Origin of the sequence: Profundibacterium mesophilum KAUST100406-0324 (assembly GCF_009835145.1) — a bacterium.
Classification (GTDB): domain Bacteria; phylum Pseudomonadota; class Alphaproteobacteria; order Rhodobacterales; family Rhodobacteraceae; genus Profundibacterium; species Profundibacterium mesophilum.
This window is the reverse complement of sequence record NZ_APKE01000035.1, coordinates 55,830-110,903: the sequence shown is the minus strand read 5'-3', so window position 1 is coordinate 110,903 and position 55,074 is coordinate 55,830. Positions and strand designations below refer to the sequence as shown.

The 55,074-nt window shown below is 67.2% G+C and carries 57 protein-coding genes (2 of these 57 running past the window's edge); 27 read left to right on the top strand and 30 right to left on the bottom strand.

All coding sequences use genetic code 11. The features are described 5' to 3' along the window. A protein-coding gene (gene trpD / locus PMES_RS14365; protein ID WP_159966417.1) for an anthranilate phosphoribosyltransferase crosses the window boundary here: on the bottom strand, positions 1 to 833 show its 5' portion. It extends 187 nt beyond the left edge of the window; the window shows 833 of its 1,020 coding nt (coding positions 1–833); it begins with the start codon at positions 831 to 833; its stop codon lies off the left edge, out of view. Then, entirely contained in the window at positions 830 to 1,411 is a 582-nt protein-coding gene (locus PMES_RS14360) for an anthranilate synthase component II (RefSeq protein WP_159966416.1), read from the bottom strand. Before PMES_RS14360 ends, trpD begins: the two co-directional genes overlap by 4 nt. Positions 1,412 to 1,546: 135 nt before the next feature. On the opposite strand from PMES_RS14360, the gene PMES_RS14355 reads away from it, so the two are divergent. The 6 genes from PMES_RS14355 to der all read left to right on the top strand — a co-directional run bounded on the left by PMES_RS14355 (position 1,547) and on the right by der (position 10,092). Continuing rightward, a complete protein-coding gene (locus tag PMES_RS14355) occupies positions 1,547 to 3,634 on the top strand; it encodes a polysaccharide deacteylase family 2 protein (RefSeq protein ID WP_159966415.1) in 2,088 nt (695 codons plus the stop codon). Positions 3,635 to 3,638: 4 nt separating this feature from the next. Next, positions 3,639 to 4,568: an EamA family transporter RarD gene (rarD, locus tag PMES_RS14350; protein ID WP_159966414.1), complete on the top strand. Its 930-nt coding sequence runs from the start codon at positions 3,639 to 3,641 to the stop codon at positions 4,566 to 4,568. A gap of 97 nt (positions 4,569 to 4,665) precedes the next feature. Then, a complete protein-coding gene (locus PMES_RS14345) occupies positions 4,666 to 6,468 on the top strand; it encodes an ABCB family ABC transporter ATP-binding protein/permease (protein ID WP_159966413.1) in 1,803 nt (600 codons plus the stop codon). A gap of 82 nt (positions 6,469 to 6,550) precedes the next feature. Continuing rightward, complete coding sequence (locus tag PMES_RS14340) at positions 6,551 to 7,195, top strand: hypothetical protein (RefSeq protein WP_159966412.1); 645 nt, start codon at positions 6,551 to 6,553, stop codon at positions 7,193 to 7,195. Positions 7,196 to 7,262: 67 nt separating this feature from the next. After that, the gene (locus tag PMES_RS14335) at positions 7,263 to 8,567 is read left to right on the top strand and encodes an outer membrane protein assembly factor BamB family protein (protein WP_159966411.1); all 1,305 of its coding nucleotides are present in this window, start codon (positions 7,263 to 7,265) and stop codon (positions 8,565 to 8,567) included. A gap of 46 nt (positions 8,568 to 8,613) precedes the next feature. Then, the gene (gene der, locus PMES_RS14330; RefSeq protein WP_159966410.1) at positions 8,614 to 10,092 is read left to right on the top strand and encodes a ribosome biogenesis GTPase Der; all 1,479 of its coding nucleotides are present in this window, start codon (positions 8,614 to 8,616) and stop codon (positions 10,090 to 10,092) included. A gap of 6 nt (positions 10,093 to 10,098) precedes the next feature. On the opposite strand, the gene PMES_RS14325 is transcribed toward der, so the two are convergent. The 4 genes from PMES_RS14325 to PMES_RS14310 form a co-directional block, all read right to left on the bottom strand. Next, the gene (locus PMES_RS14325) at positions 10,099 to 10,800 is read right to left on the bottom strand and encodes a TspO-related membrane protein (RefSeq protein WP_159966409.1); all 702 of its coding nucleotides are present in this window, start codon (positions 10,798 to 10,800) and stop codon (positions 10,099 to 10,101) included. Positions 10,801 to 10,875: 75 nt separating this feature from the next. Next, complete coding sequence (gene serS / locus PMES_RS14320; RefSeq protein WP_159966408.1) at positions 10,876 to 12,165, bottom strand: serine--tRNA ligase; 1,290 nt, start codon at positions 12,163 to 12,165, stop codon at positions 10,876 to 10,878. 144 nt (positions 12,166 to 12,309) lie between these two features. Then, entirely contained in the window at positions 12,310 to 12,891 is a 582-nt protein-coding gene (locus PMES_RS14315) for a c-type cytochrome (protein ID WP_159966407.1), read from the bottom strand. Continuing rightward, positions 12,888 to 14,141: a PQQ-dependent sugar dehydrogenase gene (locus PMES_RS14310; protein ID WP_159966406.1), complete on the bottom strand. Its 1,254-nt coding sequence runs from the start codon at positions 14,139 to 14,141 to the stop codon at positions 12,888 to 12,890. The genes PMES_RS14315 and PMES_RS14310 overlap by 4 nt, the downstream gene beginning before the upstream one ends. Positions 14,142 to 14,329: 188 nt before the next feature. Between PMES_RS14310 and yajC the strand changes: the two genes are divergently transcribed. The 9 genes from yajC to PMES_RS14265 all read left to right on the top strand — a co-directional run bounded on the left by yajC (position 14,330) and on the right by PMES_RS14265 (position 20,634). Further along, positions 14,330 to 14,656, top strand: a complete 327-nt coding sequence (gene yajC / locus PMES_RS14305; protein ID WP_159966405.1) for a preprotein translocase subunit YajC — start codon at positions 14,330 to 14,332, stop codon at positions 14,654 to 14,656. A gap of 36 nt (positions 14,657 to 14,692) precedes the next feature. Further along, entirely contained in the window at positions 14,693 to 16,354 is a 1,662-nt protein-coding gene (gene secD / locus PMES_RS14300) for a protein translocase subunit SecD (RefSeq protein ID WP_159966404.1), read from the top strand. A 1-nt stretch (position 16,355) separates the two neighbouring features. After that, positions 16,356 to 17,324: a protein translocase subunit SecF gene (secF, locus tag PMES_RS14295; protein ID WP_159966403.1), complete on the top strand. Its 969-nt coding sequence runs from the start codon at positions 16,356 to 16,358 to the stop codon at positions 17,322 to 17,324. 127 nt (positions 17,325 to 17,451) lie between these two features. Then, positions 17,452 to 17,817, top strand: a complete 366-nt coding sequence (locus PMES_RS14290) for an Mth938-like domain-containing protein (RefSeq protein WP_159966402.1) — start codon at positions 17,452 to 17,454, stop codon at positions 17,815 to 17,817. Beyond that, complete coding sequence (gene ccmA / locus PMES_RS14285) at positions 17,814 to 18,476, top strand: heme ABC exporter ATP-binding protein CcmA (protein ID WP_236549817.1); 663 nt, start codon at positions 17,814 to 17,816, stop codon at positions 18,474 to 18,476. Before PMES_RS14290 ends, ccmA begins: the two co-directional genes overlap by 4 nt. Beyond that, positions 18,473 to 19,129 carry a heme exporter protein CcmB gene (gene ccmB, locus PMES_RS14280; RefSeq protein WP_159966401.1) on the top strand — a complete coding sequence of 219 codons (657 nt, stop codon included), beginning with the start codon at positions 18,473 to 18,475 and terminating at the stop codon, positions 19,127 to 19,129. Before ccmA ends, ccmB begins: the two co-directional genes overlap by 4 nt. Before the next feature lie 92 nt (positions 19,130 to 19,221). Then, positions 19,222 to 19,950: a heme ABC transporter permease gene (locus PMES_RS14275; RefSeq protein WP_159966400.1), complete on the top strand. Its 729-nt coding sequence runs from the start codon at positions 19,222 to 19,224 to the stop codon at positions 19,948 to 19,950. Next, entirely contained in the window at positions 19,950 to 20,102 is a 153-nt protein-coding gene (gene ccmD / locus PMES_RS14270) for a heme exporter protein CcmD (RefSeq protein WP_159966399.1), read from the top strand. Before PMES_RS14275 ends, ccmD begins: the two co-directional genes overlap by 1 nt. Next, complete coding sequence (locus tag PMES_RS14265; RefSeq protein ID WP_159966398.1) at positions 20,095 to 20,634, top strand: DsbE family thiol:disulfide interchange protein; 540 nt, start codon at positions 20,095 to 20,097, stop codon at positions 20,632 to 20,634. The genes ccmD and PMES_RS14265 overlap by 8 nt, the downstream gene beginning before the upstream one ends. Positions 20,635 to 20,691: 57 nt before the next feature. On the opposite strand, the gene PMES_RS14260 is transcribed toward PMES_RS14265, so the two are convergent. From PMES_RS14260 to acnA, 3 genes are all read right to left on the bottom strand, one after another. Next, positions 20,692 to 20,913 carry a hypothetical protein gene (locus tag PMES_RS14260; RefSeq protein ID WP_159966397.1) on the bottom strand — a complete coding sequence of 74 codons (222 nt, stop codon included), beginning with the start codon at positions 20,911 to 20,913 and terminating at the stop codon, positions 20,692 to 20,694. Positions 20,914 to 21,162: 249 nt separating this feature from the next. After that, a complete protein-coding gene (gene mdeB / locus PMES_RS14255; protein ID WP_236549816.1) occupies positions 21,163 to 23,799 on the bottom strand; it encodes an alpha-ketoglutarate dehydrogenase in 2,637 nt (878 codons plus the stop codon). 278 nt (positions 23,800 to 24,077) lie between these two features. After that, a complete protein-coding gene (gene acnA / locus PMES_RS14250) occupies positions 24,078 to 26,855 on the bottom strand; it encodes an aconitate hydratase AcnA (protein ID WP_159966395.1) in 2,778 nt (925 codons plus the stop codon). A gap of 231 nt (positions 26,856 to 27,086) precedes the next feature. Here acnA and PMES_RS14245 point away from each other — a divergent pair, with 231 nt between their 5' ends. Continuing rightward, on the top strand, positions 27,087 to 27,788 hold the full coding sequence (locus tag PMES_RS14245) for a DUF1223 domain-containing protein (protein ID WP_159966394.1): 702 nt from the start codon (positions 27,087 to 27,089) through the stop codon (positions 27,786 to 27,788). A gap of 42 nt (positions 27,789 to 27,830) precedes the next feature. On the opposite strand, the gene PMES_RS14240 is transcribed toward PMES_RS14245, so the two are convergent. The 6 genes from PMES_RS14240 to purB all read right to left on the bottom strand — a co-directional run bounded on the left by PMES_RS14240 (position 27,831) and on the right by purB (position 32,447). Continuing rightward, entirely contained in the window at positions 27,831 to 28,715 is an 885-nt protein-coding gene (locus PMES_RS14240; protein WP_159966393.1) for a lysophospholipid acyltransferase family protein, read from the bottom strand. Continuing rightward, positions 28,712 to 29,674: a DMT family transporter gene (locus PMES_RS14235; RefSeq protein WP_159966392.1), complete on the bottom strand. Its 963-nt coding sequence runs from the start codon at positions 29,672 to 29,674 to the stop codon at positions 28,712 to 28,714. Before PMES_RS14235 ends, PMES_RS14240 begins: the two co-directional genes overlap by 4 nt. Positions 29,675 to 29,772: 98 nt before the next feature. Beyond that, positions 29,773 to 30,429, bottom strand: a complete 657-nt coding sequence (locus PMES_RS14230) for a nitrile hydratase subunit alpha (protein ID WP_159966391.1) — start codon at positions 30,427 to 30,429, stop codon at positions 29,773 to 29,775. Further along, positions 30,419 to 30,730 carry an SH3-like domain-containing protein gene (locus PMES_RS16885; RefSeq protein WP_268892428.1) on the bottom strand — a complete coding sequence of 104 codons (312 nt, stop codon included), beginning with the start codon at positions 30,728 to 30,730 and terminating at the stop codon, positions 30,419 to 30,421. The genes PMES_RS14230 and PMES_RS16885 overlap by 11 nt, the downstream gene beginning before the upstream one ends. Continuing rightward, positions 30,723 to 31,061, bottom strand: coding sequence for an SH3-like domain-containing protein (locus PMES_RS16880; RefSeq protein ID WP_268892427.1), 339 nt, complete (start codon positions 31,059 to 31,061; stop codon positions 30,723 to 30,725). The genes PMES_RS16885 and PMES_RS16880 overlap by 8 nt, the downstream gene beginning before the upstream one ends. A gap of 78 nt (positions 31,062 to 31,139) precedes the next feature. Continuing rightward, positions 31,140 to 32,447, bottom strand: a complete 1,308-nt coding sequence (purB, locus tag PMES_RS14215) for an adenylosuccinate lyase (protein WP_159966389.1) — start codon at positions 32,445 to 32,447, stop codon at positions 31,140 to 31,142. A gap of 113 nt (positions 32,448 to 32,560) precedes the next feature. On the opposite strand from purB, the gene PMES_RS14210 reads away from it, so the two are divergent. Further along, positions 32,561 to 33,043: a DUF6314 family protein gene (locus PMES_RS14210; protein WP_236549815.1), complete on the top strand. Its 483-nt coding sequence runs from the start codon at positions 32,561 to 32,563 to the stop codon at positions 33,041 to 33,043. A 61-nt stretch (positions 33,044 to 33,104) separates the two neighbouring features. Here PMES_RS14210 and PMES_RS16610 read toward each other — a convergent pair whose 3' ends face one another. Next, positions 33,105 to 33,266, bottom strand: coding sequence for a hypothetical protein (locus PMES_RS16610; RefSeq protein WP_201289012.1), 162 nt, complete (start codon positions 33,264 to 33,266; stop codon positions 33,105 to 33,107). A 184-nt stretch (positions 33,267 to 33,450) separates the two neighbouring features. On the opposite strand from PMES_RS16610, the gene PMES_RS14205 reads away from it, so the two are divergent. Next, entirely contained in the window at positions 33,451 to 34,452 is a 1,002-nt protein-coding gene (locus PMES_RS14205) for a L,D-transpeptidase family protein (protein ID WP_159966388.1), read from the top strand. Beyond that, positions 34,449 to 35,309 carry an extensin-like domain-containing protein gene (locus PMES_RS14200; protein ID WP_159966387.1) on the top strand — a complete coding sequence of 287 codons (861 nt, stop codon included), beginning with the start codon at positions 34,449 to 34,451 and terminating at the stop codon, positions 35,307 to 35,309. The genes PMES_RS14205 and PMES_RS14200 overlap by 4 nt, the downstream gene beginning before the upstream one ends. Before the next feature lie 66 nt (positions 35,310 to 35,375). Here PMES_RS14200 and gap read toward each other — a convergent pair whose 3' ends face one another. Beyond that, positions 35,376 to 36,386: a type I glyceraldehyde-3-phosphate dehydrogenase gene (gene gap / locus PMES_RS14195; protein ID WP_159966386.1), complete on the bottom strand. Its 1,011-nt coding sequence runs from the start codon at positions 36,384 to 36,386 to the stop codon at positions 35,376 to 35,378. Between the two features lie 115 nt (positions 36,387 to 36,501). Continuing rightward, entirely contained in the window at positions 36,502 to 36,642 is a 141-nt protein-coding gene (locus tag PMES_RS14190) for a hypothetical protein (protein WP_159966385.1), read from the bottom strand. 108 nt (positions 36,643 to 36,750) lie between these two features. Here PMES_RS14190 and PMES_RS14185 point away from each other — a divergent pair, with 108 nt between their 5' ends. Next, positions 36,751 to 37,152, top strand: a complete 402-nt coding sequence (locus PMES_RS14185; RefSeq protein WP_159966384.1) for a DoxX family protein — start codon at positions 36,751 to 36,753, stop codon at positions 37,150 to 37,152. Between the two features lie 47 nt (positions 37,153 to 37,199). On the opposite strand, the gene infC is transcribed toward PMES_RS14185, so the two are convergent. The 7 genes from infC to cysG form a co-directional block, all read right to left on the bottom strand. Next, complete coding sequence (gene infC, locus PMES_RS14180) at positions 37,200 to 37,877, bottom strand: translation initiation factor IF-3 (protein WP_159966468.1); 678 nt, start codon at positions 37,875 to 37,877, stop codon at positions 37,200 to 37,202. 8 nt (positions 37,878 to 37,885) lie between these two features. Then, entirely contained in the window at positions 37,886 to 38,740 is an 855-nt protein-coding gene (locus PMES_RS14175; RefSeq protein ID WP_159966383.1) for a ferredoxin--NADP reductase, read from the bottom strand. A 63-nt stretch (positions 38,741 to 38,803) separates the two neighbouring features. Next, the gene (locus PMES_RS14170; RefSeq protein WP_159966382.1) at positions 38,804 to 39,223 is read right to left on the bottom strand and encodes a DUF934 domain-containing protein; all 420 of its coding nucleotides are present in this window, start codon (positions 39,221 to 39,223) and stop codon (positions 38,804 to 38,806) included. Between the two features lie 81 nt (positions 39,224 to 39,304). Continuing rightward, positions 39,305 to 40,036 (bottom strand): phosphoadenylyl-sulfate reductase, encoded by a 732-nt coding sequence (locus PMES_RS14165; protein WP_159966381.1) that lies wholly within the window; start codon positions 40,034 to 40,036, stop codon positions 39,305 to 39,307. Further along, positions 40,026 to 41,690, bottom strand: a complete 1,665-nt coding sequence (locus PMES_RS14160) for a nitrite/sulfite reductase (RefSeq protein WP_159966380.1) — start codon at positions 41,688 to 41,690, stop codon at positions 40,026 to 40,028. The genes PMES_RS14165 and PMES_RS14160 overlap by 11 nt, the downstream gene beginning before the upstream one ends. Then, positions 41,683 to 41,994: a DUF2849 domain-containing protein gene (locus tag PMES_RS14155; RefSeq protein WP_159966379.1), complete on the bottom strand. Its 312-nt coding sequence runs from the start codon at positions 41,992 to 41,994 to the stop codon at positions 41,683 to 41,685. The genes PMES_RS14160 and PMES_RS14155 overlap by 8 nt, the downstream gene beginning before the upstream one ends. Further along, entirely contained in the window at positions 41,991 to 43,391 is a 1,401-nt protein-coding gene (cysG, locus tag PMES_RS14150) for a siroheme synthase CysG (protein WP_159966378.1), read from the bottom strand. The genes PMES_RS14155 and cysG overlap by 4 nt, the downstream gene beginning before the upstream one ends. A gap of 136 nt (positions 43,392 to 43,527) precedes the next feature. On the opposite strand from cysG, the gene PMES_RS14145 reads away from it, so the two are divergent. From PMES_RS14145 to PMES_RS14130, 4 genes are all read left to right on the top strand, one after another. Beyond that, on the top strand, positions 43,528 to 43,989 hold the full coding sequence (locus tag PMES_RS14145; RefSeq protein WP_159966377.1) for an Lrp/AsnC family transcriptional regulator: 462 nt from the start codon (positions 43,528 to 43,530) through the stop codon (positions 43,987 to 43,989). Positions 43,990 to 44,189: 200 nt separating this feature from the next. Beyond that, complete coding sequence (locus PMES_RS14140) at positions 44,190 to 45,206, top strand: TRAP transporter substrate-binding protein (protein WP_201289011.1); 1,017 nt, start codon at positions 44,190 to 44,192, stop codon at positions 45,204 to 45,206. A gap of 108 nt (positions 45,207 to 45,314) precedes the next feature. Then, positions 45,315 to 46,001 carry a TRAP transporter small permease gene (locus tag PMES_RS14135; RefSeq protein ID WP_159966376.1) on the top strand — a complete coding sequence of 229 codons (687 nt, stop codon included), beginning with the start codon at positions 45,315 to 45,317 and terminating at the stop codon, positions 45,999 to 46,001. Between the two features lie 4 nt (positions 46,002 to 46,005). Next, positions 46,006 to 47,457, top strand: a complete 1,452-nt coding sequence (locus tag PMES_RS14130) for a TRAP transporter large permease (protein WP_159966375.1) — start codon at positions 46,006 to 46,008, stop codon at positions 47,455 to 47,457. A 90-nt stretch (positions 47,458 to 47,547) separates the two neighbouring features. On the opposite strand, the gene mmsB is transcribed toward PMES_RS14130, so the two are convergent. The 5 genes from mmsB to PMES_RS14105 form a co-directional block, all read right to left on the bottom strand. Beyond that, positions 47,548 to 48,420 carry a 3-hydroxyisobutyrate dehydrogenase gene (gene mmsB / locus PMES_RS14125; protein ID WP_159966374.1) on the bottom strand — a complete coding sequence of 291 codons (873 nt, stop codon included), beginning with the start codon at positions 48,418 to 48,420 and terminating at the stop codon, positions 47,548 to 47,550. Positions 48,421 to 48,476: 56 nt separating this feature from the next. Next, the gene (locus PMES_RS14120; RefSeq protein ID WP_159966373.1) at positions 48,477 to 49,526 is read right to left on the bottom strand and encodes an enoyl-CoA hydratase/isomerase family protein; all 1,050 of its coding nucleotides are present in this window, start codon (positions 49,524 to 49,526) and stop codon (positions 48,477 to 48,479) included. After that, entirely contained in the window at positions 49,523 to 50,662 is a 1,140-nt protein-coding gene (locus tag PMES_RS14115) for an acyl-CoA dehydrogenase family protein (RefSeq protein ID WP_159966372.1), read from the bottom strand. The genes PMES_RS14120 and PMES_RS14115 overlap by 4 nt, the downstream gene beginning before the upstream one ends. A 43-nt stretch (positions 50,663 to 50,705) precedes the next feature. Further along, entirely contained in the window at positions 50,706 to 51,878 is a 1,173-nt protein-coding gene (locus PMES_RS14110; RefSeq protein ID WP_159966371.1) for a carboxylate-amine ligase, read from the bottom strand. 78 nt (positions 51,879 to 51,956) lie between these two features. Next, positions 51,957 to 53,453: a CoA-acylating methylmalonate-semialdehyde dehydrogenase gene (locus tag PMES_RS14105; protein WP_159966370.1), complete on the bottom strand. Its 1,497-nt coding sequence runs from the start codon at positions 53,451 to 53,453 to the stop codon at positions 51,957 to 51,959. A gap of 102 nt (positions 53,454 to 53,555) precedes the next feature. Here PMES_RS14105 and PMES_RS14100 point away from each other — a divergent pair, with 102 nt between their 5' ends. The 3 genes from PMES_RS14100 to coaD all read left to right on the top strand — a co-directional run. Continuing rightward, positions 53,556 to 54,452, top strand: coding sequence for a LysR family transcriptional regulator (locus tag PMES_RS14100; protein ID WP_159966466.1), 897 nt, complete (start codon positions 53,556 to 53,558; stop codon positions 54,450 to 54,452). 60 nt (positions 54,453 to 54,512) lie between these two features. Continuing rightward, positions 54,513 to 54,953 (top strand): CBS domain-containing protein, encoded by a 441-nt coding sequence (locus PMES_RS14095; protein ID WP_159966369.1) that lies wholly within the window; start codon positions 54,513 to 54,515, stop codon positions 54,951 to 54,953. A 99-nt stretch (positions 54,954 to 55,052) separates the two neighbouring features. Continuing rightward, positions 55,053 to 55,074: the 5' portion of a pantetheine-phosphate adenylyltransferase gene (gene coaD, locus PMES_RS14090; RefSeq protein ID WP_159966368.1), read on the top strand. 470 nt of this gene lie beyond the right edge of the window; 22 of the gene's 492 nt are visible here — the first part of the coding sequence; its start codon is at positions 55,053 to 55,055; the stop codon falls past the right edge of the window.

Sequence of the window (55,074 nt, the reverse complement as noted above, 5' to 3'; positions counted from 1 at the left end):
GCGCGGAAGGCGGCGCCGTTCTCGGCCGGGCTTCCGCCCACGATCTGCGAGAAGGGATGGCGGGGAAGGCCGGCATCCTCCGGCGAGATCTCGGTCTCGTGCACGGCGCCGTTCTCGAGGATCGCAACCCGGCTCGGAGCGGAGATCGACAGCTCATCCGTCCCGTCGCCGCCATGCACCAGCCATGCGGCCTCGCTTCCCAGCGCCGCGAGCGTCTCGGCCATCGGCCGGATGACATCGGCGGAAAAGGCGCCCGTCAACTGGCGCCGCACGCCGGCAGGGTTTGTGAGGGGTCCGAGAATGTTGAAGATCGTCCGCGTTCCCAGCTCGGTGCGCGTCGGCATCACATGCGCGACCACGGGGTGATGGATGGGTGCCATCATGAAGCCGATGCCGATTTCCTCGATTGCCCTTTGCGTGATCTCGGGGCCGGCCATCACGTCGATCCCCAGCTGGCCGATCGCATCCGCCGCGCCGGACTTCGAGCTGAGGTTGCGATTGCCATGCTTGGCGACCGTCACGCCCGCGCCGGCGACCACGAAGGCCGCGGCGGTCGAGATGTTCAGCGTGCCCTTGCCATCGCCGCCCGTGCCGACGATGTCGATTGCGCCCTGCGGCGCGCGCAGCTTGCGGCAGCGGTCGCGCATCGCCGCCGCCGCCGCTGCGTATTCGTCCACCGACTCGCCCCGCGTGCGCAGCGCCATCAGGAAACCGCCGATCTGGCTGGGCGTCGCATCGCCCTCGAAGAGAATGGCGAAGGCCTCCCCGGCCTCCGCGCGGCTGAGCGCCCGTTCGGCGGCGATCGCGATCAGCGGCTTGAGCGCCTCGCTCATGCCGCCACCCCGAGCCGGCCTATGAAGCTGCGCAGCATGTCATGGCCATGGTCGGAGGCGATCGATTCGGGGTGGAACTGCACCCCCTCGATGGGCAGCGTCCGGTGCGCCAGCCCCATGATCGTCCCGTCATCGAGCTCCGCCGTCACCTCGAGGCATTCCGGCAGCCCCTCGCGCGCGACGACGAGGCTGTGATAGCGCGTCGCCGTCAACGGATCGGGAAGACCGGCAAAGACGCCCTTGCCCCCATGCCGGATCGCGGCGCGCTTGCCATGCACGATCTCGTCATGGCGCTGGACCCGGCCGCCGAATGCCTGCCCGATCGCCTGATGGCCGAGGCAGACCCCCAGGAGGGGCACACGCGCCTCGGCGGCCCCTTCGATCAGCGGCACGCAGATGCCGGCGCGGTCCGGATCGCACGGACCGGGCGAGATCACGATCCCCTCGGGCCGCAGGGCGAGCGCCTCGGCGACCGTCAGCGCATCGTTGCGCCGAACCGTGACCTCCGTGCCGAGCTCTCCGAAATAATGCACGAGGTTATAGGTGAAACTGTCGTAATTGTCGATCAGGAGCAGCAAAGTTCGATTCCCGTCGCTAGGTCTGTCGCAAGGGGGTGAACCCCCGGGGCGGTCGCGATATACATGCGCAAACGGGGCGGTTGGCGTCAAGCGGCGAAGCACCGCGCGCCACTCGGCGACGAACGGGGTGAGAGCGTGAATCGAGGGTTCATATCCGGTCTGGTCTGGGGAAGCGTCGCGGCGACGCTGAGCGTGGTTCTCGCGGCCCAGCTGGTGAACGAGCGAAGCCTGCCGGTGCGTCCGGGGGATGGGACCGTCGCGGCCAACCGGCCCGGCGCACCGGACGCTCGGGTCTCTGGCGCGGCCGCCACCGATGAGGCCAGCCGCGATGCTGCGAGCGATGATGCGGTGACCGCCGGCTCCGCGCCCGGTGATGCGGCCGTGATACGGAGCGCCGAGAACACAAGCCCGGGCGGCACGCCGGAGCCGGGCGATGAACCATCGATCTTCGTTCCGGAAACAGCGCCCGCACCCGAAACGGAAACGGCCAATGCCGTCTCCGCAGAGGGTGGCGAAATCGATGCCGGGGATGAGGGCGGGCTTTTCGTCGATACGCACTCCGGTGAGGACAAGCCCGTAGCACTGGCAGACGCGCCGGAAGTCGCAGCGGCGCCTCGGGATGGCGGCGCCGGGGAAGATGCTTCGGCGAATGCCGGCAGCGCGCTTTTCGAGGAAGACCGCCCCGAAACCGGCCGGACACCGTCCCCGGCGCGCGAACCCGCCCAGCGCGATACCGGCTCGGCGACGGGGGATGACGCGCTCCCGGCTGTCGAAGTCGCGGACGCGGCGCCGGGGGCCGTGCCCCTTCCGACCGAGGAGGCGCCGCCGGGCGCCCCGCGCGCCGAGATGCGCGGCGACCGAGCGGCAGCCACGCCTGGCCGCGCAGCCATTCCCGACGAGCCAGGCGCGCTGCCACGTGTCGAGCCGCTGGAGCGTCTCGCGATCGTCGATGGCATCGCCGCCGATGCGCCCGGCGCGCCGGCGCCCGTGGACGGCGAGAGTTCGATCTTCGCAGAGAATACGGCGCCAGGCGTCACGTCCCGCAGCAGCCCGGCGGAAATGGCATCCGCGGGTGCGGCCGCGCCGGATCTACCAGCCCGCGAGACGGCACCGACGGCCGGGACACCGCCCGAGGAGCCTGCCACCGATGATGCCGCTCCCGGCGCGGAGCGGCCCGATCCGGACGCGGACGCGCTCTTCGTGCCGGCCGCGCCCGAGCAGGACAGCCGGCCGGCGGCCGAACCCGCGGCGCCGGAGGGCGGCATGCGCGGGGCCGAGCCCGGAAAGCCGCCAAGTGCCGGACCGCGCCCCGGCGGCGCGCTTGCCCAGAAGACCATCGACGCGCCCGCCGTGCTCGCCCCCGAAGCGCCAAGCCCCTCCGCCCCCGGTATCCGCCGCCTGGCGCTGGACGAGGGCGGTTTGCGCGGTGTCGGCTTTGGCCGCGAGCCCGCGCCGCGCGTCATCGATGCCACCGGACCGCAGGGCGCGAACCCGGTACGGCCGCGCAAGCGGACGCAGGATGCGGCGCCCGCCAACGGGGCGCAAACGCGCCCGGCGCCCGATCCCGACAGCGCGCTGATGCGCTATGCGGCCGCGCCGGCCGGACGGATCGAGGGTCCGATCCTGTCGATCGTGCTGCTCGACACGGGCGGACCGCTGATCGACACGGAGCTGCCTGTCACCATCGCGATCGACGCGGGCCAGCGCGATGCCCAAAGCCGTGCCGCCGCCTACCGCGCGGCCGGTCGCGAGGTGGTGATGATTCCGTCGGTGCCGCGCGGTGCGCTGGCAAGCGATGTCGACGCGGCGCTGCAGGACAGCCTGACCCTGGTGCCCGAGGCCGTCGCGGTGATGGATGACCCAGCGGGCGACTTGCAGGACGACCGGACGGCGATGCAGCAGATCCTCGCACGGCTCGACGAGACCGGGCACGGGCTCGTGACCTTCCCGCGCGGACTGAACGGTGCGCAGCAGGAGGCCAGGCGCGCGGGCATTCCGGGCGCGCTCGTCTTCCGGCAGATCGATGGCGAGGGACAGGACCGTGCCGCGGTCAAGCGCTTCCTCGACCATGCCGCCTTCCGGGCAAGGCAGCTTTCGACCGTCGTCCTCTTCGGGCGCAACCGTCCCGAAACGCTCGAGGCGCTCGACCAGTGGATGGAAAGCGAGCGGGCATCCGGCGTCACGCTCGCGCCGATCTCGACCGCGCTGACCGCAGGCCGCTGACGCAATGGCCCCCGATGCTCCGAACGCGGCTCTTCGCGGCCTCGTCGCGATGATCGTCTGCTGCACCATCTGGGGGCTGTCGCCGCTCTATTACAAGCTTCTGGCCGAGGTGCCGCCGCTCAAGGTGCTTGCGCACCGCACGCTGTGGTCGCTCGTCTTCTTCGCCGGGGTGATCGCGCTCCAGGGCCGGCTTGGCGAGCTGCGCGCCGTGGTCAGGCCGGGGCGCGGCCTGCTGCTGATCCTGGCCGCGGCGGTGATGATCTCGACCAACTGGTTCCTGTTCATCTTCTCGGTCCAGGCGGGGCGGGGCCTCGAGGCAAGCATGGGATATTACATCTTCCCCCTCGTCGCGGTCCTCTTCGGCGTCACGCTCTTTTCCGAAAGGCTGAGCCGGGCGGGATGGGCCGCGATCGTCCTGGCCGCGCTGGGCGTGGCGCAGCTTGCGTTCGGGCTGGGGGCGGCGCCATGGATCTCGCTCGGTCTCGCCGGCTCCTTCGGGCTTTACGGGGTGCTCAAGAAGATGATCACCGCCGGCCCGGTCCTGTCGGTCACGGCCGAGGTGCTCCTGCTCGCGCCTCTCGCGCTGGGCTACCTGCTGGTGACGGGCATGATGCCGGGCGGGGGGAGCGCCTTCGGCACCGATCCTGTTCAGACCCTCCTCCTCCTGGCGGCTGGCCCGATCACCGGCGCGCCCTTGATCCTTTTTTCATACGCCTCCCGCCGGCTTCGCCTGGCCAGTGTCGGCCTGCTGCAATATCTCAACCCGACGCTGCAATTCATCGTCGCCGTCGCGATATTCGGCGAGCTCTTCACCCCTTGGCACGGCATCGCCTTCGCGATGATCTGGACGGCGCTCGCGCTCTATTCGGGCGAGCTGTTCCTGGCCGACAGGCGCGCGCGGCGGGCCCGGCGATCGGTCGCGCCCGCGATCTGACAGCGGCGAGGGGCCGGGCGCTGGCGGGGCCGAGCCGCGGCACTGGTCATCCCCGCCGGGCTCGCATACCCTCCGCGCCTCATCGAGGACGGGGACCATGACACAAGACACGCAGACGAATGCCAGCGGCCTGCGGGTCATCATGCGCGTGGCCCCCTACCTGTGGCCAAAGGGGCAGGGCTGGGTGAAGCGCCGCGTCGTCGCGGCGATGGTGATGCTCCTGATCGCCAAGCTGATCGCGATCGCCACGCCCTTCTTCTACAAGGCCGCCGTCGACAATCTGTCGGGCGAGGGGGCTTCGGCGGCGTGGATGCTGGGCGCCGGGGCGATCGGGCTGACCGTCGCTTACGGCATGGCGCGGCTCTTCAGCACGGGCTTCAACCAATTGCGCGACGGCTTCTTCGCCGCAGTCGGGCAACGGGCCTTGCGGCAACTGGCGCTCGAGACCTTCACCCATATCCACAGGATGAGCCTGCGCTACCACATCAGCCGCAAGACCGGGGGGCTGAGCCGGATCATCGAGCGCGGGGTGAAGGGGGTGGAGTTCCTGCTGCGCTTCCTGCTCTTCTCGATCGGGCCCCTGGCGCTCGAGCTGATCCTGACGGGGGTGGTGCTCGCCGTCGTCTTCGACATCCGCTACCTGCTGGTTCTCGCGGTGACGGTGGTGCTCTATGTCGCCTTCACCTTCGCCATCACCGAATGGCGCGTTAAGATCCGCCGCGAGATGAACGCCCAGGACCAGGACGCGAACCAGAAGGCGATCGACAGCCTGCTCAATTTCGAGACGGTGAAGTATTTCGGCGCCGAACTGCGCGAGGCGGAGCGCTACGACATGGCGATGGCCGGCTACCAGAAGGCCGCGATCAAGACCGCCTATACCCTGTCCTTCCTGAATTTCGGACAGGCCCTGCTGATCACCGCCGGGCTGGTCACGGTGATGGTGATGGCGGCGGCGGGCGTTCAGAGCGGCGCGCTGACGACGGGCGATTTCGTCATGGTCAACGCCTACATGATCCAGATCACCACGCCGCTGAACTTCCTTGGGACCGTCTATCGCGAGATCCGGCAGGCGCTCGTGGACATGGGAGAGATGTTCGGTCTTCTCGAGCAGCCTGCGGAGGTGCGCGATGCGGCCGATGCGCGCGAGCTGCGCGTGAGTGGCGGCGAGGTCGTCTTCGACAATGTCAGCTTCGGCTACGATGCCGCGCGTCCCATACTCAAGGGGATCACCTTGCGCGTGCCGGCCGGCGAGCGCTGGGCCATCGTGGGCCCGTCGGGTTCGGGCAAATCCACGATCGGCCGGCTCCTTTTCCGCTTCTACGACGTCAATGGCGGATCGATCCGGATCGACGGGCAGGACCTGCGCGATGTCACGCAGGACAGCCTGCACGCGCAGATCGGCGTCGTGCCGCAGGACACGGTGCTTTTCAACGACACGATCCGCTACAACATCGCCTATGGCAGGCCCGGTGCCAGCGAGGCCGAGATCGAGGCGGCCGCCAGGCATGCGCGTATCCACGATTTCATCATCGCCTTGCCAGAGGGCTACGACACGGCCGTGGGCGAGCGCGGGCTGAAACTCTCGGGCGGCGAGAAGCAGCGCGTCGGCATCGCCCGCACCCTGCTCAAGGATCCGCCCATCCTGCTGCTGGACGAGGCCACGAGCGCGCTCGATACCGAGACGGAGCGCGACATCCAGGATCAGCTGCGCGCGATGGGCGAAGGGCGCACGGTCCTGACCATCGCACACCGTCTTTCGACCATCGCCGACGCGGACCGGATCGTGGTGCTCGAGAACGGCCTGATTGTCGAAAGCGGATCGCATACCGCGCTCCTGGCTCGCGGGGGGCGTTATGCCAGCCTTTGGCAAAGACAGGCCGCCGAGGAGGAGAACGCGTGAGACCGCGCGGGCGCGGTGCCGCAACCGCTTCACATTTCCCGCGCGCTCGGGGTAAGACGGGCGCAGCAATCCGGAGGCAGGCGTGAGCAATACCGACAGTTTCATCGACGAAGTGTCCGAAGAGGTCCGGCGCGAGCGCCTGTTCGGCTTCATCAAGCGTTATGGCTGGATCGCGGTGCTCGCGGTCGTGCTGATCGTCGGGGGCGCTGCGTGGAACGAATGGCGCCAGGCGCGCGATGCCGCACAGGCGCAGGCGTTCGGCGATGCGATCCTCGCCTCCCTCGCAAAGGACAGCCCCGAGGCGCGGCGCGCGGCGCTTCTGGCAATCCCCGCCGAAGGGGCGCAGCGTGCCGTGATCGCGATGATGGCCGCCGAGGGCAGCGATGGCGCGGGCCCCGCGGTCACGCAGCTCGAGGAGATCGTCGCCGGCGGCGAGCTGCCGCAGCTCTACCGCGACCTCGCCGCCCTGAAGATCGTCATGATCGAGCAGGACACGCTTCCGCTCGAGCGGATCGCCGCCCTCCTGGAGCCCCTGCAGGCACCCGGCGCCCCCTTCAGGCTCCTCGCGCTCGAGCAGCTCGCCCTCGCGGAAGTCGCCGCGGAGCAGAAAGATGCGGCACTCGAGCGACTGCGCGCCATTCTCGAGGATGGCGATGCGACCCCGGACTTGCGCCGGCGTGTGTCGCAGTTGATTGTGGCGCTCGGCGGATCGCTCGACGCTGGCTGAAAACGGCGCGCGGCTGGCGGGATCGCCGCCGCACGATCCAATGAACGGGACGGGTAGGGGCAAAGCGATGACCATCAAACCGGCACTGATCGCCGCCATTCTGGGCAGTCTCGCAGCCGGCTGCACGGAGCCCGAGCTGATCCTGAGCGGCGAGCGGCTGACGGTCGACGGTGAGCGGCCCGCCGCCTCCTCCGTGGACCGCGCCCTGCCGATCACGCTGCCGCCGGCGGTCGATATCGCCTCCTGGACCCATCGTGCAGGCGGTCCCGCCCATGCGCAGGGACATGCGGCGTTCTCGGCCACGCCGCGCCTTGTATGGTCCACGCCGATCGGGCAGGGCGAGGGACGCAAGCATCACATCACCGCCGACCCGGCAATCGATGCCGGGCGCATCTTCACGGTCGACAGCCGCGCCCGCGTCATGGCGCATGATCTGGCCGGACGCAGGCTGTGGTCGGCGGATCTCACGCCGGCCGGCGAGCGGACGGATGACGCATCGGGCGCCGGGCTCGCCGTGTCGGGCGGCAAACTCTTCGTCTCGACGGGCTTCGCCGGTCTCGCCGCGCTCGACGTGGCGACCGGGGCCGAGCTTTGGCGGCAGGATCTCGACGCGACCGCCACCGGCGCGCCGACGGTCGCGAACGATCTGGTCTACGTGGTGACCCGCGATGCGCGGGCCTTGGCCATCGACACCGCCGACGGCCGCGTGCGCTGGAGCTTCACGGGCACCCCGAGCGAGGCGGGCGTGGTCAACGGCGCGGCGCCCGCGATCGCGGAAGGCTATGCCGTCTTTCCCTTCTCGAGCACCGAGATCATCGCTGCGCTGCCGGTGGGGGGCACGCGGGTCTGGAAGGGCCATGTCGCGGGCAACAGGCCGGAGCCGACCTATGCCTCGATCACCGACATCACGGGCGATCCGGTCATCAAGGGGAACACCGTCTACGCGGGCAATCCCTCGGGGCGGATCGCGGCCTTCGATCTGTCGAGCGGAACGCAGCTTTGGGAAGCGCGCGAGGGCGCGATGTCCCCGCCGCTCGTGAGCGGCGGCTCGCTCTTCGCGGCGACCGACCAGGCCGAGCTGATCCGCCTCGACGCGGCGACCGGCGAGCGGATCTGGTCCAATCCGCTGCCCTATTTCGAATCGCCCCTGCCCAAGCGGCGGGAGGCCGTCTACGCCCATTACGGGCCGATCCTGGCGGGCGGCCTTTTGTGGATCGCCTCCTCGGACGGGTATCTGCGCGGGGCCGATCCGGTCAGCGGCCGCATCCTGCGGCGTCTCGAGCTGCCCTCGGGCGCGAGCACCAATCCCGTTGTCGCCGGACGCACCCTCTACGTCGTCTCGCAGGCTGGACAGCTTCTGGCTTTCAGATAGGCGACAAAGGGTATATGGGCCTCAGCCTGAGTGATCGGAGACGGCCATGAGTTTCACCCTTGCCATCGTCGGCCGCCCGAATGTGGGCAAGTCGACCCTCTTCAACCGCCTCGTCGGCAAGCGCCTCGCGCTCGTGGATGACCAGCCGGGCGTCACCCGCGACCTGCGCGAAGGCGCGGCGCGGCTCGGCGATCTGCGCTTCACCGTCATCGATACGGCCGGTCTCGAAGAGGCGACGGACGATTCGCTGCAGGGACGGATGCGCAGGCTGACCGAGCGCGCCGTCGAGATGGCCGATATCTGCCTCTTCATGGTCGATGCCCGGGTCGGGATCCTGCCAACGGACGAGATCTTCGCCGAGATCCTGCGCAAGAAGAATGCCAACGTGATCCTCGCGGCCAACAAGGCCGAGGGACGCGCCGCCGAGGGCGGATTGATCGAGGCCTGGGGGCTCGGGCTCGGCGAGCCGATCGCGCTTTCCGCCGAGCACGGCGAGGGGCTCAACGATCTGCATGCGCAGCTCATGCCCCTCGCGGATGCCTTCGCCGAGCGGGCCCGCCACGACAGCGCCGAGGCGCCGGAGACGGATGTCACGCTGCGCCTCGACGACAAGGGCGAGCCCGAGGATGCCCCGCGCGTGCCGACGCGTGAGAAGCCGCTCCAGGTCGCGGTCGTCGGCCGGCCCAATGCGGGAAAGTCCACCCTGATCAATCAGTTCCTTGGCGAGGAGCGGCTCTTGACCGGGCCGGAGGCGGGCATCACGCGCGATTCCATTTCCGTCACGATGGACTGGGACGATGTGCCCGTCCGCCTTTTCGACACGGCCGGCATGCGCAAGAAGGCGAAGGTCCAGGAGAAGCTCGAGCGGATGAGCGTCTCCGACGGGCTGCGCGCCATCAAGTTCGCCGAGGTCGTGATCCTGCTTCTCGATGTATCGATCCCCTTCGAGCAACAGGATCTCCGCCTTGCCGACCTCGCCGAGCGAGAGGGACGGGCGGTCGTCATCGCCGTGAACAAGTGGGATATCGAGGACGACAAGTCCAACAAGGCACGCGAGCTGCGCGAAGCCTTCGAGCGGTTGCTGCCGCAGCTTCGCGGCGCGCCCCTCGTCACCGTCTCCGCCAAAACCGGCAAGAATCTCGACAAGTTGCAGGCCGCGGTCATCAGGGCACATGAAGTCTGGAACAGGCGCATCTCGACCGCGCGGCTGAACCGTTGGCTCGGGGCGATGGTCGAGGCGCATCCGCCGCCCGCTCCCGGCGGCAGACGCATCAAGCTGCGCTACATGACCCAGGCCAAGACCCGCCCGCCGGGCTTCGTGGTCATGTGCTCGCATCCTGACAAGCTCGCCGAGAGCTACAACCGGTATCTGGTGAATGGTCTGCGTGAGCATTTCGACATGCCCGGCACGCCGATCCGGCTCTACCTGCGGAGCCAGGCCGAGGACAATCCGTACAAGAACAACAAGAAATCGACGCCCTCACGGCTTCGCAAGCATCTGGGGAAAGGACCGGCCAGCGGCTGACCGCCCTCAGCGGTAGCGCCGGTTCGGCCCGATGGCGGCCACGATGGCGATGAGCGCGGCCGCCACCAGGGCGCCGCCGGTCAGCCACGGGTCGGTGGCGTAGTTCTGCACCGCGATGGCGATGAAGGCCCAGACCACCGCCGCGCCATAGGTGCGGGCCGTGCTGCGCCTTTGTACGGCGATGGCGAAGAGCACGGTCCCGGCGACGGCGGCCCAGGCGGCGATGCGTTGATCCACGAGGCCCCAGCCCGCGGCGAGCAGGCCGAGGGAGACGAAGCTGGCCGCGGTCAACCATCCGGCATAGAGCCCGATCGGGGCGCGCAGCAGCCAGTGATCGGCCGGACCCGCACGCAGCAGGGCCGCGATCGCGCAGACGAGCATGATCCAGATCATGATCGAGGCCCAGACCGGACTCATCATCGCGACCGATAACCAGGGCACACCCACGAGCAGGCTGGCCGCGAGCGGGCGCCGTGTGGGGGTCCAGTCGTCATGGCGCGCTCGCGCGATCACGCCGAACCCGGCATGGATGACCAGCCAGGCATAGATCAGCCCCCAGATCGCGAAGGCATAGCCCTTGGGCTGCACCGGCGGGTCATCCTGCGGCTGCGGATAGAGCGACGGATCGAACCCACCGAAATCGGGGGTCAGGAGCGGCGCCGCGGCGAAGGCCAGGGCAAGCGCGAGAACGAGAAGGGCTTTCCACATGCGTGGGCAAGATAGCGGTGCGTGGCGGCTCGGCAATGGCGAAGGAGCCTCCGCCGTTCCGAGCCGTTCGCGTTCTCAGGCGAGCTTGCCCGAGGCGGTGATCTCGGTCTTGCCGCCGATCCAGGGATGCAGTGCCTCGGGCAGGGCCACCGAGCCGTCGGCGCGCTGTCCGTTCTCGAGAACCGCGATCAGGCAGCGCCCGACCGCAAGGCCCGATCCGTTCAGCGTATGGACGAATTCGGGCTTGCCGCCGCCGTCGGGACGCATCCGTGCGGGCATCCGGCGAGCCTGGAAGTCGCCCATGTTCGAGACCGAGGAGATCTCGCGATAGGTGTTCTGACCGGGAAGCCAGACCTCGATGTCGTGGGTGCGGCGCGCACCGAAGCCGGTATCCCCCTCGCACAGGAGCATCGTTCTGAAGGGAAGGCCGAGCGCCTGCAGGACCGCCTCGGCGCAGCCGGTCATCCGCTCGTGCTCGTCCGTGCTCTGCGCGGCGCTGGTGATCGAGACCATCTCGACCTTCTCGAACTGGTGCTGGCGCAGCATCCCGGCCGTGTCCTTTCCCGCGCTGCCGGCCTCGGAGCGGAAACACAGCGAATGGGCGGTAAGGCGCAGTGGAAGCGCGGCGGCCTCGAGCACCTGCTCGCGCACGGAATTGGTCAGGGTGACTTCGGATGTGGGGATCAGCCACCAGCCATTCGTCGTCTCGTAGCTGTCTTCGGCGAATTTCGGCAACTGCCCGGTGCCCAGCATCGCCTCATCGCGCACAAGGACGGGCGCGTTCGTCTCCTCGAGACCATGCCTGTCGACATGCATGTCGATCATGAACTGCGCGAGCGCGCGGTGGAGGCGGGCCATCGCGCCGCGCATGACGACGAACCGGGCGCCGGAGAGCCGCGCGGCCGTTTCGAAGTCGAGCCCGGCTGCCGCCTCGAGCTTGTAATGCTCGCGAGGCGTGAAATCGAACTCGGCGGGCGTGCCCCAACGGCGGATCTCGACATTGTCCGCCTCGTCGCGCCCTGCAGGCACCTCGGCGTCGAGGATGTTCGGCAAGGTCATCAGCAGCGTCGTCAGCTCGCCATCGCGTTGTTTTGCCTCGGCCTCGAGGGATGCAAGTTCGCTCTTTTTCTGCGAGACGAGAGCGCGAAGACGCTCGAACTCGGCTTCGTCGCCGGATGCCTTCGCCGCGCCGACCTTCTTGGAGGCCGCGTTCTGTTCAGCTTTGGCGGTTTCGGCGGCATGGATTGCGGCCCGGCGCGCATCGTCGATCCGCAGAACCTGCTCCGAGATCCCATCGAGGCCCCGGCGGGCCATAGCGGCGTCGAAGGCGGCGGGGTCATCGCGAATGATCCGGATATCGTGCATGTTCTGCGGTCCTGTGGTTCGAGTCGCCGTGTTATGACCGATTTCCCGCCCCGGCGGAACCAATGACCGGCCCCGCCTTGCCCACATGCCGGGGCCTCAGGCCCGGGCCCCGCGCCGCCGCCCGCCGCGAAGCGGGGCGGGCCATCACTCGGGCGATGTGATCGTCAGCTCGACCGCGCCATACCAGTCGGCAAAGGCGCGGATTTCCGTATCCGTCAGCTCGGCCGCGATGGGACTCATCACCTCGTGCTCACGCTTGCCGCCCCGGAAGGCCTTGAGCTGCGTGTCTATGTAGATGTTGGTCTCGCCCGCGAGATTGGGCGCGTCCTCGACCACGGCGATGCCGTCCTCGCCATGACATGCGGCACAGGGCGCGGGCGCGGGGTCCGCCCCGGCGGGCACGGATGCGCTGACCTGCTGCGCGCCATACCAGGCGGCCACATCGGCAATCTGCCGGTCGCTCAGGCTCGCGGCGACGACGCTCATCATCTCGTGCATCCGCGCGCCGCTGCGAAAGGCGGTGAGCTGCGCGGCGATATAGCCAGCGGGCTCGCCGCCAATATGCGGCGCGATCGGGATTTTCGCAAAGCCGTCGATGCCATGGCAGGTGCGGCACATGTTCGCCAGCTTGCGGCCCTCGGCCGGATCCCCTTGCGGCAGATCCTGCGCCGAAGCGGCACCGGCGAGGAAAACCCCGCCGGCGACGATGAGGGCGCGAAGGCTCATTTCTCGTAGCTGATCCGGTAGAGCGCGCCGGCCAGGTCGTCCGAAATCAGCAGCGATCCGTCGCGAAGCTCGGCCACCGCGGCGGGGCGCCCCAGATACTCGCCGTTCTCGTCGATCCAGCCCTCCGCGAAGGGTTCGGTCGCGGCGTTGCCCTCATCGTCGATGAAGGTGACCATCACCCGCGCGCCCACCGGCGTGGTGCGGTTCCAGGAGCCGTGCTGCGCGGAGAAGATGGCATTCTTGTACTTGGGCGGGAACATGCCGCCGTCGTAGAATTCCATCCCCAGATCGGCGGCATGCGCCACCGTTTCGGAGGCCGGCATCACCACGTCGGCGGGCACCTCCTCGTCCTTGTACTCGTTGGTGCGGGTGCTGCCGCCGCCATACCACGGAAAGCCGAAGTTCTGGCCGGCGGCGGTCTGGCGGTTGATCTCGCCGGGCGGGATGTCATCGCCCATCCCGTCCACCTGGTTGTCGGTGAACCACAGCTCGCCCGTTTCGGGATGGAAGTCATGCCCGACCGAATTGCGGATGCCGCGGGTATAGACCTCGCGCCCCGTGCCATCGGTGTTCATGCGGATCATGCCGCCGATCCCGTGCTTGTTGTATTTCTCCATCTTCTCGGGGGCCGGCACGTTGAAGGGCTGGCCCAGCGAGATATAGATCATTCCGTCGGGCCCTATCTTGCAGACGCGCGCGGTATGGTTGAACGATTCCTCGTCGGGCGGGATCAGCTCGCCTTGCGCCACGAGGTTGAAGGCGGCCACATCGGGCGATTCGTAGAAGAACTCCGCCGCCGGGAACAGCAGCACGCGGTTCTGCTCGGCGATGTAGAGAAAGCCGTCATCCCCAAAGCAGGGCCCGTTGGGGATGGTGAATTGCAGCGAGGGGGCAAAATCCTTCACCTCGTCCGCGACACGGTCCTTGTTGCGGTCCGTGACGGCCCAGACCTTGTCCTTGCGGGTACCCACGAAGGTCACGATGCCCTGCGGGCCGACGGCCATGTGGCGCGCATCGGGCACGATGGCATAAAGCTCGATCTTGAACCCGTCGGGCAGGGTGATCTTCTCGAGGGTCTTCTTGATCCCTTCGGCGAAATCTCCGCCCTGCTCGATGGTCGTGAACTCGGTTGTGCCCGTCGACTGGAAATTCGACAATTTCTCGAGATTGTCGGGAACCTCCGCGTTCTGCGCATAAGCACCGCCGGCGGCGACGGCGATGGCTGCTGCGCCCGCAAGATATCGTTTCATCAGTTTTCCTCCCCTTCGTCAGTCAATGCCGACCGCGAAAAGACTGGAGGCCGTTTTACGTCAGGTCAATATAGACCACCGGAGCGGTCTCCGCCCGCTCGCTTGCCAATGCGCCGACCCGGATATAGGGTCTGCGCCGAACTGGCCGGGGGCGCGGTGCGCCCTCCAGAACCGAAGGACATCACTCCATGTTTGCCACGCCTGCCTATGCGCAAGCGGCCGGGGGCGCCGGCGGCGCTTTCGCTAGCTTCATCCCGCTGATCCTGATCTTCGCGATCATGTATTTCCTCCTGATCCGCCCTCAGCAGAAGAAGGCCAAGCAGCATCAGAAGATGATCGAGGCGCTGCGTCGCGGCGACCAGGTGGTCACCGCCGGCGGGCTGATCGGCAAGGTGTCCAAGGTCAAGGAAGACGGCGAGGTCGAGGTCGAGCTGGCCGAGGGCGTCAAGGTCCGCGTGCTGCGCGGGACCATCGCGCAGGTTCTCAACAAGACCGAACCCACCGCCGCCGGCTGAGCCGCGGTGAAACCTGTCTGAGGCGCTGGAGCGATCATGCTGCAATTCCCACTGTTCAAGCGGGTGGTGATCTGGGGGCTGATCGCCCTCGGATTGGTGCTGGCGATGCCCAACGCCTTCTACTCGCGCGTCGAGCAACACAATGACGCTCTCGTCGAGATCGAGAAGCTCGGCGCGACGCCCGAGCGCCTCGAGGCGGCGTCGCAATGGCCGGACTTCCTGCCCTCGAGCCTCGTCAATCTCGGGCTCGACCTGCGTGGCGGGGCCCATCTTCTGGCCGAGGTGAAGGTCGAGGAGGTCTATGCCGACCGGATGGACGGGCTTTGGCCCGAGGTGCGCAACGTGCTGCGCGATGCGCGCGGCGATGTCGGCACCTTCCGGCGTGTCGATACCGATGACGGCACCTTGCGTCTGAGGCTGTCGAACCCGGAGGGAATGCCCCGCGCGCTGGAGCTGATCCGCGAACTGGCACGCCCGGTCACCAGCCTGACCGGGGCGGGCGCCTCGGACATCGAGGTTGCCGGGAGCGGCGCCGAGATCACGGTGCAGCTCTCGGAGGCCGAACAGGCCTCCACCGACGATCGCACCATCCGCCAGAGCCTCGAGATCATCCGCCGCCGCGTCGACGAGGTCGGCACGCGCGAGCCGACGATCCAGAGGCAGGGCACCGACCGGATCCTCATCCAGGTGCCCGGCATCGGCAGCGCCGCCGAGCTGAAGGCGCTCATCGGCACCACCGCGCAGCTGACCTTCAACCCCGTCATCGGGCGCAGCGCGGATGCCGATCAGGCCGCCGGCGCGGGCAACGCGGTCCTGCCGGCGATGGAGGAGGAGGGCGTCTTCTACGTCATCTCCCGCACCCCCGTCGTGACCGGCGAGGAGCTCACCGACGCGCAGCCAGCCTTTGACCAGAACGGCCGCCCGGCGGTGAACTTCCGTTTCAATCCCTCGGGCGCTCGCAAGTTCGGCGACTACACCGCCGAGAATATCGGCGCGCCCTTCGCCATCGTTCTCGATGACGAGGTGATCTCCGCCCCCGTGATTCAAAGCCATATCCCGGGTGGATCGGGCATCATCACCGGCAATTTCACGGTCGAGGAATCGACGCAGCTCGCGATCCTGCTGCGCGCCGGTGCCCTGCCGGCGGAGCTGGTCTTTCTCGAAGAGCGCACCATCGGTCCCGAACTGGGACAGGACAGCATCGATGCGGGCCGCATCGCCACGATCATCGCTTTCACCGGGGTCCTGGTCTTCATGGCGCTGAGCTACGGTCTTTTCGGTATCTTTGCCAACATCGCGCTGATCCTGAACGTCTTCCTGCTCTTCGGGCTGTTGAGCGTGATCGGCGCCACGCTGACCCTTCCGGGCATCGCCGGCATCGTGCTCACGATCGGCATGGCGGTGGATGCCAACGTGCTGATCTTCGAGCGCATCCGCGAGGAGCTCAAGACCGCGCGCGGTCCGGCACGGGCCATCGAGCTGGGCTACGAGAAGGCGCTCAGCGCGATCATCGACGCCAACATCACGACCTTCATCATCGCGGTCATCCTCTTCGTGCTCGGATCGGGCCCGGTGCGCGGCTTCTCGGTCACGCTCGGGATCGGCATCCTGACCTCGGTCTTCACGGCAATCTACGTCACGCGGCTGATCATCGTCACATGGTTCGAACGCCGCCGCCCCAAAACGATCGAGGTCTGAGATGCGCCTGAAACTCGTTCCCGCCCAGACGAACTTCGATTTCTTCAAATACGCCAAGCTGACCTTCGGCGCCTCCATCGTGGCGATGCTGCTCTCGCTCGCGGTCTGGGCGCTCGTCGGCCTGAACTTCGGCATCGACTTCCGGGGCGGCACGACGATCCGGACGCAAAGCACCGGCGCCGTCGAGATCGGCGCCTATCGCGATGCGATCGCGCCGCTCGATCTGGGCGACGTGGTGATTTCCGAGGTCTTCGATCCGGGCTTCGCCGCCGATGAGAATGTCGCGATGATCCGCATCCAGGCGCAGGATGGGCAGGAAAGCGTGACCGGCGACACCATCGCCGAGGTCGAGGCCGCCCTGCAGCAGGTCGATCCCACGATCACCTTCCCCTCGGTCGAGAGCGTCGGACCGAAGGTTTCCGGCGAGCTCATTCGCACGGCCATGATCGCGGTCGCGGCGGCTCTCGCGGCGATCCTCTTCTATATCTGGCTCAGGTTCGAGTGGCAGTTCTCCGTGGGCGCGGTGGCCGCGCTCTTTCACGACGTGATCCTCACGATCGGGGTGTTCTCGGCGCTGCAGATCCGGTTCGATCTCGCCACGATCGCGGCGATCCTGACCATCATCGGCTACTCGATCAACGACACGGTCGTGATCTTCGACCGGCTGCGCGAGAACCTGATCAAGTACAAGAAGACCCCGCTGCGCGATGTCATGAACCTGAGCGTGAACGAAACGCTGAGCCGCACCTTGATGACCAGTGGCACGACGCTTCTGGCGCTGATCGCGTTGCTCATACTGGGCGGAGACGTGATCCGCGGCTTCGTCTTCGCGATCACCTGGGGCGTCGTCGTCGGCACCTATTCCTCGGTCTTCGTGGCCAAGAATGTCGTGCTCTTCCTCGGAGTCAAGCGCGACTGGAGCAAGGGAAACGACACGACGGGCAACCAGTTCGCCGATATCGACGCCTGAACACGGGCCACTGGCACGGCCCGGCGAGGGCAGAGCCGGATGGGCAGTTCCCGCCGGGCCGCGCCTGTACCAGCGGCTCGGGTTCTGCCATTCTGGGCCGGCCATATCTGACCCGAAGGGAAGCGCGATGCGCCTCAACGAAGTGAATTTCGAGAATGGATTGCCGGTCGAGGGATACGGGCCGGGCTTCTTTCGCGTCGGCGGGCAGCTGATCCACGGCGATTGCCTGATCCTGCCGGGCGGTGTTCAGGACTGGGGCGGATACGATGATGCCGCGCCGCTCCTTGCCGCGCGCGGCAAGATCGACGTGCTCTTCATGGGGACGGGAGCGGAGATCGCCCACCTGCCGGCCAGCCTGCGCGCGAAGCTCGAGGAGGCGGGGCTCGGGATCGAGGCGATGTCCTCGCCGGCGGCCTGCCGCACCTACAACGTGCTGCTGAGCGAGGGGCGCCGCGTCGGTGCCGCTCTGCGTGCCCTGCCGCGCCCCGCGTGAGCGCCTCCGCCATCCTCGAGGTTGCCGATCTCGCCATCGCGCGCGGCGGGCGCGCGGTGATCTCGGGGGTGGGGTTCCGGTTGCTCCCCGGCCGGGCACTGATCCTGCGCGGCCCGAACGGCATCGGCAAGACCACGCTCCTGCGCACCGTCGCCGGATTGCAGGCGCCTCTCGCGGGACGCATCGTGATGCCCGCCGACGCCATCGCCTATGCAAGCCATGCCGACGGGTTGAAGCCGACCATGACCGTCGCCGAGAACCTCGCCTTCTGGGCCGGTATCTACGGACGGACCGGACGGGCCGCCGAGGCGATCGATGCCTTCGACCTGCGCCCCCTGCGCGACCGGGCGGCGCAGCATCTGTCGGCTGGACAGCGGCGCCGCCTGGGACTGGCGCGCCTGCTTGTCACGGGCCGGCCGATCTGGGCGCTGGACGAGCCGACGGTTTCGCTCGACCGGCCCAGCGTGGCGCTGTTCGGGCAGGCGGTCCGGGCGCATCTCGCGCAAGGTGGCTCGGCACTGATCGCAACCCATATCGACTTTGACTTCGAAGCGGAAACCCTTGATCTGACGCCGTTCCGCGCAAGTGAAAGGCACGGCCGCGCAGCGATCCCGGTGTCACAATTCGACGATGATGCCGATGGCGAGGCCTTCGCATGAGCGCTCTGGTGCTGCGCGATCTCGCGCTTGCCTTCCGGTCGGGCGGCGGCTTCGGTCTCGCGCTGGCCTTCTTCCTCATCGTCACGGTTCTGGTTCCCTTCGGGATCGGCCCCGAAAGCGGACGGCTCGCCCTCGTGGCGCCCGGCATCCTGTGGATGGGCGCGCTGCTGTCCTGCCTGCTGTCGCTCGACCGGCTCTTCGCCCTCGACCGCGAGGATGGCACGCTGGAGCTTCTGGCGACCGCGCCCGTGCCCCTCGAAGGGGTCGCCGCGGCAAAGGCGCTCGCGCACTGGCTGACCACGGGTCTTCCACTGACGCTCGCGGCGCCGGCGCTCGGCATCCTTCTGAACCTGCCCGCCGCCGGATACTGGCCGATCTTCGTGTCGCTGCTGATCGGCACCCCCGCGCTCAGCCTGATCGGGACCTTCGGCGCCGCGCTCACCGTGGGACTCAAACGCGGCGGCCTGCTGCTTTCGTTACTGGTGCTGCCTCTTTATATTCCGACGCTCATCTTCGGCGCCGAGGTCGCGCGGCGTGGCGCCGAAGGACTGGCGGCGGGGGCCGCGCTGCTGCTGCTCGGCGCGATCACCGCCGGTTGCCTCGCGCTGGCGCCCCTCGCGGCGGCCGCGGCCCTGCGGATCAACATGCGCTGAGCCTCATACGCCACACCGCGCCCCTTGGCGCCTTCACAGTTGCGTGCCACCATCTTGCGCGCAGCCCCCATCGAAAGCTAGAGCCTGTTCCCATGTCCCTGTGGTCTTTCGCCAATCCCGCCAAGTTCATGAAGGTCACCGCGCCGCTGGTGCCGGCCCTGTCCGGCCTGTCGCTGCTCCTGCTCGTGATCGGCCTTGTCTGGGGCTTCTTCTTTACGCCGGACGACTACCGTCAGGGGTCGACGGTCAAGATCTTCTATCTTCATGTCCCCGCCGCGATGATGGCGATCAACGCCTGGGGCGCAATGCTGCTCGGCTCGCTGATCTGGCTGATCCGTCGGCATCATGTCAGCGCTCTCGTCGCCAAGGCGGCCGCCCCGGTGGGGGTGACGATGACGCTGATCGCGCTGCTGACGGGGGCGATCTGGGGTCAGCCGATGTGGGGCACCTGGTGGGCATGGGATCCGCGGCTGACTTCCTTCTTGATCCTGTTCCTGTTCTACCTGGGATACATGGCGCTCTGGACGGCGATCGACGATCCGGACACGGCCGCCGATTTGACCTCGATCCTCTGTCTCGTCGGGTCGGTCTTCGCGGTGCTGAGCCGCTACGCGGTGAACTTCTGGAACCAGGGCCTACATCAGGGCGCATCGCTGAGCCTCGACAAGGAGAAGAACGTCGCCGACATCTTCTTCTATCCCGTGCTCGTGACCATGGCCGGCTTCGTACTGCTGTTCCTGGCACTCGTCCTCGTCCGGACCCGGACCGAGATTCGTCTCAGGCGCCTTCACGCCCTGCAACTTCGCGAGAGGATGGCCTGATGCCCGATCTTGGCAAATACGCGTTCGAGGTGACGGCGGCCTATGCCGGGAGCTTCGCGCTGCTCGGCGCGATCGTCTTCGCCAGTTGGAGCCGCAGCCGCAAGGCGCGCCGCGATCTTGCCGCCGCCGAAGGGAGACGCCGCAATGGCTAGGATTCCGCTTCTCATGATCGCGCCGCCGGCCCTGTTCCTGGGGCTTGCCGCACTGTTCTATGCCGGGATGCAGCGTGAGGATCCCGACGCGCTCCCCTCCTCCCTGACCGGGCAGGCCGCGCCGCAGATGGAGCTGACGCCGCTTGGGGACTACCCTGAGTTCACCCGCGATCTGCTCGATGAGCCGGGGGTCAAGATGGTGAATATCTGGGCCAGCTGGTGCGCGCCCTGCCGGGTCGAGCATCCGAACCTCATCGCCCTGGCCGAAGAGGGCATCCCGATCTACGGGGTGAACTACAAGGACAAGCCTGACAACGCGATCGGCTTCCTGCAGGAGCTCGGCAACCCCTTCGCCGCCGTTTCCGCCGATGCCAGCGGGCGCATGGCGCTCGAATGGGGGGCCTACGGTGTTCCCGAGACCTATGTCATCGATGGCGAAGGGCAGATCGTGCTGCGCTTCGCGGGCCCGATCACGCAGCGTGTCATCGAGGCCCAGATCAGGCCGGCCCTCGCGCAAGCCGCCGGCAGCTGAGCGCCGCGCCGGCCCCCGTCCCCGAATGTTCCGGGGGCGGGGCGTGGGGATATCAGATCACCCCCAAATCAGCAGCGCGACGACGCCGGCGCAGATCAGAAGGCTTTCCAACATCGGAACCGGAAGCTTGGATCGACGCAAAACTGCCCGGAATTCATTGAGTTTCATTGGCGTCACCTGAAAAGAATATGTCAAAAATATTGGGTCTTTGAGGCGAGATGCGAGGAAACGAACTGTTTCAGTGACCGCGCGGTCGTAATCGTCAATTTGATCGACCATCGTCTCCAAAAGATTAATGAGGAGGCGCTGGACCGTGGGTTACAGGTCGATCGGCCGAAAATTGACCGGTTCTCATATCGATTCTGTAACTCGACCCTAGCCTAAAATACAGGTTCGGTCGAGCGCGCTGCACAAGCTCGGCGCAAAATGGCCTAGATTTGGCCACAATTCAGGACAGAGAAAATTCGGGCTGGGGAAAATGACCCTGCCATGATCAGGGGAGGAGGCGCAGGCTGCCGGGCCGTCGTATCAGGCCCGCCAGGGCGGGTTGCCGGGATCGGACGCCACGGTCGCGCGCAGACGCGCCAGAACGCCGTCGGGCAGCGCGCCGCGCCGCGCCAGCGCCTGCGCCGCCGCGAGTGCGATGGAGGCCGCGTCCACCTCGAAGAAAGCGCGCAACGCGGCGCGCGTCGCCGATCGGCCGAACCCGTCGGTGCCCAGAACGGTGATCGGTGCCGAAAGGTAGGGCGCGATCAGCGAGGGAACGGCCCGAACGTAGTCGGTGGCGGCGATCACCGGCGCCGTTCCGGGCAGGAGGGTCTCGAGATGGCTGCCTGCGCACTCGTCGCCGAGCCTTCGCGCGCGCTCGACCTCGCGGGCGCCGCGCTCGAGCTCGCTGTAGGAGGTGACGGAGATGACCTCCGCCGCGATCCCCTCGGCCGCGAGCCGCTCGGCGGCTTCCACGACCTGCGGCAGGATCGCGCCCGAGCCCAGGAGGCGCACCGCGGCCGTCCCGCTCTCGGTACGCGGCAGGCTGTAGCCTCCCGCGAGGATGCCCGCGCGGATGCCTGGCGCCTCCGGGATCGACGGCTGTGCGTAGGCCTCGTTCATCACGGTCACGTAGTAGAACTCGTCGCGCTGCTCGGTGATCATGCGCCGTGTGCCGGCCTCCAGGATGACGGCCAACTCGTAGGCATAGGCCGGATCATAGGCACGGCAGGTCGGGATGGTCGCGGCGGCAAGCTGCGAAGAGCCATCCTGATGCTGGAGCCCTTCGCCGGAAAGCGTCGTGCGCCCCGCCGTCGCCCCGAGCAGGAAGCCGCGGGCACGCTGATCCGCGGCTGCCCAGATCAGGTCGCCAACCCTTTGAAAGCCGAACATCGAATAAAAGATGAAGATCGGAAGCAGGGCGACGCCATGCGTGGAGTAGGCAGTCGCCGCCGCCGTCCAGCTCGATATGGCACCGGCCTCGGTGATCCCCTCCTCGAGAAGCTGCCCGTCCGACTTCTCGCGGTAATAGAGCATCGAGCCTGCATCTTCCGGCTCGTAGAGCTGCCCCTCGGGAGAGTAGATGCCGACCTGCCGGAAAAGGTTGTCCATTCCGAAGGTGCGTGCCTCGTCGGCCACGATCGGCACGATGCGGGGGCCAAGCTCATCGGCCTTCAGCATCCCGTTCATCATGCGGACCGCGGCAACGGTCGTCGACATGGGCTTGCCGTCGGCGGCGAGGGCGAACGTGCCGTAGCTGGCGAGCTCGGGCAGGGCGGGCAGGCTGGCCGCGCTCTGGCGCCGCCGCGGCAGCGGACCGTTCAGCGCTGTGCGCCGGGCGGCGAGGTAGCGCATCTCGGGGCTGTCCGGAGCGGGCTTGTGATAGCGCACCTCCCTCAGGTCGGCATCCGTCAGCGGCAGATCGAACCGGTCGCGGAATTCCCGCAGGGCATCGAAATCGAGCTTCTTCGCCTGGTGGGCCATCATCCGGCTCTCACCGGCACCGCCCATCCCGTACCCTTTCTTGGTCTTGGCGAGGATCACTGTCGGTTGGCCCTTATGCGCCCTGGCGGCGGCGAAGGCGGCATGAAGCTTGCGGAAGTCGTGCCCGCCGCGCTTGAGCTTGTGGATCTCTTCATCGGTCAGATGCTCCACGAGGGCCGCGCTCTCGGGATCCGTGCCGAAGAAGCTGGCCCGGTTGTAATCGCCATCCTTTGAGCCGAGATTCTGATACTGGCCGTCCACCGTCTCGGCGAAACGGCGCAGAAGGACCTGCTGGCGATCGGCGGAGAAGATCCCGTCCCACTCGGTCCCCCAGAGCACCTTAATCACGTTCCAGCCCGCCCCGAGGAAAAGGCTCTCGAGTTCCTGGATGATCTGTCCGTTGCCGCGCACCGGACCGTCGAGACGCTGCAGGTTGCAGTTGACGATGAAGGTCAGGTTGTCGAGTTTCTCGCGCGCCGCGAGGGTGAGGCCGCCGATCGATTCAGGCTCGTCCATCTCACCATCGCCGAACACCCCCCACACATGCCGCTCGTTGGTTCGGGCGAGGCCGCGCGCCTGCATGTAGCGCATGAAACGGGCCTGGTAGACCGCGCTGATCGGGCCGAGCCCCATCGACCCGGTGGGAAACTGCCAGAAATCGGGCATGAGCCATGGATGCGGATAGGAGGGCAGGCCGGGCGCATCGCCGACCTCCTGGCGGAACCTGTCGAGATCATCCTCGGAGAGCCGCCCCTCCAGAAAGGCGCGCGCGTAGACGCCGGGTGCCGAGTGCGGCTGGAAGAAGACCATGTCCTCGGCGTCGAAGAAGTGGTTGAACCCCGTCTCGAAGATTTCCGCCGCCGAGGCATAGGAGGCGATATGCCCGCCGAGGCCGCCGTAAGCCTCGTTGCCGCGGATCACCATCGCAAGGGCGTTCCAGCGCAAGATCGCGGTCAGACGCTCCTCGATCGCCAGGTCGCCGGGGTAGCGGCCCTGCCGCGTGGTCGGGATCGTGTTCTGGTAGGCCGACACGGGGCGCGAGATCAGGCTGAGCCGATTGTCGCGGGCCGTTTCGAGCAGACGGTCCATGATGTATCGCACGCGTTCGGGACCATCGGCCTCATGAAGCGCCTCGAGCGCCTCGATCCACTCTCCGGTTTCCTCGGGGTCGAAATCGTCAAGCCTGCCCGCCACGCTGCTGCCCTCGTTCTGCGCGCCCGCCGAAGGGGGCGCCGTGTCTGCATCACTGCATCCAGACGTAGCGCATAATCCGTGGCGGCAGATGCCGAATGATGCGGCCATCGCGGCAAATGATGGACGATATGAACGGCATGACGGGGCGCCTTGGCATCCCGTGCCAACCGGGGCGCGAGTCACGGCAGGAATGCCGCGAGCAAAAAGGGAGCGCCGATCTGGCGCTCCCCCGTTCTTGTCCGGTTGCGGCCCCGGAGGGCCGCATCGTGGCCTCCGGTTCAGGACGCCTTGGCGAGGTCGCGCAGCACGTAATGCAGAACGCCGCCATGCTCGATATATTCCTTCTCGATGGCGGTATCGATCCGGCACTTGATCTCGATCGCCTTGGTCGTTCCGTCGGAATAGGTGATTTCGCACGGCACCATCGCGCCGGGCTTCAGGTCGCCTTCGAGACCGCTGATCGAGACCGTCTCCTCGCCCGTCAGCCCGAGCGTCTTGCGCGTGTCGCCGCCGGTGAACTCGAAGGGAATGACCCCCATGCCGACGAGGTTCGAGCGGTGGATGCGCTCGAAGCTCTCGGCGATCACCGCCTTGACGCCCAGCAGCGCGGTGCCCTTGGCGGCCCAGTCACGGCTCGAGCCTGCGCCGTATTGCTCCCCGGCGAAGATCACGAGGGGCGTGCCGTTTTCCTGATACTGCATCGCCGCGTCGAAGATCGGCTTCTGCTCGCCATCGGGCCCCCTGGTGTAGCCGCCCTCGACACCGTCCAGCATCTCGTTGCGGATGCGGATATTGGCGAAGGTGCCGCGCATCATCACCTCGTGATTGCCGCGCCGCGAGCCATAGGAGTTGAACTCGCGCACCGGCACCTGCCGCTCCATGAGGTATTGTCCGGCAGGGGTCGATTCCTTGAACGATCCCGCGGGGCTGATGTGGTCGGTGGTCACCATGTCGCCCAGAAGCGCGAGCACGCGCGCATCCTTGACGTCGGAGATGGTCCCCGGCTCCTTGGACATGCCCTGGAAATAGGGCGGGTTCTGCACGTAGGTCGATTGCGCGGGCCAGTCATAGGTCTGGCTGTCCGTGGTCTCGACGGCGCGCCATTTCTCGTCGCCCTCGAAGACATCGGCATACTTGCTCTGGAAGGCCTCGCGGGTGACGGTCTTCTCGACCAGTTCGGCGATCTCGGATTGCGAGGGCCAGATGTCCTTGAGGTAGACATCGTTGCCGTCGCGGTCCTGGCCCAGCGGATCACGGGTGATGTCGACATTCATGTCGCCGACGAGCGCATAGGCCACCACGAGTGGCGGCGAGGCGAGGTAGTTGGCGCGCACATCGGGGCTGATCCGGCCCTCGAAGTTGCGGTTGCCCGACAGCACCGAGGTCGCGATCAGGTCGTAGTCGTTGATCGCCTTCGAAATCTCGGGCTCCAGCGGGCCGGAGTTGCCGATGCAGGTGGTGCAGCCGTAGCCCACGAGGTTGAAGCCGATCGCATCGAGATCGTCCTGCAACTCGGCGGCCTCGAGATAGGCGGAAACGACCTGGCTTCCGGGGGCGAGGGAGGTCTTCACCCACGGTTTGCGATCGAGGCCGAGCGCACGCGCCTTTCGCGCCACGAGCCCCGCGCCGATCATCACGTATGGGTTCGACGTATTGGTGCAGGAGGTGATCGACGCGATCACGATCGAGCCGTCATGCAGCTGGTAATGCCCGTCATCGGTGGCCACGTAGCCGCGCTGGTGATGGCCTTCGTCGCCGGGGATGTCGCGCGGCTCGGGCTGTCCGCCTTCGCCCTCCCAGCGGATCTCGGCATTGGCGGAGGCATCCTTGCCCTCGCGCACGCCCTTCACGTATTCGGCAAAGGCGCCTGCCGCGCTGTCGAGCGCGATGTGATCCTGGGGCCGCTTGGGGCCGGAGATCGCGGGAACCACGGTGCCCATGTCGAGCTCGAGCCGGTCGGTATAGACCGGATCATAGCCGGCATCGCGCCACATCCCGTTCGCCTTGGCATAGGCCTCGACCAGGGCGAGGGTCTTCTCGTCGCGACCGGTCTGGGTGAGGTAGCGGATCGTCTCGTCGTCGATCGGGAAGAAGCCGCAGGTCGCGCCGTATTCGGGCGCCATGTTGCCGATCGTGGCACGGTCAGCGAGCGGCACATTGTCGAGCCCGTCGCCGTAGAACTCGACGAACTTGCCGACCACGCCTTTGGCGCGCAGCATTTCAACGACCTTCAGAACGAGGTCGGTCGCGGTGGTGCCCTCCGGCATCGCGCCGCTCAGCTTGAAGCCGACGACCTCCGGGATCAGCATCGAGATGGGCTGGCCCAGCATCGCGGCCTCGGCCTCGATCCCGCCGACGCCCCAGCCAAGAACGGCCGCGCCGTTGACCATGGTGGTGTGGCTGTCGGTGCCGACCAGCGTGTCGGGATAGGCGACCGTCTCGCCGTTCTGATCCTCGTCGGACCAGACCGTCTTGGCGAGGTATTCGAGGTTCACCTGGTGGCAGATGCCGGTGCCGGGCGGGACCACGCGGAAATTGTTGAACGCCTTCTGGCCCCATTTAAGGAAGGTATAGCGCTCGATGTTGCGCTCGTATTCGCGCTCGACATTGTGCTGAAAGGCGCGCGGATTGCCGAACTCGTCGATCATCACCGAGTGGTCGATCACGAGATCGACGGGGTTGAGCGGGTTGATCATCTGCGCGTCACCGCCGAGCGCCACGATCCCGTCGCGCATCGCGGCAAGGTCCACCACTGCCGGGACGCCGGTGAAGTCCTGCATCAGGACGCGGGCAGGGCGGTAGGAGATCTCGCGGTTGGTGCGCCCCTCGTTCGACGCCCAATCGGCGAAGGCCTTGATGTCGTCGGTCGTGACCGTCTTGCCATCCTCGAAGCGCAGCAGGTTCTCCAGAACCACCTTCAGCGCGACGGGGAGACGGGAGAAATCGCCGAGGCCGGCATCCTGCGCGGCATCGATCGAGTAGTAAGAGAAGGTCTGGCCGCCCGCGTCGAGCGTCTTGCGGGCCTTGGCACTGTCCTGTCCGACCTGGATGGTCATGGAATAGATCTCCTGGGTTGCAAAGGGCTGAATTTGTCACCGTGATGCAGCAAGCGCCCCTTCTCTTCAAGGGTGAAGCCGCATTTGGTATACCATCGCACACCAAACTGTGTAGCACAAGGGGAACGCTTCGCGGCAAGGGCGCGTGCGGGTTCTCGCAAAACCTTGATTGGCCGAGCCGTGCCGGGTTTCGTAACACGGTATCCGGGATCACCGGCACTGGACAAACCTATGCGCATCGCGACCGCCCTGCTTTCAGCGGCCCTCACCCTGGGCGCCGCGCCACTCGCGGCAAGCGACCGGATGGTCGTGGTCGAGCTCTTCACCTCGCAGGGCTGCTCCTCCTGTCCGCCCGCGGATGCGCTTCTGGCGCAGGTCGCCCAACGCCAGGACGTGATCGCCCTCGCGCTGCATGTCGACTACTGGGATTACATCGGCTGGGCCGACATGTTCGCGCAGCCCGCCTTCACCAAGCGGCAGAAGGCCTATGCAGCGGCGGCCGGCGAGCGGATGGTCTACACGCCGCAGATTATCGTCGGAGGCATCGATCACGTTGTCGGCTACCAGCCGATCGAGGTCACGCAGCTCATAGAGAAGCACGGCGCCCTGCCGGACCGCGTCGCGCTCGACCTGACGCGCGAGAACGGCCGGATCGCGATCACGGCGGAGGCCGTGGGCCCGCTGCCGCAGGTGATGGCCGTGCAGCTCGTAGCGGTGTCACCCGGACGCGAGGTGGCGATCGATCACGGCGAGAATGCCGGCAAGCGCATCTTCTACAGCAATATCGTCGAGGGCTGGCACAGGCTCGCGGAATGGAACGGTGCCGCGCCCTTGTCGATCGAGGTCGAGGACACGATGCCCGGTCGCAAGATCGCGGTGCTGATCCAGGAACGCGGTCCGGGGGCCATCATCGCGGCGGCGATGCGCGACTGACACCGCCAATGGCCGCGAGGGGACCGGACCGCGCGGCGCCGCTCAGTCTTGCGCCGCGCGAAGCTCGGGCTTCCAGCGCCGGTGGATCCAGAACCATTGCTCCATATGGGTGCGGACGACACGCTCGAGGCTGTCATTGAGCGCCTGGGTGAGCGTCAGGGGATCGCTCAGCGGCACGGGCGCGTCGATCAGGATTTCGAAGTCGAGCCCATTTGGCTGCCTGATGCCGTAGACCGGGACCACGAGCGCATCGTATTTCAACGCCCATTCGGCCGCGGAAGTCGCGGTTGGCGCGGTCTTGCTGAAGAAGGTCACCGGCGCGCCGTTGCCCGCGAAGACATCGATCAGGATACCGACCGCGCCGCCCTGCCGCAGGTGGTTCACGAAACCCAGCAGGCCGCGCCGATTGGCCGGGAAGATCGGCTCCGCATTGCCGCGCATCGCCTCGGCGTAATGGGCGTTGAAATAGGGGTTGCGCATCTCGCGGTAGAGCGCGGCGAGGGCGATCCCCTCCTGCGCAAGGGCGATGCGTGGCACGTCGTAATTGCCAAGATGCCCGGTCACCATGATGACCGGCCGCCCCTCGGCGCGGGCCGCGCGCAGGGCGTCGAGCCCCGGCCCGGCGAGCGGGGTGTTGCGGGCCCGCGCGCGAAAGGGCTCGCCCGAGTAGATCTCGATCAGGGTTCGTCCGGCATTGTCGGGCACCGCGCGTTTGAGCCGGCGGACCTCCGCCGCGTCCAGATCGGGGCGCACATGGGCCAGGTTGGCCTCGACGCGGCGGCTCCACCCGGCCAGCGGCGCGACGATCCGCGAGACGATCCAGCCCATCATCGGCACGCGGGTCCGGTAGGGAACCGCCATGGCCAGCGCGAGGACCGACCGGATGGCCGCGTTGACGGCACGGTCCCGCATCACCGATCGCTTCATCCGCCCGCGTTCCCTTCCCGTCCCCGAATGGCCCCGCCGCCCGTGTCGCTCCCGGAGGGACCGGCAAGCTGTGTCTCACGGTGCCAGACATAAAGACCGGCCCCCGCGATCACAACCATGCCGATCACCGTCGGAAGGTCCGGCCACTCGCCGAAGAAAAGCAGACCCCAAAGGCTCGCGAAGATCAGCCCGACATAGGCGAAGGGCGCGATCAGGCTCGCCTCGGCCATCATCAGCGCGCGGATCAGCATCAGCTGCGAGCCGGCACCGCAAAAGCCGATTACCGCCATCATCCCTGCCGTGCGCAGGTCCGGCATTTCCCAGAAGAAGGGGATAAGGGCGGTAAAGAGGATCGCGCCGAGCAGGGCCGAGTAGAGCAGTGAGGTCCAGGCATCCTCGTCCCGGCCGACGAAACGCGTGGTCAACGCGTAGCCCGAATAGAAAAGCGCCGCGGCGAGCGGCAGCAGGGCGGCATAGCTGAAGACCTCGCTGCCGGGGCGGATGACGATCAGAGCCCCGATGAGCGAGACCACGACCCCGACCGCGCGGCGCGGCCCGAAGCGCTCGCCCAGGATCAGCGCGGCCCCGAGGGTGATGATGACCGGGTTGAGGTCCATGATCGCCGTCGCCTCGGCCAGCCCGATCATCGTCAGGCCCGTGAAGAAGCAGCTCGTCGCCGAGAGCAGGAAGATCGAACGCAGGACCTGCAGCTTGGGGTAGCGCGTCCTGAGCACGCGGCGCAGGCGCGGCGCGACGATGACGGCAACGATGACGGTCTGCCCCGCGTAGCGCGCCCAGAGCGCCATGACGGGGTTCGTTTCCTGCCCGATGCCCTTGGCCAGCGCATCGAGCACCGTGAAAAGCGCGATCGCGCAGATCATCAACAAGATGCCCTTGGCCTGGTCGGAAAGCGGGGCACGCCGATACCCGCTCCGCCGCTCGCGTGCCGCCTCGTTCATCTCGCGTTCCAGTCCTGTGGATGCGGCGGCGGCCCCGCGATGGGGAGCGATCGCCCTGTTCTGTTTGCCCGGCCGGTTCGGGAAGCGGTGCGGGCCGGTCAGCCCCCCGGCGGCGCGGCGCCAGGTACGCGGGCTAGGCCGGTGCCGATCATCGCATCGCGCCCGACGAGCGCGGCAAGCTCGGGCCGTGACAGTCCCGCCGTGCCCTCGGGCCGGCGCGGGATCACGATGTAGCGCATGTCGGCGGTGCTGTCATGGACCCGGATCTCGACATCATCGCCCAGTTCCACCCCGAATTCGGCCAGGACCCGGCGCGGCTCACGGACCGTGCGACTGCGATAGGCGCGCGACTTGTACCAGTCGGGCGGCAATCCCAGCAGGTTGCGCGGGTAGCATGAGCACAGGGTGCAGACGACGACGTTGTGCACGTTTTCGGTATTCTCGAGCGCGATGAGCTTGAGCGTGCCGATGTCAAAGCCCATCTGCGCGCAGGCCGCTCCCGCATCGCGCATCAAAAGCGCGCGGAACTCACCGTCGCTCCAGGCCCGCGCGACGAGGGCTGCGCCATTGGCGGGCCCCCGCGCGTCCATCGCCTCGACCTGCGCCGCGATCTCGGCGGCCGAGGTCACGCCCTTCTCGATCAGGATCTCGCGGATGGCGATCTCCATCTGCTGCCAGTAGCTCAGCGGCACGTCGTCATCGGTGCGGTAGGGATGGCCCGAGGGGCTCATCTCGTGGGAATGGTCATGCGGCATCGGTCGGCTCCGGTCTCAGCCAGTGGGCGTAGATTTCGGCCTCGAGCGTGTCGCGGGGCCTTTCGGCGGCCGCGCCCCAGATCTCGGCCATCGTGAACCTGACCCGGTAGAGATCATGCGGGCGACCGGGCCGGTGATAGGCCAGCTCTTCGGGAAGGGGGAAGGGACCGAGGCGCCGCTCGACGACACCGCGCCGGCCGCGCAGATAGACAGGCGTGCGCACATGGCCCGGCGGCATCATCGTGGCCACGCGCACCGTGGTTCCGGGGGCAAGTGGCGCGCCATCCGCGGGCTCACTCATCGGCCGCCTCGCCATAGGTCACGCCGCGCTCGGCGATCCGTTCCATGCGCGCGCCAAGTTCGCTGACCGTATAGACCCCTCGCTCAACGAGGTTCTGGTTCAACGCCGCGACCCAGCGCTCGTAGTAACTCATCGTCTCGAACGCCTCGGGCCCCATGTCCTCGAGGACCCGGCGCAACGCGTCAACGGTGAAGAGGCCGCGTGCCTGCGCCAAGATGACGAGCGCGTCGACACGCTTCTCCCAAAAGGCGAAATCATGCTCGTCGCGGGAAATCGCGCCGCTCTCGGCGCCCCCCATGTCGTGCCAGCGATGTCCATTCATATCGGTCATGGCGCGATGCTAGTGGCCCCGGGGGACGGTGTCCATGACCTGCCGGCGCGCGCGGCGCCGGCAGGGGCGAGGGCCCGCTCAGCGCTCGCCGAAGACCCGTGCGAAGATCGTGTCCACGTGCTTGGTGTGATAGCCGAGGTCGAACTTTTCCTCGATCTGCTCGGGGCTGAGGGCCGCCGTCACCTCCGCATCGCCCAGAAGCTCGGTCTTGAAATCCTTGCCTTCCTCCCAGACCTTCATGGCGTTGCGCTGCACGAGGCGATAGGCATCCTCGCGGCTCACGCCGGCCTGGGTCAGCGCCAGCAAGACCCGCTGGCTCATCACGAGGCCGCGGAACTTGTTCATGTTCGCCAGCATGTTGTCGGGATAGATCACCAGCTTGTCGACGACCTGCGTCAGCCGCGCGAGGGCGAAGTCGAGGGTGATGGTGGTGTCGGGGCCGATATTGCGCTCGACCGAGCTGTGCGAGATGTCGCGCTCGTGCCAGAGCGCCACGTTCTCCATGGCCGGCACCACCGCCATGCGCACGAGACGCGCAAGACCGGTGAGGTTCTCGGTCAGGACCGGGTTGCGCTTGTGCGGCATGGCGCTCGAGCCCTTCTGCCCGGCCGAGAAGAATTCCTCGGCCTCGAGCACCTCGGTGCGCTGCATGTGCCGGATCTCGGTGGCGATATTCTCGATGCTGCTTCCCAACACGCCAAGGGCGGCGAAGAAGGCCGCGTGGCGGTCGCGCGGGATCACCTGCGTGCTGATCGGCTCGGGCATGAGGCCGAGTTTCTCGCACACATGCTCCTCGACGCGCGGATCGATATTGGCGAAGGTACCGACGGCGCCCGAGATCGCGCCGGTGGAGATCTCGGCACGCGCGGTCTTGAGCCGCCGCAGGCCCCGGTCCATCTCGGCATAGAAGCGCGCGAAGGTGAGGCCCATCGTCGTCGGCTCGGCATGGATGCCATGGCTGCGGCCGATGCGGACGGCGTCCTTGTGCTCGCGGGCCCGGCGCTCGAGCGCCTCCAGGAGCTTCTCCATATCGGCGATCAGCAGATCGCTCGCACGCACCAGCTGCAGGTTGAAGGTGGTGTCGAGCACGTCCGAGCTCGTCATGCCCTGGTGGACGAAACGCGCAGCGTCGCTTCCGACATGCTCGGCAAGATGGGTCAGAAAGGCGATCACATCATGCTTCGTCACGGCCTCGATCTCGTCGATCCGCGCCACGTCAAACTCGACATCCTTCGCTTTCCATACGGCTTCGGCATTCTCGCGCGGGATGACCCCGAGATCGGCCATCGCGTCGCAGGCATGCGCCTCGATCTCGTACCAGATGCGGAACTTCGTCTCGGGCGACCAGATATCGACCATTTCGGGACGGGAGTAGCGAGGGATCATGCGCGCGGCCTTTCGCGATTGTGACGGGATGGCCGCGGTCATAGACTGCACCAAGGGTCCCGGCAAGAAGCGGGCCCCGGCAATGGCCAACAACAGCACGAGGAGCGCGGCCGTTGACCGCCCCCATCACCGATCGAACCTGCCGGGAGGCGCCGCGCCTGCGTGATTTCGAGGGCGACTGGACCCTGTCGCGGAAGATCGAGGATCGCCGCGCGCGGCTTTCCGGCCGGCTCGACGGCACGGCACGCTGGCAGCCTGCGGAAGGGGGCCTGCGGATGGGCGAAGCCGGGTTGCTGCGCTTTGGCGCGGCGGCGCCGATCCGTGCCGAGCGCGGTGCGCTATGGATGCAGGACGGCCCCGATATCCGCGTGCATTTCGAGGATGGGCGCTTCTTTCACCTGATCGCGCCGCGTGCGGGGCGTGCCGGGGCGGTGCATGAATGCGCACCGGACCGTTACGAGGTGACCTATGATTTTCGTGACTGGCCGCGCTGGAGCGCGCTCTGGACCGTCACCGGCCCACGCAAGGACTACGTGATGCGCAGCGACTACGCACCGGGCGAAAGGCCAGCGCGCAACGAGAAAGGGGCACCGTGACCGGGTGCCCCTCTACAGGACCGTGCGGCTCCTGCCGCCGGCCCCCATACGCGCGGCAGGGTCATACGCCATAGACAGCCTTCCACGCGATCCGATGCGCGTCGCCGGGATAGATGTCGAGATCTAGGGCGACATCGCGGGGCAGGGCGGCGATCTCGCGCCGGGTGCGTTCGTATTCGCCGCGTTGGCGGGCGCGTTGGTGCAGGCGATCAAGGAATGTCATTCCGGCTCCTTCAAGGGTTCGAGCCGCGGTCCATCCGCGGCATGCCTGTCATTTGGCCACAAGGGCGGGATGGCACAATCACCGCCGCCGCGGGGCCGGATATGCAGCAGGGACATGGCGCGCGGTGCCCTTCGGACCCCTTGCGGGGTTTGGACTGTTGAGCCGCGAAAGGGAGCCCCGCCAGATGACCGTCAGACCCGCCCTCGCCATACTCGCCCTTGCCGCCGCCCCCGCGCAGCTTGTCGCCGCGCCCCCCGCGTCCATCGCCAGGACACCTCCCGATGCCATTCCCGCGCCCGCGCAGATCGACAGCGCGGATTATACGGGCGGCGCACTCCCCGAGGGTCGCAGCGCCATCACCGTGCGCCTGCAAGTGCTCCTCGACCGGGCCGGCGTCTCTCCCGGCGTCATCGACGGCTACGCGGGGGAGATGTCACGCACCGCCATCGCCGCCTTCGAGCTGCGCGAAGGGCTGCCGGTCGATGGCGCGATGGACGGTGCCGTCTGGTCCCGCCTGAATGGGGCGGCGGCAGGTGCCGTGACAGCGTCCCACATCATCTCGCAAGAAGATGTCGCCGACGTGGGCGGAGCGCTCCCGGACGATTACACCGCGCTCGCCGATCGCCAACGCATCGGATACGAGCGCGCCAGCGAGGCACTCGCCGAGCGTTTCCACATGGACGAGGCCTTCCTCGAAGGGCTCAATCCCGGTGCACGGTTCGTGCCCGGCGAGCGCATCACCGTCGTCGATCCCGGCGGGCGCCGCGCCGGCGCGGCGGTGCGCGTGGTGGTCGACAAGCAGCGCCGGCGCGCGACCGCCTACGGCTCCGACGGCCTTGTCCTCGCCGATTACCCCGTGACCATCGGCTCGTCGCAGACGCCGTCGCCCTCGGGCATCGTCGAGGTGACCGCGATCGCGATCGAGCCCAATTACAGCTACAAGCCCGACGAAAATTTCACGCAAGGCGACAATGACGAGTTCCTGCTCCTGCCGCCGGGGCCGAACGGCCCAGTAGGCAGCGTCTGGATCGACCTGTCGAAACCGACCTACGGCCTTCACGGAACCTCCGATCCGGACAGTCTCTTCGAGGCGGCCAGTCATGGCTGCGTCCGCTTCACCAACTGGGACGCGCAAGAGCTCGCGCATATGGTGAAACCCGGCACGGTCGTGGAGTTCGCCCGGTGAACGGGCGTTCGGCCTGGCTCGCGGCATTTCTGGCGGGCGCACTCACCCTCGCGGTGCCGCTCGGCGCGCAGACGCAGGCGGCTCCCGACAGCAGTCCCCGCCCCCAGGATCGCCCAGAGGACCGCCCCGTGCGCGTGGATGCGCCCGAGGAGACACCCGAGGAGACCCCTGAGGCCGCGCCGGAGGATGGAACCGATGATGCCGGCATCGAGGCGCCCGCAAGCGCGGCGCCCGAAGCCACACCCGCGCCCACCCCCGTGCCGGATGAGCCACCCGCCTGGGAGGCGCTCGAGGAGAGCCCCGAGGAACTCGCCGCTTGCCTGGCCGCACTTGACCGGCGCGGCACGGTCTATGCCCGCATCGCCCCGCGCCGCGAGGAGGATCGCGACTGCGGCATCGCGAACCCGCTCGAGATCTCCGAAATCCTGCCCGGCATCGCGATGGAGCCGGATGCCGTGATGCGGTGCCAGACGGCGCTCGCGACCGCGACCTGGATCGAGGATTTCGTGCAGCCGGCAACGGCCATCCTCGAGGGCCGCGGCGCGCTGGTCTCGGTGCGCCATGGATCGAGCTATGTCTGCCGGCGGCGCAACAACCTTCCGGCGGGCAAGCTGAGCGAGCATTCCTTCGGCAATGCCGTCGATATCATGGGATTCGAGTTCGAGGAGGGCGCCTTCCTGCCGATCGAGCCGCGCGCTCGGGCCGGCACGGTCGAGGAGGCTTTCCAAAGGGCGGTGCGCGGCACGGCCTGCCTGTCATTCACCACGGTGCTGGGGCCCGGCACGGATGCCTATCACGACGACCATCTGCATTTCGACGTGAAGGCCCGGCGCGGGGCATACAGGCTCTGTCGATGACGAAGGGCCCGGCGATCCCGCCGGGCCCAATGGATCGGATGTTCCTCCGATCCGCCGGATGCGGGATCAGATGAGCTTGCCCATCGCGACGGCCGTGTCGGCCATGCGATTCGAAAAGCCCCACTCGTTGTCATACCAGGTCAGAATGCGCACCATCGTGCCCTCCATCACCTTGGTCTGGTCGGTGTGGAAAATCGACGAATGCGGATCATGGTTGAAATCGGTGCTGACGAGCTGTTCATCGGTGTAGCCGAGGATGCCCTTGAGCGGGCCATCGGCCGCCGCGCGGATCGCGTCGTTGATCTCCTCGACCGTGGTCTCGCGGCTCGCGGTGAAGGTCAGGTCCACGACCGACACGTTCGGCGTGGGCACGCGGATCGCGACACCGTCGAGCTTGCCGTTCAGCTCCGGCAGCACCAGGCCGACGGCCTTGGCCGCGCCGGTCGAGGTCGGGATCATCGACAGGGCCGCGGCCCGCGCGCGGTAGAGGTCCTTGTGCATCGTGTCGAGCGACGGCTGATCACCGGTATAGGAGTGGATCGTGGTCATGAAGCCGCGCTCGATCCCGATCGCATCGTTCAGCACCTTGGCGACGGGCGCCAGGCAGTTGGTGGTGCAGGACGCGTTCGACACGATCTTGTCCTCAGCGGTGAGGGTGTCGTGATTGACGCCGTAGACGATGGTCTTCTCGCCCTCGACCGCGTTCGACAGGGGGGCGGAGACGAGCACGCGGCTCGCGCCGTTCTCCAGATGCGCGCGCGCCTTCTCGGGGGAGGTGAAAATGCCGGTACATTCCATGACGATGTCGACATCGCCCCAGGGAAGATCGGCGGGGTTGCGCTCCGCGCTGACCTTGATCTTGCCGCGGCCCACGTCGATCGTGTCGCCATCGACCTTCACCTCGGCGGGGAAACGGCCATGCACGCTGTCATAGCGCAGCAGGTGCGCGTTGGTCTCGACCGGACCCAGATCGTTGATGGCGATTACCTCGATATCGGTGCGACCCGACTCGATGATCCCGCGTAGCACATTGCGCCCGATGCGTCCGAATCCGTTGATGGCGACCTTGACTGTCATACTTCCGCTCCTCTGCGTTCAACTGGTGCCCATGCGCGGGCGCCCCGGCGATCCGGTGCCGGATCGCGTCAATGCCGAGAAAGCGCGTTCTGCGCGCGGCGTCAACCTGCTGGCGCTATCGCCAGAAAGCGATGTGCTGAACGAAGGCGGCAAGCTTGCGCGCGGCGAAGATGCCGCCGCCCGTGCCCAGCAGCTGATCGAGAAGGATGAGGGCGATGATCGCGGCCCCGAGACCGATGGCGATAGCGTTTGTCATGCGGTTTCCTCAAGGTTAAGCGTTGACGGCCACGCGCCCTCCCGCCGATGCAGGACAGGGCCGCCGCATCCGCATCCGTGCACCCGATCGTTCTAGGAGATGTCGCCGATGACAACGAGCGAATTCACCGATCTGGCCGGCCGCGTCCTTCTCGGGTCGCTGTTCCTCGCCGGAGCGGTGCAAAAATGGGTCGATCCGCTGCAGGTCGAGGGGCTTCTGGCCGGCTGGAGCCTTCCGGCGGCGCTCGTGTGGCCGGCACTCGTCTTCAACGCGGTTGCTGGCGCCTTGCTGATCGCGGGCATTGCCCGGCGCCCCGTGGCCCTCACCCTCGCGGCCTATACCGCGCTCACGAGCTTCTTTCACCTCGTCCCCGGCGATGGCTGGCAGATGTCGATCTTCGTCAAGAACTGGGCGATCGCCGGCGGGCTTCTGGTGGTTGCGGGCCACGCTCCCCCGGCACGGGGCGGGGATACCGTGCGGGGGCCGGAACGCGAAACGCCGCCCCGGTGATCGGAGCGGCGCGACAGTAAGGGCAAGCGGCTTGCGGCCGTGCGGCGTCAGACGCGCACGGGGCCGATCATCATGACCATCTGGCGGCCTTCCATCTTCGGCATGTTCTCGACCTTGCCGACATCCTTGGTGTCCTCGGCCACCCGCTCGAGCAGCTCGCGGCCCAGGTTCTGGTGCGCCATCTCGCGGCCACGGAAGCGCAGCGTCACCTTGACCTTGTCGCCATTCTCGAGGAACTTGAACACGTTGCGCATCTTGACGTCGTAGTCATGCGTGTCGGTGTTCGGCCGGAACTTGACCTCCTTCACCTCGATCGTCTTCTGCTTTTTGCGGGCCTCGGCCTCGCGCTTCTGGGTCTCGTACTTGTACTTGCCGAAATCCATGATCTTGCAGACGGGCGGCGAGGCGTTCGGCGAGATCTCCACGAGATCGAGCCCCGCCTCCTCGGCCAACTGCATCCCGCGCTGGGGCGTGACGACACCGACATTCTCTCCTTCCGAGCCGATCAGGCGGATCTCGGGGACGCGAATCCGGTCATTGACGCGAGGGCCGGTATCGCGGGTCGGCGGGGCATTGTGCGGTCTGCGGGCTATGGCGCTGGTCCTTGTCTCGTTTCGAAGAATTGATGCGTAAGGATAATGTTGGCCCAGCGGGTTTTCAACCGCATTATCGGCGAGGCGCGGCGGGTGCGAAGAAAAATCCCCGCCGCCCGCCGCCCGCCGCATCATTGCGTTCAGCCCACGAAGGCCTTTTCGACGACGTATTCCGCCGGCGCGCTGTTGGCGCCCTCGCGAAGGCCGGCGGCTTCGAGGATTTCCTTGATGTCGGTGTTCAGACCGATCGAGCCGCAGACCATCGCCCGGTCGAGCTTGGGATCGAGCGGGGGCGCATCGAGATCGGCGAAGATCTCGCCCGAACGCAGCAGGTCGGTGATCCGCCCCATCTTCGCGCTCGGCTCGCGGGTCGTGGTGGGATAGTAGACCAGCTTGTCGAGCGCGTCGCCCATCAGCTCACGCAGCAGATCGTCGCCGCGGACCTTCTCGACCAGTTCGCGCCCGTAATCGAGCTCCTTCACGTCGCGGCAGGTATGGGTGAGGATGATCTGGTCGTAATCCTCGTAGGTTTGCGGCTCGCGGATCAGCGAGGCGAAGGGCGCGATGCCGGTCCCGGTCGAGAAGAGCCATAGCCGGTTCCCGGGCAGCAGCGCATCATGCACGAGGGTGCCGACCGGCTTGGGACGCAGGATGATCTGGTCGCCCTGCTGGATATGCTGCAACTTCGAGGTGAGCGGGCCGTCCTGAACCTTGATGGAGTAGAATTCCAGCTCGTCGTCCCATGCGGGCGATGCGATCGAGTAGGCACGCAGGAGCGGCTTCTGCCGTCCCGTCGCGGGGTCGGGATCGCCCATGAGGCCGATCATCACGAACTCCCCCGAACGAAAGCGCAGGCTCGCGGGGCGTGTCACCCTGAAGGAAAAGAGGCGGTCGGTCCAATGCGTCACCGAGGTGACGGTCTGCGCGTCCGGCAGGGTCTTGGACGGGGCCTGGGTCTTGGCGGCTTGGGTCACGGGTGCGGTCATCTCGTTCATGGCATGAAACGGGCCTCGGCCCGCCTCCCTCTTAAGGCTGTATTGCTTTGGTGAAAAGCGGCGTCAGGCTCGAAGCCGCGCCTGATAGTCATGGGCGCGCCAGTCGGCGCGTGCGCGCCATTGGTCCTGCGGCTGCCGCTCGGCGAGCTCGTCGGTGATCTCGACCTCGTCGAAGCCCACGCGGCGCGCCATCGCGTATTGGTCGGCGATCACGTGACCATGCGCGCGAAGCCGGCCGGCAAAGCCGAGCTGGCGCAGCCGCCGCGCGATGGTGAAGCCGCGCCCGTCCGAGAAGGACGGGAAATTGACGCGGATCAGGTCGATCTCGCTGATCCGCTCGGCAAGGGCCTCGGGGTTGGCGTCGCTCTGCAGATCGACGGCAAGCGCCGGCACATCGGCGCTCTCCGGCAGGGCGCTCTGGGGGTGGAAGTCATGCTCCCAGTCATCGGGGGCGAACCCCGTATCCGTGACGATCACGCTCATTGTCTGTCTCCTCGCGGGGCATGGCCCGCGCTTGTCCTGTCATCGGGCCGGGCCCGTTTTCGCCGCGTCATCGGGCGGGGTCTAGCCGCGCACCATCTTCCCGTTGACGAAATGGATGCCGCATTCCTCTTTCTGCGCACCGCGCCAGCGGCCGGCCCGCTCGTCCTCGCCGGCGCCGACCCGGCTCGTGCAGGGGGCGCAACCGATCGAAGGGTATCCCTGGCTGACCAGGGGATGGCGGGGCAGGCGGTTGTTGACCATGTAATCCTGAACGTCCGACTTGTCCCAATGGGCCAGCGGGTTGACCTTGATCCGGGTATCGTCCTCGGCCTCGAAGAACTCCAGCGCGGCACGGGCGCCGCCCTGGAAGCGCTTGCGTCCGGTGATCCAGGCATCGAAGGGCGCCAGTGCGTCCTGCAGAGGCTCGGTCTTGCGCAGCGCGCAGCAGCCGTCGGGATCGGTGCGGTGCAGCAGCGCGTCGGGATCGCGCTCCAGAAGCTGCCTGCGATCCGGCCGGATCACGCGGACATCGCTCAGACCCAGCTGCTCGGAGAGGTCCTTTTGATACTCCAGCGTCTCGGCGAACAGCATCTCGGTGTCGAGGAAGATCACCGGCGCGCTGCGGTCGACGACACTGAGCATGTGCAGCAGGACAACCGACTCGGCGCCGAAAGAGGACACGAGGGCGATGCGCCCCACCTGCGGATCGCTCAGCGCATGGCGCAGCACGGCGGTGGCGGAATGGTGGCGATAGCGCGCGTTCAACTCTGCCGCGCGCACGCCGACGGGGGCCAGGGGTATCTCAAGCGGCATCGGCACGCTCCTCTGGATAAAGTGCGGCCTTGAAAGGCGCAGCACCGAGCCGGCGATAGGCCGCGAGGAAACTTTCCTGGGCACCTTCGCGATGCTCGAGATAGGCATTGACCAGCCGCTCGATCGCCGGGACGATCTCGTCGGCGGAGAAGCCGCGTCCCGCGCGCTCGCCAACGGCGGCCGTTTCGGTGCCGTCGCCGCCCAGCGTGATCTGGTAATTCTCCACACCCGCACGGTCGAGACCGAGGATCCCGATATGGCCGACATGGTGATGGCCGCAGGCGTTGATGCAGCCCGAGATCTTGATCTTCATCTCGCCGATCTCATGCTCGATCTTCAGCTCGTCGAAACGGGTCGCGATTTCCTGCGCGATGGGGATGGAGCGGGCCGTTGCCAGCGCGCAGTAATCCATGCCCGGGCAGGCGATGATGTCCGAGATCAGGCCGATATTCGCGGTGGCCAGCCCGGCCTCGCGCAACGCGGCGTGGATCGCGGGCAGGTCGGACTTGTGCACATGCGGCAGGATCACGTTCTGCTCGTGGCTGATGCGCAGCTCGTCATGGCCGTAGCGTTCGGCCAGGTCGGCCATGACGCGCATCTGGTCGGCGCTGGCATCGCCGGGCGTCGCGCCATGCGCCTTGAGCGAGATCGACACGATCGCGTAGCCGTCGTTGCGATGCGCGGCAAGATTGGTATCGGCCCAGCTGCGGAAGACCGGATCGGCCGAGCGGGCGGCCTCGTAGGCCTCGACGGGCGCGTTGCGGAAGGCCGGCGCGGCGAAAGCCTGCTCGATCTCTCCCAGCAGAGCCTGATCGGCACCGCCGAATTGCGGACGCAGCTCGTCGAAACGCGCCTCGACGAGATCGCGGAAAGTATCGAGCCCGTTCTCGTGGACCGTGATCTTGATGCGCGCCTTGTACTTGTTGTCGCGGCGTCCGAGCACGTTGTAGGTGCTCACGATCGCCTCGCAATAGGGCAGCAGGTCCTCGAGCGGCAGGAAATCGCGGATCACCTTGCCGATCATCGGCGTCCGGCCGAGGCCGCCGCCAACGATCACCTCGAAGCCGGGCTTGCCACCTTGCTCGATCATGCGCAGCCCGATGTCATGGGCCTTGGTGACGGCCCGGTCGTTGGGGCTGCCGGTCACGGCGATCTTGAACTTGCGCGGCAGGAACTGGAACTCGGGGTGGTCGGTGGACCACTGGCGCAGCAGCTCCGCGATGGGACGCGGATCGGCGATCTCGTCGGCGGCGGCGCCGGCGAAATGGTCCGCGGTCACGTTGCGGATGGTATTGCCGCTCGTCTGGATCGCGTGCATCTCGACGTCGGCCAGTGCCGACAGGATCGCCGGGATGTCGGCGAGCTTAGGCCAGTTGAACTGGATGTTCTGGCGCGTGGTGAAATGGCCGTAGCCCTTGTCATAGGTTTCGGCGATCATGGCGAGCTGGCGCATCTGCCGGCTGCTGACGGTCCCGTAGGGGATCGCCACGCGCAGCATGTAGGCGTGAAGCTGCAGGTAGAGGCCATTCATCAGGCGCAGCGGCTTGAACTCGTCCTCGGTGAGCGAGCCGTCGATGCGGCGCGCCACCTGGCCCGAGAATTGCGCCACGCGCTCGCGCACGAAGGCTTCGTCGAAATCGCTGTACTTATACATTCACACTCTCCTCGGCCTGCTTGCCGTGGGCATAGTTCGAGGGTCCGCGGGTGCGGAACGCCTCGCGGAAATGGGTGGGTTCGGGACCGTCCGGCCCCATCTTGGCATCGGCAAGATAGGGGCCGACGGCGATGGCGGGCTGCGAGCCGGCGAAGAGCAGGCGCAGCTGCGCGTGGGCCTCGTCCTCGATAAGCTCGGCACGGGCCATGTCGCGGGTCCAGGTGTCATCCTCGGTGAGCCAGATGGCGTCGCCTTCCAGCAGATCGTTGGCAGTGACCACCTTGGGGGTGAAACGGCGGCTCATAGCGCGGCCTCCTTCAGATCGATGTCATGTGCGGCGGCACGCGCGGCGCGCGGTGCCAGCCCGTAAAGGGTCAGGGCAGGGCCGGTCAGTCCGGCCTCGGTCAGGGTGGGCTCAAGGCGCGACAGGCAGGTGTCGATCACCCGCTGATCGGGGCGCGAGGCATTCTCCACGATGCTCACCGGGGTCGCGGGATCGGCCCCGTGCATCAGGAGGCGCCCTTGCACGAAGCGTGCGCTGCGCTTGCCCATGTAGATGGCGGCAACCTCGCCGCGGCGCGCCAGGGCCGCCCAGTCGTGATCGGCGAAGCCGCGCGTGTCATGCCCGGTCAGCAGCCGCACCGCACTGTTGCGTCCGCGCTGCGTCAGGCTCTGCCCGATGGCGGCGACGGCGGCGCTCGCGGCGGTGATGCCGGGCACCACGGTCCAGTCGAGACCGGCAGCCTCGCAGGCCGCGATCTCCTCGTCGAGCCGTCCGAAGACGGATGGATCGCCCGACTTGAGCCGCACCACGTGAGCGCCGCGCCTGGCATGGGCAACCATCAGGTCGTTGATATCGCCTTGCGCCATGGACGCGCCGAAGCCCTCCTTGCCCGCGTCGAGGAGGATCGCCTCGCGCCGCGCCAGCTCGAGGATCTCGCCCGAGACGAGCCGGTCGTGGATGACCACGTCGGCCGCGTCGAGAGCCTTGCGGGCCTTCAGCGTCAGAAGCTCGGGATCGCCAGGCCCGGCGCCCACGAAAGCGACGCGTCCCGGCGCCGCGCGGCGGGCCAGATGCGCATCCAGAAGCCGGTCGAGGATGCCGCGCGCTCCCTCGGAGCCGCTCTCGGCAAAGGCCTGCGCACCCTTGCCGCCGTAATACTCCGCCCAGAAATCGCGCCGTGCACGGCCGAAGGGCAGGGCCTCGGCCCGGGCGCGGAACGCCTTCCCGATCCTGGCGAGCGGGCCGAGCACCGGCGACAGGCGCTCCTCGATATCGCCCTTGATCGCGCGGGCCAGCACCGGCGCCGCACCCTCGGTGCCGATCGCCACGGTAACGGGATCGCGGTCGACGATGGCGGGCGTGATGAACTGGCTGTCCTGCAGATTGTCCACGATGTTCACGAGGGCGCCCTCGGCATGGGCGATCGCGGCCACGCGCGCATCCTCCGCAGCATCCTCGTTCGCCGCATAGGCCAGCACCGCGCAGAGCGCGTCGCCGGGACCCATCGCGCGCCGTTCCAGGCGCAGCTTTCCGTCCCGCGCCCAAGCTTCGATCTGGGGCGCCGGATCGGCGGCGAAGACGCTCAGATGCGCCTCGGTCTTGAGCAGAAGGCGCAACTTGGCCAAGGCCGCTTCGCCGCCGCCCGACAGGACGATCCTGCGACCCTCGACACTGAGGAATACGGGAAAATGCTTCATCGTGACCTCGTCATACGTTCGCGTCACATATAGAATTATTTCCCTCCGGTGTCGCCATACCGCTTGCCGATAGGAACGCTTGTCCTGTAATGCGCCTCAAGAAGAGGTTTTCTTTCGATATGGCCCGAGGTGTGGAATGTCCGTCCGTCTAGATGAACTCGACCGGAAAATTCTCAGGGTCCTGCAGCAGGACGCCGCGAGATCGCTCGACGAGATCGCGCGCATCGTCGGCTCCTCCAAGACCCCCGTCTGGAACCGGATCCGCAAGCTGCGGGAGGCCGAGGTGATCGGCCAGCAGACGGTGATCCTCGATGCCGAGAAGCTCGGGCTGGAGGCATGTTTCTTCGTCCTCATCCGAACGGCCGAGCACGATGCCGGCTGGCAGGACAAGTTCCTGCAGACCCTGCGCGCGCGGCCGGAGGTGCAGGAGGCGCACAGGCTTGCCGGCGATATCGACTATATCCTGAAGGTTCGGGTCTCGAACGCGCGGGCCTATGACGTCTTCTACCAGGCGCTGATCTCGGAGGTGCGGATCCACAACGTCACCGCGCTCTTGTCGATGGAGGAGCTGAAATCGACGACCGTCCTTCCGGTGTGAGAGGCGGGGCCGCGGCCCATGCGCAGCATTGCGGCACGGCATCGCCCCCTGCGCGCAACCTTTCAGGAGCCGCGATGCCCTGCCGCCTACAATTATGTGCTTGTCCTGCGCTTTACGCTGGGGGAGACTGCGCGCCAGCCGTGACGCAAAATATTGCGCGCGCAAGGATCACTGTCTTGGACTTAGGGAGTAGAGACATAATGAAAATTCTCAATGCTGCATCCGTTGCCGCCGTTCTGGCCATGGTCGCCACGGGCGCTTCGGCCGAAGAGCACACCGGCGGTTGCGACGAGGGCGAGGAAGTCATCAAGTTCAGCCACGTCACCAATTCCGACAAGCACCCCAAGGGTCTTGCGGCCGCGCTCTTCGCCGAGCGGGTGAACGCGGAGATGGACGGCAAGGCCTGTGTCGAGGTCTTCCCGAACTCCACGCTCTACAATGACGACCAGGTGCTCGAGGCGATGCTGCAGGGCGACGTGCAGATGGCCGCGCCCTCGCTGTCGAAGTTCGAGACCTTCACCAAGCAGTTCCAGATCTTCGACCTTCCGTTCATGTTCAAGGACATCGCGGCCGTGGACAAGTTCCAGCAGGGCGAGACCGGCGATGCGATGAAGGAATCGATGACGCGCCGCGGGCTGCTCGGGCTCGAGTTCTGGCATAACGGCATGAAGCAGTTCTCGGCCAGCAAGCCGCTGACCAAGCCCGAGGATGCCGCCGGCCTGAAATTCCGCGTCCAGCCTTCCGACGTGATCGTGGCGCAGATGGAGCAGCTCGACGCATCGCCCCAGCCGATGGCCTTCTCCGAGGTCTACGGCGCGCTGCAGACCGGCGTTGTCGACGGGCAGGAGAACACCTGGTCCAACATCTATGGCCAGAAGTTCTTCGAGGTGCAGGACGGCTCCACCGAGACCAACCACGGCGTTCTCGACTATCTCGTCGTGACGTCCGTGGACTGGTGGGAAGGGCTCGACGCCGATCTGCGCGAGCAGCTCGCCACCATCCTGAGCGAGGTCACCCAGGAGCGCAACGACGCCGTGGGCGAGGTCGATGCCGAGGCGCGTCAGGCCATCCTCGATGCCGGCGGCACGATCCGCGAGCTTTCCGACGAGGAGCGTCAGGCCTGGGTCGACGCGATGAAGCCGGTCTGGGAGAAGTTCGAGGACGGCATCGGCGCCGAGAACATCGAAGCGGCCCAGAAGGTCAACGAATCCATGTAAGCCTGCCCCCGGAAGGGGTATGGTACCATGTCCGGGTCCGGGCAGGCACATGCGCCTGCCCGGACCCTTTAGCATTCCACCTAGACGGACCATCAGCGGGAGAGCGAGATGAGCGGTTCCTCCAAATACAAACCGCGCGGGGCGATCGGCCGGGCGGTTAACAGCTTCGAGGAGACGGCGATCGCGCTGCTCCTCGGTTTGATGACGCTGGTCACCTTCGCCAACGTCGTCCTGCGCTACGTCTTCAACTCGACCCTGATCTGGGGGCTCGAGGTGACGTTGATCCTTTTTGCCTGGCTGGTGATCTTCGGCATCAGCTATTGCGTGAAAGTCACCGCACATCTGGGCGTGGACGCGGTCACGACCCTGCTGCCGGCGCCCCTGCGCCGCGCGGTCGCGATCCTGGCCGCGCTTCTGTGCATCCTTTACGCCGCGTTCCTGATGAAGGGCGCATGGGATTACTGGGCGCCCTTCGCCGCGCTCGACCAGACCAGCGGGCGCTGGTTCCCCACGGGCTTCGTCGAGACGCGCGACCGGGCATTCTACGTGACCGACCAGGTTCCGATGGTCGACATCTTCCGCTGGCTCGAGCCGGCCATCAACATGGGCGAGGCATATGACAAGCTGCCGCGCGTCATCCCCTATATCATCCTTCCCCTCGGCGTCGCCCTGCTGCTCCTGCGGCTGGTGCAGGCACTGATCGGTCTGCTCGTCGGCACACGCGACAGCCTGATCGTGAGCCACGAGGCCGAAGAGGCGGTCGAACAGGCCGCCGCAAAGAACGCAGAGGTCTGAACAGATGGAAGTCGCCCTCCTATTCGCGGTCATCATCGCGCTGCTGCTCATCGGCATGCCGATCGCCATCGCGCTCGGCCTCAGCTCGATCATGTTCCTGCTGGCCTTCTCGGACACGTCACTCGCCTCGATCGCGCAGACCTTCTACCAGGCGATGGCCGGGCATTACACGCTCCTGGCGATCCCGTTCTTCGTCCTGGCCTCCTCCTTCATGTCGACGGGCGGCGTGGCGCGGCGGATCATCCGCTTCTCCATCGCCCTCGTCGGCCATCTTCCCGGCGGCCTCGCCATCGCCGGCGTCTTCGCCTGCATGATGTTCGCGGCATTGTCGGGAAGCTCGCCCGCCACGGTGGTCGCGATCGGCTCGATCGTGATCGCAGGGATGCGGCAGGTCGGCTATTCCAAGGAATTCGCCGCCGGCGTGATCTGCAACGCCGGCACGCTCGGCATCCTCATCCCGCCCTCGATCGTGATGGTCGTCTATGCCTCGGCAACCGACGTGTCGGTGGGCCGGATGTTCCTTGCCGGTGTCATTCCCGGGCTTCTGGCCGGTTTCATGCTGATGGCGACGATCTACATCATCGCCGTGCGCCGCAACCTGCCCAAGGGTGACTGGCTCGGCTGGGGCGAGGTCTGGGCCTCGGGGCGCGATGCCGGCTGGGGCCTGTTCCTCATCGTCATCATCCTTGGCGGCATCTACGGGGGCATCTTCACGCCGACGGAGGCCGCGGCCGTCGCGGCGGTCTACGCCTTCGTGATCGCCTGTTTCGTCTATCGCGACATGGGTCCGCTGGCAGCCGTCAGCCCGATCACCGACGACGCCCATTCCCCGGCGAGCGCGGCCGGTGCGCGCAGCTCCCTGAGCGGCGCTCCGCAGGACGGCCCGCGCAACGCCACCCTGTTGCAGCGTCCCTGGGCGCTGATCACCGCCTTCTTCCACCGCGACGTGCGCAACACGCTCTTCGAGGCTGGCAAGCTGACCGTGACCTTGATGTTCATCATCGCGAACGCGCTGATCCTCAAGCATGTGCTGACCGACGAGCAGATCCCCCAGCAGATCGCCGGGATGATGCTCGACGCGGGCTTCGGGGCAATCATGTTCCTCGTGATCGTCAACGTGATCCTGCTGATCGGCGGCCAGTTCATGGAGCCGTCCGGCCTGATCGTCATCGTCGCGCCCCTGGTCTTCCCGATCGCCATTCAGCTCGGGATCGATCCGATCCACCTTGGCATCATCATGGTCGTGAACATGGAGATCGGGATGATCACCCCGCCCGTCGGCCTCAACCTGTTCGTGACCTCGGGCGTCGCAAACATGCCGATGATGCAGGTGGTGCGTGCGGCGCTGCCCTTCCTCGCGGTGCTCTTCGTCTTCCTGATCATGGTGACCTACATCCCGGTCCTGTCGACCTGGCTGCCGACCACCTTCATGGGCCCGGAGATCATCACCCGGTAGCGCGGCGCGCGACCGGCCAAGAAAAAAGGGGGGCGGCATGTTCAGCATGCCGCCCCCCTTCTTATTCTGGCCGCAGCCTCGGTGTCTGCGTCAGCCTCGTCCGCGCGCCGCCAGTCGTGGCAGCATGGCGGAGAAGTCGCGTCCGCGGCCATCCTCGCGCTCGACGAAACTCTCGTAGAGGTCGCGCGCGGCCAGCCCGAGCGGCGTGTCGGCATCAACCCCTTCGGCGGCCTGCTGCGCAAGGCGCAGATCCTTGAGCATGAGATCGGCCGCGAAGCCCGGCGCGTAATCGTTGTCGGCGGGGGATTGCGGACCGATGCCCGGCGCGGGGCAATAGGTGTTCATGCTCCAGCTCTGCCCCGAGGAGGTCGAGACCACGTCGAACATCGCCTGCCGGTCGAGCCCGAGCTTGTCGGCGAGGGCGAAGGCCTCGCAGGTCGCGATCATGGTCACACCGAGGATCATGTTGTTGCAGATCTTGGCCGCCTGGCCGTTGCCGGAGGGTCCGCAATGCACGGCCTTGGCCCCCATGATGTCGAAGAGGGGCCGGGCCGCCTCGAAGGCCGCCTCGGGGCCACCGACCATGAAGGTCAGCGTGCCGCCAGACGCGCCGCCGATGCCGCCCGAGACCGGGGCGTCGAGCATGCCCAAGCCGGCCGCCTTGGCCTGCGCGGCGACATCGCGCGCCGTCGCGACATCCACCGTCGAGCAATCGAGCAGGATCGCCCCGGCCTCCATGACCGGCACGATCTCATCGGCGACACCGCGCAGGATGTCGCCATTGGGCAGCATGGTGATGACAACTTGCGCGCCGCATGCCGCCTCGGCGGCGCTGCGCGCGAGGGTCACCGGCCCCGCATCGACCTCGGCGCGGTCATATCCGGTGACCTCGTGGCCTGCCTTTGCAAGGTTGCGCGCCATGGGCAGCCCCATGTTGCCAAGACCTATGAACCCGATCCTCATTCCCGCTTCTCCTCCTTGTGTTCAGTTCGCGTCCGGGCAGCGCCGGGCCGCTTCGATCATTCCGGCAGCTCGAGCCCTTCGGGTCCGAGCGGCGCGAGATAGGACGCAACCTCCTCGCCGGAGACTTGCGCGGCATCGGCGTGGCGCCAGTTCGGCTTGCGGTCCTTGTCGATGATCATCGCGCGGATGCCCTCGACGAAATCGCCGGTCTCGAGCAGCCTGTAGGTTGCCCGGAATTCAAGCTCGAGCGCCTGCACGAGCCCCGGCGCCGCGCCGCTGCGCCGCACCAGGGCAAGCGCCACGGCCGCGGAAAGCGGCGAGGCGCGTGACAGTCCCGCCAGGGCCTCCTCGGCGAAGGGATCGTCCATCCCCATGCCGTGCAGCGCCCCCCGGATGGCCGCGATATCGGTGCCGCCGAAGGTCCGGTCGATGACATCGCGCTTCTCGGCCAGCGGCGCGGGACCGGCATCGGCGGCATGGGCGCGCAGGGCGTCGGCATCGCCGTCCCGCTCGAGCTGCGCGACGAGATCGCCCCAGCGCTCGGCCGGGATGAACATGTCGGCAAAGCCCGCATGGATCGCATCGGCGGGACCCATGCGCGCGCCCGTCAGGCCCAGGTAGGCCCCGCATTCGCCGGGAGCGCAGCCCAGAAGACGCGATCCCCCGACATCGGGCACGAGGCCGATCGCGCATTCGGGCATCGCGATCCGGCTGCTCTCGCAGACGATCCGATGCGCCGCATGGCAGCCGAGGCCGACCCCGCCGCCCATCGTGAACCCCTGCAGCAGGCTGATCACCGGTTTGCCATAGCGCGCGATCATCAGGTTCATCCGGTATTCCTGACGCCAGAACGACCGCGCGAAGGTCAGATCCCCCGCCACGGCCCGCGCATGGATATCGGCGATGTCCCCGCCGGCGCAGAAGGCCTTCTCGCCGGCCGCGTCGATGAGGACGATCCGCACCTGCGGGTCCCGCGCCCATTGCGCCAGCGCCTCCTCGATGCGCCGCGACATCTCGGGGCTCAGCGCGTTGAGCGCGGCGGGGCGGTTCAGCGTGATCCGCCCGGCCTTTCCGCTCCGGCGCAACAGGACATCGTCGCCGCTCATGATGCCACCATGTGGCGGGCGACGATCAGGCGCATGATCTCGTTGGAGCCCTCGAGGATCTGGTGGACCCGCAGATCGCGGACCAGCTTCTCGATGCCGTAATCGGCGAGGTAGCCGTAGCCGCCATGCAGTTGCAGGCATTGATCGGCGATCCGGCTGCCGGCCTCGGTGACGAATTTCTTGGCCATCGCGCAATGCACGGAGGCATCCGGCGCGTCGGTGTCGAGTTTCCACGCCGCCTGCCGCAGGAAGCAGCGCGCCACCTGAAGCTCGATCTCCATGTCAGCGAGGCGAAATTGCAGCGCCTGGAACTGGTCGATGGGTTTTCCGAAGGCCCGGCGCTCCGACATGTATGTCAGCGTCGCGTCGAGCGCGGCCTGTGCCGCACCGAGCGAGCAGGCCGAGATGTTCAGCCGTCCCCCGTCCAGCCCCTTCATCGCGTAGGAGAAGCCGGCGCCCTCTACGCCGAGCAGGTTGCCCTCCGGCACCGTGCAATCGTCGAGTTGCACCTGCCTCGTGGGCTGCGCGCGCCAGCCCATCTTGTCCTCGAGCGCGCCGAAGCTCAGTCCCGGCGCACCATCCTCGACCACGATGGCCGAGATCCCGCGCGGCCCGTCACCGCCAGTGCGCGCCATCACGACATAGGCGTCGCAGTAGCCGCCGCCGGAGATGAACGCCTTCGTGCCCGTCAGGCGAAGGCCGTCACCATCGCGCAGGACCCGTGTCTTGAGCGCCGCCGCGTCCGAGCCCGATCCCGGCTCGGTCAGGCAATAGGCCAGGACCTTGTCCATCCGCACCGCCGGCGCGAGGATGCGCTCCTTGAGGTCGTCCGATCCGAAGCGGTCGATCATCCCGGCGCACATGTTGTGGATCGACAGGAAGGCCGCGACGGAGGGGCAGGACATGCTCAGCGCCTCGAAGACGAGGCTCGCATCGAGCCGGTCGAGCCCCACGCCGCCGGCCTCTTCCGACACGTAGAGCCCGCCAAAGCCGAGCGCCGCGGCATCCTGCCACAGCGCGCGCGGTATCGTTCCCTCCGCCTCCCAGGCGCGCGCATTCGGAGCGATATGCTCCTCGGCGAATGCGCGCGCCATGTCGAAGATCGCCTGCTGCTCCTCGCTCAGTGCGAAATCCATGGTATTCTCCTCCCTTCACGGGACGCTGCTGCCCCGGTCATTCTCAGGCGGCGCCGGATCCGGCGCGGCGCGCGATATCCTCCCGGCTGCAGCCTTGCCGAAATTCCGACGTCACCTCGCGCAGCACCTCGCGCAAGGCGTCCTTCGGCGCCTCGCCCTTGTTGGTTGCCGCCTCGAAGGCCTTCCTCTGGCGCGTCGCGCTCGCGCCGTTCCGGGCGATGTCGAGACAGCCGTTCAACTCGTCCGCGCAGCCCAGCGCCTCGGCATCGGCACGCATCTGCCCGGTGAGATCCTCGAGCATGTCGGCGAAGGGCGACAGGTGCCCGCGGCCCAGATCGAGCAGTGTGCCGTTGGTGCCATAACGCTGCGCCCGCCAGCGGTTCTCTTCGATCAAGAAGCGCTCGTAGATCCGCCAGCGCTGGCTTTGCGTCTTGAGGCGCCACAGCAGGCGCATTCCGGACTGGATGAAAGCCGCGATCGAAAGGGCGTCCTCCATGCGCGGACAGACATCGGCGATCCGCACCTCGAGCGTGGGAAAGGCCTCCGAGGGGCGCAGGTCCCACCAGATCTTGCTGGCATCCTCGACGATCTCGTTGTCGACAAGCAGATCGACGGTGCGCCTGTAATCCGACCAGTGATCGAAGCGCGGCGGCAATCCCGAGCGCGGGACGCTGTCGAAGACGTTGAGCCGGTAGCTCTCGAGCCTGGTATCCTCACCCTTCCAGTAGGGCGAGGAGGCGGAGAGGGCGAGCACGTAGGGCAGGAACGTCGTGAACTGCTGCATCAGGTCGGCTCGCAATTCATCATCCTCGCCGAGCCCCACATGCACATGCATCCCACAGGTCATCAGGCGGCGGGCAATGCCGCCGATATCCTCGGCGATCTCGTCATAGCGGGCGGCGGGACCGGTTTCCTGGTTCTCGGGCTCGCCGAAGGGGTGACAGGAGACGGCCGCGAGAACCCGGCCGTGACGCTCGGCGATCTCCGACAGGGTGCAGCGCAGGTTCGCCAGGTCCGATCGCGCCTCGCCGATATCGGCGCAGACCCCGGTTCCGATCTCGATCTGGCAGGCCCGGAACTCTGGGCTCACCTTGTCACCGAGCGCGTCCTTGGCCTCCTCGAGCATTTCGGGCGGCACGGGGGCCAGGTCCATAGTGTCGGGGTCGACCGCGAGATATTCTTCCTCGATGCCGATGCTGAAGGCGGGTTCATTCATGTCGCTCACTCCGTTTCGCAGGTGTCAGCGTAGAGAACGCGCCGGGCGCCCGTTCGTTCAGACCCCCGGCGCAAGCGATCAGTCCATCGCCTTGAAGTTGAACTCACCGCCATCCTTGATCCCCGACGGCCAGCGCGAGGTCACGGTCTTGGTGCGGGTGTAGAACTTGAACGCGTCCGTCCCGTGCTGGTTGAGATCGCCGAAGCCCGATTTCTTCCAGCCGCCGAACGTGTGATAGGCGAGCGGTACCGGGATCGGCACGTTGATGCCGACCATGCCCACATTCACCCGGTTGGCGAAGTCGCGCGCGGCGTCCCCGTCGCGGGTGAAGATCGCGGTGCCGTTACCGTATTCATGATCCATCGCAAGGCCCAGCGCCTCTTCGTAGGAGCCCGCGCGCACCGTGCTGAGCACGGGGCCGAAGATTTCCTTGCGATAGATGTCCATGTCCGGCGTCACACGGTCAAAGAGATGCGGGCCGACGAAGAAGCCGTCCTCGTATCCCTGCAGGCTGAAATCGCGGCCATCGACGACAAGCTCGGCGCCGGCATCGATGCCGGACTGCACCAGGCGCGCGATGTTCTCCTTGGCAGCGGCGGTGACCACGGGGCCGTAATCCACGTCATCGCCGCCCGTGTAGGGACCGACCTTCAGCTTCTCGATACGCGGCACCAGCTTCTCGATCAGCCGGTCGGCGGTCTCCTCTCCCACCGGAACGGCGACCGAGACCGCCATGCAGCGCTCGCCGGCCGCGCCGTAGCCCGCGCCCACCAGCGCGTCGGCGGCCTTGTCCATGTCCGCGTCGGGCATGATGATCATGTGGTTCTTGGCGCCGCCGAAACATTGCACGCGCTTGCCGTTGGCACAGCCACGCTCGTAGATATAGGCCGCGATCGGGGTGGAGCCGACGAAGCCCACCGCCTGCACCGTCTCGTTGTCGAGGATCGCGTCCACGACCTCCTTGTCGCCGTTGACCACCTGCAGGATGCCATCGGGAAGCCCGGCTTCCTTCAGCAGCTCGGCCAGCATCAGCGGAACCGAGGGGTCGCGCTCGGAGGGCTTGAGGATGAAGGCGTTGCCGCAGGAGAGGGCAGGGCCCATCTTCCACAGCGGGATCATCGCGGGGAAGTTGAAGGGGGTGATGCCGGCCACGACGCCGAGCGGCTGCTTCATCGAATACATGTCGATGCCGGGCCCGGCGCTGTCGGTGAACTCGCCCTTCAACAGATGGGGCGCGCCGATGCAGAACTCGATCACCTCGAGCCCGCGCTGCACGTCACCCTTGGCATCGGGGATGGTCTTGCCATGCTCGCGGCTGAGCGCCTCGGCAAGCTTTTCCATGTCGCGGTTGATGAGGCGCACGAACTCCATCATGACCCGGGCACGGCGTTGCGGGTTCGTGGCGCCCCAGGCCGGCTGCGCTTTCTCGGCGCTGGCCACGGCGGCATCGAGTTCGGATTTCGTGGCAAGCGGGACCTGTGCCTGCACCTCGCCGGTGGCGGGGTTGTAGACATCGGCGCTGCGGCCGCTGCCCTTGACGTGCTTGCCGTCGATCCAGTGCGAGAGCTGTTCCATGAAAGGTCCTCCAATAAACGTTGCGCGCAGCTTAGGCCTTGCGGGGGGCGTGCGAAAAGCCGCAGTTTGCCAAAAGGGTTTTGCAAGAATGCAAGGATGACCATGGCTATCAACTGGGACGACCTGCGAATATTCCTGTCCGTGGCCCGGCAGGACAGCCTCAGCGGCGCGGCGCGTGAACTGAGGCTTGATCCGGCCACCGTGGGGCGTCGTGTCGCGCGTCTCGAGGCGGGGCTCGGCGCGCCTCTTTTCGTCAAGTCCCCGCAAGGCTACAGGTTGACCGAGGCCGGGGAGCGGCTGGTGCGGCAGGCCGAGCAGGCCGAACTGGCGATCGGGGCCGGCACGAGCGAGGCCGCCGCCGCCGAGGAGGGCCTGAGCGGTGCGATCCGCCTGGGCGCACCCGATGGCTGCGCCAACTTCCTGTTGCCGCAGGTCTGCGCGCAGCTCTGTGACGCGCATCCCGGACTGGAGGTGCAGATCGTCGCCCTGCCGCGCATCGTCGATCTGTCGCGGCGCGAGGCAGATATGGCGATCGCGGTATCGCGGCCGTCCTCGGGCCGGCTGACGGTTCAGAAGATCTCCGATTACGGATTGTCGCTCGCCGCCCACCAAGGTTACCTCGACGGCGCGCCGCCCCTTCAGGGGGCCGCCGATCTCGGCGCGCACCGCATCGCGGGATACATTCCCGACATGATCTTCGACAGCGAGCTCGACTATCTCGGGGCGCTCGGGGTCGAGCGCGTGCGTCTGGCATCGAACTCGGTAGCGGTGCAGTTCCGCTGGATCGCGCAGGGCGCCGGGATCGGCGTCGTCCACGATTTCGCGCTTCCCCAGGCGCCCGGACTGGTGCGCGTCCTTCACGAGGAGATCTCGATGACGCGGACCTTCTGGCTAGTGCGCCATGCGGGCGGGCGCCGGGCCGCCCGTCACGACCGTTTCGCCCAGGCCCTCATCGGGGCCCTGCGCCAGGAGATCGCGCGCCTCGAAGCGCTCGCTTGACAGCGATGCGCGCCGCGGCCACGCTCGGTGCGAGAAGGTGGCACAAGGAGGAACCCCGGCATGCTGGTCAAGCAGATACTCAAGGGCAAGGGGGATGGCGCGGTAATCACCGTCGCGGCGCAAGCCACGGTGGGCGACGCGGCGAAGCTGCTATCGGAGCACCGCATCGGGGCCCTGATCGTCGCGGACGAGGGCATCGAGGCCGGTCCGCGCGGGATCCTGTCCGAGCGCGACATCGTGCGCGAGCTTGGTCGGCGCGGGACAGGGTGCCTCGGCGACAAGGTGTCCGACCTGATGACCACGGAGCTGGTGTCCTGCCGCGCCGAGGAAAGCGCCGACACCGTGCTTGCCAAGATGACCGAGGGACGGTTCCGCCACATGCCGGTACTCGACGGGGAGCGGATGATCGGCCTGATTTCGATCGGCGACGTGGTCAAGGCGCGCCTGTCGGAGCTGGCGATGGAGCGCGACGCATTGCAGGACATGGTAATGGGCCACTGAGGCCACCGCGGCAGGTCCGGCGCAGGCGCGGCGTCGTTTCGGGCTTGCAACGGGCCGCGCAATAATGTTGCGTTGCGGCGAAGCGGCAGGAAGGTCCAGATGCGCATAGGCTTGTACCCCG

What these genes read in the sequence shown, in the direction of transcription:
- rarD (WP_159966414.1), top strand. Translation starts at nt 3,639, where the DNA reads ATGGCCCCCGATGCTCCGAACGCGGCTCTTCGCGGCCTCGTCGCGATG.
- PMES_RS14345 (WP_159966413.1), top strand. Translation starts at nt 4,666, where the DNA reads ATGACACAAGACACGCAGACGAATGCCAGCGGCCTGCGGGTCATCATG.
- PMES_RS14335 (WP_159966411.1), top strand. Translation starts at nt 7,263, where the DNA reads ATGACCATCAAACCGGCACTGATCGCCGCCATTCTGGGCAGTCTCGCA.
- der (WP_159966410.1), top strand. Translation starts at nt 8,614, where the DNA reads ATGAGTTTCACCCTTGCCATCGTCGGCCGCCCGAATGTGGGCAAGTCG.
- PMES_RS14325 (WP_159966409.1), bottom strand. Translation starts at nt 10,800, where the DNA reads ATGTGGAAAGCCCTTCTCGTTCTCGCGCTTGCCCTGGCCTTCGCCGCG.
- serS (WP_159966408.1), bottom strand. Translation starts at nt 12,165, where the DNA reads ATGCACGATATCCGGATCATTCGCGATGACCCCGCCGCCTTCGACGCC.
- PMES_RS14315 (WP_159966407.1), bottom strand. Translation starts at nt 12,891, where the DNA reads ATGAGCCTTCGCGCCCTCATCGTCGCCGGCGGGGTTTTCCTCGCCGGT.
- PMES_RS14310 (WP_159966406.1), bottom strand. Translation starts at nt 14,141, where the DNA reads ATGAAACGATATCTTGCGGGCGCAGCAGCCATCGCCGTCGCCGCCGGC.
- yajC (WP_159966405.1), top strand. Translation starts at nt 14,330, where the DNA reads ATGTTTGCCACGCCTGCCTATGCGCAAGCGGCCGGGGGCGCCGGCGGC.
- secD (WP_159966404.1), top strand. Translation starts at nt 14,693, where the DNA reads ATGCTGCAATTCCCACTGTTCAAGCGGGTGGTGATCTGGGGGCTGATC.
- secF (WP_159966403.1), top strand. Translation starts at nt 16,356, where the DNA reads ATGCGCCTGAAACTCGTTCCCGCCCAGACGAACTTCGATTTCTTCAAA.
- PMES_RS14290 (WP_159966402.1), top strand. Translation starts at nt 17,452, where the DNA reads ATGCGCCTCAACGAAGTGAATTTCGAGAATGGATTGCCGGTCGAGGGA.
- ccmB (WP_159966401.1), top strand. Translation starts at nt 18,473, where the DNA reads ATGAGCGCTCTGGTGCTGCGCGATCTCGCGCTTGCCTTCCGGTCGGGC.
- PMES_RS14275 (WP_159966400.1), top strand. Translation starts at nt 19,222, where the DNA reads ATGTCCCTGTGGTCTTTCGCCAATCCCGCCAAGTTCATGAAGGTCACC.
- ccmD (WP_159966399.1), top strand. Translation starts at nt 19,950, where the DNA reads ATGCCCGATCTTGGCAAATACGCGTTCGAGGTGACGGCGGCCTATGCC.
- PMES_RS14265 (WP_159966398.1), top strand. Translation starts at nt 20,095, where the DNA reads ATGGCTAGGATTCCGCTTCTCATGATCGCGCCGCCGGCCCTGTTCCTG.
- PMES_RS14260 (WP_159966397.1), bottom strand. Translation starts at nt 20,913, where the DNA reads ATGGTCGATCAAATTGACGATTACGACCGCGCGGTCACTGAAACAGTT.
- acnA (WP_159966395.1), bottom strand. Translation starts at nt 26,855, where the DNA reads ATGACCATCCAGGTCGGACAGGACAGTGCCAAGGCCCGCAAGACGCTC.
- PMES_RS14245 (WP_159966394.1), top strand. Translation starts at nt 27,087, where the DNA reads ATGCGCATCGCGACCGCCCTGCTTTCAGCGGCCCTCACCCTGGGCGCC.
- PMES_RS14240 (WP_159966393.1), bottom strand. Translation starts at nt 28,715, where the DNA reads ATGAAGCGATCGGTGATGCGGGACCGTGCCGTCAACGCGGCCATCCGG.
- PMES_RS14235 (WP_159966392.1), bottom strand. Translation starts at nt 29,674, where the DNA reads ATGAACGAGGCGGCACGCGAGCGGCGGAGCGGGTATCGGCGTGCCCCG.
- PMES_RS14230 (WP_159966391.1), bottom strand. Translation starts at nt 30,429, where the DNA reads ATGCCGCATGACCATTCCCACGAGATGAGCCCCTCGGGCCATCCCTAC.
- PMES_RS16885 (WP_268892428.1), bottom strand. Translation starts at nt 30,730, where the DNA reads ATGAGTGAGCCCGCGGATGGCGCGCCACTTGCCCCCGGAACCACGGTG.
- PMES_RS16880 (WP_268892427.1), bottom strand. Translation starts at nt 31,061, where the DNA reads ATGACCGATATGAATGGACATCGCTGGCACGACATGGGGGGCGCCGAG.
- purB (WP_159966389.1), bottom strand. Translation starts at nt 32,447, where the DNA reads ATGATCCCTCGCTACTCCCGTCCCGAAATGGTCGATATCTGGTCGCCC.
- PMES_RS16610 (WP_201289012.1), bottom strand. Translation starts at nt 33,266, where the DNA reads ATGACATTCCTTGATCGCCTGCACCAACGCGCCCGCCAACGCGGCGAA.
- PMES_RS14205 (WP_159966388.1), top strand. Translation starts at nt 33,451, where the DNA reads ATGACCGTCAGACCCGCCCTCGCCATACTCGCCCTTGCCGCCGCCCCC.
- gap (WP_159966386.1), bottom strand. Translation starts at nt 36,386, where the DNA reads ATGACAGTCAAGGTCGCCATCAACGGATTCGGACGCATCGGGCGCAAT.
- PMES_RS14190 (WP_159966385.1), bottom strand. Translation starts at nt 36,642, where the DNA reads ATGACAAACGCTATCGCCATCGGTCTCGGGGCCGCGATCATCGCCCTC.
- PMES_RS14185 (WP_159966384.1), top strand. Translation starts at nt 36,751, where the DNA reads ATGACAACGAGCGAATTCACCGATCTGGCCGGCCGCGTCCTTCTCGGG.
- infC (WP_159966468.1), bottom strand. Translation starts at nt 37,877, where the DNA reads ATGCGGCGGGCGGCGGGCGGCGGGGATTTTTCTTCGCACCCGCCGCGC.
- PMES_RS14175 (WP_159966383.1), bottom strand. Translation starts at nt 38,740, where the DNA reads ATGAACGAGATGACCGCACCCGTGACCCAAGCCGCCAAGACCCAGGCC.
- PMES_RS14170 (WP_159966382.1), bottom strand. Translation starts at nt 39,223, where the DNA reads ATGAGCGTGATCGTCACGGATACGGGGTTCGCCCCCGATGACTGGGAG.
- PMES_RS14165 (WP_159966381.1), bottom strand. Translation starts at nt 40,036, where the DNA reads ATGCCGCTTGAGATACCCCTGGCCCCCGTCGGCGTGCGCGCGGCAGAG.
- PMES_RS14160 (WP_159966380.1), bottom strand. Translation starts at nt 41,690, where the DNA reads ATGTATAAGTACAGCGATTTCGACGAAGCCTTCGTGCGCGAGCGCGTG.
- PMES_RS14155 (WP_159966379.1), bottom strand. Translation starts at nt 41,994, where the DNA reads ATGAGCCGCCGTTTCACCCCCAAGGTGGTCACTGCCAACGATCTGCTG.
- cysG (WP_159966378.1), bottom strand. Translation starts at nt 43,391, where the DNA reads ATGAAGCATTTTCCCGTATTCCTCAGTGTCGAGGGTCGCAGGATCGTC.
- PMES_RS14145 (WP_159966377.1), top strand. Translation starts at nt 43,528, where the DNA reads ATGTCCGTCCGTCTAGATGAACTCGACCGGAAAATTCTCAGGGTCCTG.
- PMES_RS14140 (WP_201289011.1), top strand. Translation starts at nt 44,190, where the DNA reads ATGAAAATTCTCAATGCTGCATCCGTTGCCGCCGTTCTGGCCATGGTC.
- PMES_RS14135 (WP_159966376.1), top strand. Translation starts at nt 45,315, where the DNA reads ATGAGCGGTTCCTCCAAATACAAACCGCGCGGGGCGATCGGCCGGGCG.
- PMES_RS14130 (WP_159966375.1), top strand. Translation starts at nt 46,006, where the DNA reads ATGGAAGTCGCCCTCCTATTCGCGGTCATCATCGCGCTGCTGCTCATC.
- mmsB (WP_159966374.1), bottom strand. Translation starts at nt 48,420, where the DNA reads ATGAGGATCGGGTTCATAGGTCTTGGCAACATGGGGCTGCCCATGGCG.
- PMES_RS14120 (WP_159966373.1), bottom strand. Translation starts at nt 49,526, where the DNA reads ATGAGCGGCGACGATGTCCTGTTGCGCCGGAGCGGAAAGGCCGGGCGG.
- PMES_RS14115 (WP_159966372.1), bottom strand. Translation starts at nt 50,662, where the DNA reads ATGGATTTCGCACTGAGCGAGGAGCAGCAGGCGATCTTCGACATGGCG.
- PMES_RS14110 (WP_159966371.1), bottom strand. Translation starts at nt 51,878, where the DNA reads ATGAATGAACCCGCCTTCAGCATCGGCATCGAGGAAGAATATCTCGCG.
- PMES_RS14105 (WP_159966370.1), bottom strand. Translation starts at nt 53,453, where the DNA reads ATGGAACAGCTCTCGCACTGGATCGACGGCAAGCACGTCAAGGGCAGC.
- PMES_RS14100 (WP_159966466.1), top strand. Translation starts at nt 53,556, where the DNA reads ATGGCTATCAACTGGGACGACCTGCGAATATTCCTGTCCGTGGCCCGG.
- PMES_RS14095 (WP_159966369.1), top strand. Translation starts at nt 54,513, where the DNA reads ATGCTGGTCAAGCAGATACTCAAGGGCAAGGGGGATGGCGCGGTAATC.